Below are 57,671 nucleotides of genomic sequence, written 5' to 3'. Positions count from 1 at the left end.
CAATTCAAAACAGTTGTGCGGCTTGGGTGCGGCGGCCGACGATTTCTGGTACCCCAGCATGAGGAGGCCGCCGCACCCAAGCTGCGCAACCCCCTCCGGAGCGAAACTCTACGAAACAGGTTTAGCTCAACAAATCCAACAAAGTGCGCGCCACCACCTTGGTCGCCCGACGCACATCTTCCAACATCACACGTTCATCGTTGCGCTTGGCGTGGCTCTCCAGCACCGTACGTGGCCCCGCGCCGTAGATGACGCCGGGAATGCCCTGCGCCACATACAGGCGCACATCGGTGTAGAGCGGCGTGCCCACAGCGGGGATGGGTTCGCCAAATAGTTGTTCGCCGTGTTTTTGGATGGCGTCGACCAAAGGTTTGTTGCCTGCCAGCGGAATCATGGCTTTGGCGAGCAAGAGTCGTTTGATGTCGACCTTGAGTTGCTTGCCGCCACGGGGTGGGTTGAATGAAGCCGCTGCGTCTTCGATGGTTTTGCGAATGGACGCTTCCACTTCAACGGGGTTCTCTTCTGGAATCATGCGGCGGTCGAGTTTGAACACGACCTTGCCGGGCACGACGTTGGTGTTGGTGCCGCCGGTGATTTGGCCCACGTTGAGGTAAGGGTGGGTGATGCCTTCGATCTTTGAGGTGGTTTGTTTGTATCCCTCATTGAGCGCGTGCAGGGCGTTCAGGATGTGCACCGCGCCTTGCAAGGCATCTGTGCCGCTGTCGGGAATGGCGGCGTGGGCCATTTCGCCTTGCACGGTGACTTCCATTTGCAAGCAGCCGTTGTGGGCGGTGACCACTTGGTAGCTAAAGCCGGCGGCAATCATCAAGTCGGGTTTGGTCAGGTCGTGAGACAGCAACCAGCCTGGGCCTTTTTCGCCGCCAAATTCTTCGTCGTAGGTGAAGTGAAGTTCAACGCCGCCTTTCAACGGCAGGCCCAAAGATTCGAGTGCGCGTGTGGCAAAGGTGAAGGTAGAAAAGTCGCTCTTGCTCACCGCTGTGGCGCGGCCGTACATGGCGCCGTTTTCAATCTCAGCGCCGTAAGGCTTGTGTGTCCAGCCCTCGCCCGGAGGGACCACATCGCCGTGTGCATTGAGCGCAATGGTTTTGCCGCCATCGGCAAACTTGCGGCGCACGATGAGGTTGGTGATGCTTTCCAAACCGTAGGCTTTCACCTCGTCGCTGGGCACAGCGTGCTTCTCGGCTTCGTAGCCAAAGCTGTGCAACAACTCGGCGGTGCGCTCGGCATGCGGGGCGTTGTTGCCGGGTGGGGTGTCTGTGGGGACTTGCACCAAGGCTTGCAAGAACTTCACTTGCTCGTCAAAGTGCGCGTCGATCCATGCGTCGAGTTGGGCGTATTGGGTTTGGCTCATGGTGTGTCTCTGGTTGTTATTGCTTATGCGCAGGCTTTAAGCGTGCGTGTTGTGCAGCAAGTGCATGAAGGCGTCGACGGCTAATTGGATGTCGTCACTTGTTGTCGACTCAAGCGGGTTGTGGCTGATGCCTGCGTTTTGGCCGCGCACAAACAACATGGCTTGCGGCATGACTTCGTGCAGCTTCATCGCGTCGTGGCCCGCGCCGCTGGGCAGGTGGAACACGGGCACACCCAAGCTTTGCACAGCCTGCTCCCAAGCGGCTTGCAGCTTGGCGTCGCTCGGTGCGGCGCTGGCGCGCATGGTTTCTTCGAGGGTGTAGTGCAAGCCACGGCGCTCACAAATGGCTTTGAGTTCGGCCAGCACGTCGTGCATGAGGCTGTCGCGCAGTTCATTGGTGGTGGCACGCAGATCGAGGCTGAATTGGCAGCGTCCGGGCACCACGTTGATGGAGCCATTGGGCACAGTCAGCATGCCGATCGTGCCAACGCATGCTGAAGTTGGGCTCTTCGCCGTGTCGGCAGAGACGGCGTTCAATGCCGCCGCGCGTTTTTCAACGAACAACGCAAGTTCGGATACCGCAGTAGCCGCGTCGCGGCGGCGGTCCATCGGTGTCGTGCCTGCGTGGCTGGCCATGCCCACCACTTCGCCCACAAAGCGCACGCTGCCGTTGATAGAAGTGACCACGCCCAGTGGAATGTCCAGCTCGTTCAGCACAGGGCCTTGCTCGATGTGAACTTCCACAAAGCCCAAATACTCAGCTGCGTTGCGTGTGAGTTTGGGGATGTCTTCAATCTTCAAGCCCGCTTGCTTCATGGCTTGACGCATCGTGATGCCGTCCGCATCTTTCTGGTCCAGCCACTCGTTTTTAAAGTCGCCCACCAAAGCACCAGAGCCAAGGAAGGTGGCTTTGTAGCGTTGGCCTTCTTCTTCGGCAAAGGCCACCACTTCGAGGTTGAAGGGCAAACGCTTGCCCGCACGGGCCAGCTCGCGCACACAGGCCATGGGCACGAAGATGCCTAGGCGGCCGTCGTACTTGCCGCCGTTGCGCACGGTGTCGTAGTGCGAACCGGTCATCAAAGTTTTAGCGTGCTGAGATGAGGCTTTGTAAACACCCACCACGTTGCCCACCGCGTCGATGTGCACCTCGTCAAAGCCGCAGGCCTTCATGCCCAGCTCAATCGTGCGGGCGCATTTCAGGTGTGCGTCGGTCAGGTAAGTGACGGTGAGTTCTTCGCGTGCGGCGTGCGGTGCGTGTTTGTTGACCACGCCTGCATCGCTGAACTGGGCCAGCCATTCGTGCCAGTCCCACACTTCGTGGCCTAGCGCGGGTTCGTAGCCCAGCTTGTCGTTGAGGCGAATCTCCACGATGCGGTGGATGTTGCGCAAGCACTCGGCCAGTTCGTAGTCGGGGTGGTTGTGCAGGCGGCGCTCAAAGGTGCTGATGATTTGCTGCTTGTTCAGGCCAGAGCCACGCGGGCCGCGCACGGCCAAGATGAACGGAAAACCAAACTTGGCGTTGTAGCTGGCGTTGAGTTGCTGGATGTGCGCAAATTCTTCAGGCGTGCAGTTGGTCAGGCCCGCTTTGGTTTGCTCGTTGGTCGATTCAGCGGTGAGGCTTTTGCTCACCATCGCTTTGCCTGCCAACTCGGGGTGGGCACGCACCAAGGCGAGTTGCGGTGCACGGCCCGCTTTGTTTAGCACTTGCACCATCGCGTGTTTGAGCGCGGCGGCGGACGTAAAAGGGCGGGCGTCGAGCGCTTGCTCGGCAATCCAATCGGAGTGTTCGTATAAGCCATTCAACAAGGCGGCCGCCTCGGCGCGGGGCAGTGTGTTGATTTGGTTCAGCGTGATGTGCGTGTGGCTCATGTCGTTGTCCTGCTTAGGTGTGAAACGATGCGAAGGTGGCGTGGCGTTGAAGGCGCGTGCTGTATCAATCAGCTGCCGCTGTAGGGATGTACTTGTTTCCAATGGCGCGCAATGTCAATGCGGCGCGCCACCCACACACGGTCGTGCTTGGCGATGTGGTCTAAGAACTTTTGCAATGCCACGATGCGCCCGGGCTTGCCCAGCAAGCGGCAGTGCATGCCAATGCTCATCATCTTGGGTGCTTCGTCGCCCTCGGCATACAGCGCATCAAAGCTGTCGCGCAAATAGACAAAGAAGTCTTCTGCTTGGCTAAAGCCTTGGGGCAGGGCAAAGCGCATGTCGTTGCAGTCGAGCGTGTAGGGCACCACGAGTTGGGGCGCCACCTCGCCATTGGTTTTTTGGACCTTCATCCAAAAGGGCAGGTCTTCGCCGTAGTAGTCGCTGTCGTATTCAAAGCCACCGTGGTCGGCCACGAGGCGGCGGGTGTTGGGGCTGTCGCGGCCGGTGTACCAGCCTGCGCCATGAATGCTGTTGCCGTGCGTAGTGTGTGTCAGGCGCTCGATGATTTCGATGCCCTTGTGCATGTGCGCACGCTCAGTGGCTTCGTCGGTGGTTTGGTAGTTGATCCAGCGGTAGCCATGGCAGGCAATTTCGTGGCCGAGTTCTACAAACGCAGCGGTGAGTTCGGGGTGGCGCTCCAGCGCCATGCCCACGCCAAACACGGTGAGGGGCAGCCCGCGTTTTTCAAACTCGCGCAAGATGCGCCACACGCCTACGCGTGAGCCGTATTCGTAAATGCCTTCCATGCTCAGGTGGCGGTCGGGGAAGCTAGGCGGGTTGAACATCTCGCTCAAAAACATCTCGCTGCCGGCATCGCCGTGCACGGTGGCGTTCTCGCCGCCTTCTTCGTAGTTCAGCACAAACTGCACCGCAATGCGGGCTTGGTTGGGCCATTGCGCGTGCGGCACTTGGCGACCGTAACCTACGAGGTCACGAGGGTAGGCAGCGGTGCTGTCGTAGGTGGCGTTGGGGTTTGACATACGTTTTCTCCTTAGGCCAACGCCATCGCGATGTCGTTGCTGGGCACTTTGCGGTCAAGCGCCAAACCTTCTTCCACGTTGCGCAGGTGTTCGTCCATCAGCTTGACGGCCAAGTCTTCGTTTTTGTCAGCGATGGCTTTCAAAATTTCGGCGTGTTCTTCGGCCGAGTGTTCGGCAGCATTGGCGCTTTGGTACATGAGGGTGATGAGGGCGCAGCGTGAAATGAGTTCGCCCAAAATTTGCGCGAGTACATCGTTGCCCATCAGCTCGGCCATGCGCACATGGAAGTCGCCCAGCAAGTCGGTTCGGCCAGCTACATCGCCACGGCTGACGGCTGCTTTCTCTTCGGTCACGTGGTCTTTGAGGGCTTTGATTTGTGCGGAGGTGACGTTGCGCACAAAGCTGCGTGTCATCTCAGCTTCCAACATGCGGCGCACGGCAAACACTTGGCGGGCTTCGTCGGAAGAGGGCGTGGCCACAAACGCACCGCGCGCGGGCTCCATGCGGATGAGGCGCTTTTGCACCAGTTGAAACAGCGCTTGGCGAATGAGGGTGCGTGACACTCCGAAGTGGTCGGCGAGTTTTTGCTCGGCCAGTTTGGTGCCGGGGTGCAGACGGTGCTCCACAATGGCTTTGGTGAGGGCGTCCACAATGCTGCGAGTGGCGGTTGAGCTGTCCATTTGAGGTCTCCGGCAAATTCACGTGAGCCCATGATAGACCCAAATGCAAAAATTGTATACACTTTCAGTCGACCGAGTCGGTCGCTAACCATTTTCGGAGCATTTCATGGGATTGAGCACACACGTTTTAGACACCATGCACGGTGGCCCTGCGGCTGGCATGAAAGTGTCGTTGTTCACCACCACCGAGGATGGTCACGCCACCTTGGTCAAGTCGTTCACGCTGAACCACGATGGCCGCAACCCCGACGGCCCGCTGTATGACAACGACAGCTTGAAAAAAGGCACTTACCGCTTGGTGTTTGACGTGAAGGGCTACTTTGCTTCCAAGAACGTTGAATTGCCTGAGCCCAATTTCTTGAACAATGTCAGCCTTGACTTTGGCGTGGCCCACACCGACCAGCACTACCACGTGCCTTTGTTGGTGAGCCCTTGGAGCTACTCGACTTACCGCGGCTCGTAAACTTTTCAGAATTAGAAAGCATCAGGTGTTCTGAATACATAATCATGACTTCTAAAGAGGCAAGCAAGCCGATAACAAGAAGTCCACCTGATGAGCAACCTGTTTTTTGAAAAGCCAATTCTCAATTCACCTTATGACTATCCAAGTCAGCATTGGGAGTTGGACGATACAGGGCAACCTACACAAAAAGTTATCAACACTAGGCGTACGGCTGAGTTCGTCACGCCGATTCCAAAGCCTAAAAAGCGCAAAACTAAAGACAAAGATGCGCAGGTTGACTTAGATCTTGCCAACGAAGTCTCTGATGAGCTGCAGCAATACCACTCAGCCATCATCAACGGCGTTCGCGCAGAGGTAGACAAATGGCGCAGTCTTCCTAACCCTAGTGATTGGGGTGTTACGCCTGAAACTGCTCGCTTGTTGCAACATTGGCGTCACCACAATTTCAGCGGTGTTCGCCCTTTTTTCTGTCAAGTCGAAGCTGTTGAAACAGCAATCTGGTTAACTGAAGTCGCACCTAAACGCGGCAAGATGGCTCAAACCTTTTTAGATCATTTGCAAAGTGCAAATGAAGATGCCAATCCGGGTTTGATGCGCTTGGCACTCAAGCTAGCCACTGGCGCTGGCAAGACCACAGTGATGGCCATGATCATTGCATGGCAAACCATCAATGCGGCTCGTCGTCCTACAAGCACTAAATACACACGTGGCTTTTTGCTTGTTGCGCCTGGCTTGACGATCAAAGATCGCTTGCGTGTCCTGCTACCTAATGACCCAGAGAGCTATTACAAAACACGCGAGCTTGTGCCAAGTGACATGATGGCTGACCTTGAGCGTTGCAAGATTGTTATCACCAACTATCACTCATTCAAGCTGCGCGAAAGACTGGAGCTAGCCAAAGGCACGCGTCTATTGCTGCAAGGGCGTGAAGGTAGTTCGCTCGATACCCTTGAGTCAGAAGGTCAAATGATTCAGCGCGTCATGCCTGAACTGATGGGCATGAAAAACATCATGGTCATTAACGATGAGGCGCATCATTGCTATCAAGAAAAGCCAGTCAAGCAAGACGATTCGGAAGACCTCAAAGGCGATGACAAAAAAGAGGCAGAAGAAAACAACGAAGCCGCGCGTCTTTGGATCAACGGCATCAAATCGGTGCAGCGTCAGCTGGGTTTGAACCGCGTGATTGACTTATCCGCTACGCCATTTTTCTTGCGTGGTTCGGGTTATGTGGAAGGTACGTTGTTCCCTTGGACCATGAGCGACTTTTCGCTAATGGACGCCATTGAATGCGGCATTGTTAAGTTGCCACGCGTACCTGTTTCCGACAACATCGTTGGCGCAGAGGTTCCTGTATTTAGGAACTTGTGGGAGAACATTAGCAAGGACATGCCCAAGAAGGGGCGCGGTAAGGGCGAAGTGCTTGACCCGCTGAAGTTGCCGACAAAACTCCAAACAGCACTTCAAGCCTTGTATGGTCATTATGAAAAGACCTTCGAGTTTTGGAAGTCGGAAGGCATCCGTGTTCCGCCTTGCTTTATCGTGGTTTGTAACAACACATCAACATCCAAGCTGGTGTATGACTACATCTCAGGTTTTCAACCAGCATCAAGCCCTGATGAGACAACGCCTCCGCCAAACTTGGGGGCGCTCAAGCTCTTCTCGAATTACGATGAATATGGCAACCCACTGGCTAGACCACGCACGCTATTGATTGACAGTGAACAGCTCGAATCAGGCGAAGCCCTTGATGACAACTTCCGCAAAATGGCCGATGCTGAGATTCAGCAATTTCGCCGTGAAATCATTGAGCGCACTGGCGACTTGCAAGCGGGTAACAACATCACAGAATCAGACTTGTTGCGCGAAGCGATGAACACCGTTGGCAAAGTGGGTCGACTCGGAGAGACTATTCGCTGCGTGGTGTCTGTTTCAATGCTCACAGAAGGCTGGGACACCAATACTGTCACGCATGTGTTGGGTGTACGTGCATTTGGTACGCAATTGTTGTGTGAACAAGTTATTGGTCGCGCATTGCGTCGCCAGTCTTATGAATTGAATGCTGAAGGCAAGTTTGATGTCGAATATGCCGATGTGTTGGGCATCCCGTTTGACTTCAACGCTGAACCCACTATTGCAAAGCCGGTAAAGCCCCGCGAAACGGTACACGTCAAAGCTATCAAGCCCGAGCGTGATGTACACGAAATCCGCTTTCCTCGTGTGCAGGGGTATCGCGTTGTGCTGCCGGAAGAAACGGTGGATGCCGTTTTTAACGAAGACTCTACCTTGGTGCTTACGCCTGCTTTGGTTGGCCCATCCATTACCAAGCAAGAGGGCATTATTGGTGAAGGGGTTGAGCTGACGCTTGCGCATACTAAAGATATGCGCAAATCAACATTGCTGTATCACTTGACTCAGCGATTGCTCTACACCAAGTTCCGTGATCCCGGTGAAGAACCAAAGCTGCACTTATTTGGCCAACTTAAGCGAGTCGTGAAGCAGTGGCTTGATCAGCACCTGAAGTGCATGGGCGACACATATCCCGCGCAGTTGCTTTATCTAGAGCTGGCAGACCGTGCTTGTGAACGCATCAAGCAAGCGATAGATCGAGCTAATTTAGAAAAAGGTGACAGTCAGATTCAGGCGGTGCTTGACCCATACAACCCAGTGGGCAGCACGGCACACGTTAACTTCACCACAACCAAAACAGACCGCTGGGAAGCAAGCGCAAAGCATTGCCACCTGAACTGGCTCATCATGGACAGCGACTGGGAAGCCGAATTTTGTCGAGCTGCAGAAGCGCATCCCAAAGTGGTCAGTTATGTGAAAAACCATAACCTTGGCTTCGAGGTGCCTTATCTAATAGGAGCTGAAACACACCGCTACTTGCCCGACTTCATCTTGCGCGTTGATGACGGGCATGGTCCTGACGACCTGCTTTATCTCGTTGTAGAAATTAAAGGCTACCGTGGGGAAAACGCCAAAGATAAAAAAGCAGCGATGGAAACCCGATGGCTACCAGGTGTAAACAATACCAAGCACCATGGGCGCTGGGCGTTTGCTGAATTCACGGATGTGTATGCCATGCAAAAAGACCTCGCAGACAAAGTGCAGTCGCAATTTAATGCCATGCTCAATAAAGTCACACCAGGAGTTCCATTATGAAAAAAGAACTGGTTCAAACACTGACAGACACTTTTGAAGGGCATGCGCAACAAACCGAAACTGGCGTGGAGTACTGGCTGGCAAGGGATATTCAGCACTTATTGGGATATGCGGAATGGCGTAATTTTGGGCTTGTGATCATCAAGGCGAAAACAGCCTGCGAGGTCAGCAAGCAGCGCGTGACTGACCATTTTGTTGACGTCAACAAAATGGTCGAACTAGGTTCAGGAGGCCAGCGCGAAATCGACGACATCATGCTTACCCGTTATGCGTGTTACCTGATTGCACAAAACGGTGACCCGCGAAAACCCGAAATTGCTTTTGCCCAAACCTACTTTGCGGTGCAAACCCGCAAGGCAGAGTTGATCGAACAACGCATGCTGGATGCTGAGCGCATCCACGCACGTAAAAAACTGACCGAAACAGAAAAAGAACTTTCGCAAGTCATCTACGAGCAAACTGGCGGCAACCAAGACTTTGGAGTCATTCGTAGCAAAGGCGACCACGCCCTGTTTGGCAAAAGCACCCAAGCCATGAAAGCTCAATGGAAAGTGCCTGATAGCCGCCCATTGGCCGACTTTGCGCCCACGATTTTGCTCAAGGCCAAAGACTTTGCTGCTGAAATCACCATCTTCAATGCACGTCAGCACCAAATGGGTAATGAGGGGCAAATCTCTAAAGAGCACATCACCAACAACCAAGCAGTGCGCAATACGTTGTTAGAACGCGGTATTCGCCCCGAAAGCCTGCCACCGGAAGAAGACGTGAAAAAGGTCGAGCGACGCTTGCAGTCAGACGACAAAAAGGCACTCAAAAAGCCCGACACCTTGGATAACTGATAAAAAGAAGAATCATGGCTACCCGCAAACCCAAAACCCCTAAAGCCGATCTGCAAGTCGAAACCATCAAGCACGATGGCGATACGCGCAAGAACATTCCCACTGCCGAATTCCAGTCTGTGGTGCAGCGTGAGCACCAGCAGCAAGTGCAAGTGAGCTACGAGCGTGGCGCACCCGCTGGCCCGCTACAGGCAGAGCGAAACGCCCGCAACCGTGACCTAGACCCACAGCTGGTCTGGCGCGGCAAAGACCAACAAGACTGGTCTGACCTGGTGGTCAATGCGCCGCCGCTCTACATCCAAGAAAAAGTGCACCCTAAGGTGCTGATCGACGACCTCAAGCGTCAAACCGACAAAGCCAAAGCAGCGACCGAGCCTGAGCAACAAGGCTTTACAGCCGACTTGTTTGCCGACATGGCCAAAGACTTCAACGGCCTGCCCGACGACGATGCCAAAACTGAGTTTTATGCGCACGACCAGCATTGGTCTAACCGCATGATTTTGGGCGACAGCCTGCAAGTGATGGCAAGCTTGGCCGAGCGCGAAGGCTTGCGCGGCAAAGTGCAATGCATTTACTTTGATCCGCCCTACGGCATCAAGTTCAACAGCAACTTTCAGTGGAGCACCACCAGCCGCGACGTGAAAGACGGCAACGCCGACCACATCACCCGCGAGCCCGAAATGGTGAAAGCCTTTCGTGATACCTGGAAGGACGGTATCCATTCTTATCTGGCCTACATCCGCGACCGCCTGACCGTGGCGCGTGATTTGCTGACTGACTCAGGTTCTGTTTTTGTGCAGATCGGTGAAGAAAACGTGCATCGTGTGCGAATGTTGCTTGAAGAAGTATTCGGCGATGAAAACTATGTCAGTGAAATTGCATATCACGCAACATCTGGGTCTACTGCTGAATACCTTTCAAACCCAAAGCACTATGTTCTTTGGTTCGCCCGTAATAGTGCCTCTTTGAAATTTCGTAGGCTTTTCGTACCGCGACCATTTAGCTCGGAAGATCCAGGGCCATGGCAGATCATCGAAAAAAATTGCTATCGCAGTCGACTCAGTGAATTCTTGGCCAGTGGTGAAAGCCTTAATTCACCCAATATTCGTATTGCTCGACTAGGGGATGCAACTTCTCAACGACAAGGTAGAGATGCCGGTGACGCATCGGCAATGGGATTTCCATTTGAATATCAAGGTGGAATTTATAGGCCATCAGGAACAAGGGGGTGGAGCACAACTTTGCCAGGCTTTATACGAGCAGCAAAAGCAAGTCGCCTTCATGGTGGAGGTAAATCACTCAGCCTTGTCAGATATTTTGATGAGTCTCCCTATTCGCCGCTGACAAGTTCATGGGATGACACTGGCGGCACTGTTGGAGCGGAAAAAGTTTATGTCGTACAAACAAACGTCAAAGTCATACAACGATGCTTTTTGATGGCATCTGACCCGGGTGACCTTGTGCTCGACCCAACATGCGGTTCAGGAACTAGCGCCTTCGTCGCCGAACAATGGGGTCGCCGCTGGATCACCATCGACACCTCCCGTGTCGCACTGGCCTTGGCCCGTGCCCGCATCATGGGTGCACGCTACCCCTTCTACCTGCTGGCCGACAGTAAAGAAGGGCAAGCCAAAGAAGGCGAGGTCACGCGCACCGCACCCAAGAGCCACGCTACCCACAGCAACATTCGCCAGGGCTTTGTGCACGAACGCGTGCCGCACATTACGCTCAAGAGTATTGCCAACAACGCCGAGATCGATGTGATTTATGACAAGCATCAAGCCCAGCTGGAGCCACTGCGTGAGAAACTGAACACAGCCCTCAAAATGCAATGGCAAGAGTGGGAAATCCCCCGCGAAGTAGACGCTAAGTGGAGCGATGCGGCCAAAAAACTGCACGCCGATTGGTGGAAGCAGCGCGTTGCCCGCCAGCAAGAGATTGACGCGTCGATTGCCGCCAAGGCCGACTTTGAATACCTGTACGACCGTCCATACGAAGACAAAAAGAAGGTGCGTGTGGCAGGCCCCTTCACGGTGGAGAGCCTGCTGCCCCACCGCGTACTGGGCGTGGACGAAGACGACAAGCTGATCGACCCTGTCGCTCAAGAGCAAGGCGGCTCGTACGAACGCAATTTTGCGCAAATCATCTTGGACAACCTGCGCACCGCAGGCGTGCAGCAAGCGCACAAGACGGACAAGATCAACTTCACATCACTCACGCCCTGGCCTGGCGAATACGTGTGCGCCGAAGGCCGATACATGGAAGGCGCTGATGCCGAAGGCAACGGAGGCAATGAAAAACGCGCAGGCATTTTTATCGGCCCCGAGTTCGGCACCGTGAGCCGTCCCGACCTGGTGACCGCCGCACGCGAAGCGGGTGATGCAGGCTTTGATGTGTTGATCGCTTGCGCCTTCAACTACGACGCGCACAGTAGCGAGTTCTCCAAGCTCGGTCGCATCCCAGTGCTCAAGGCCCGCATGAACGCCGATCTGCATATGGCCGAAGACCTGAAGAACACCGGCAAAGGCAACCTGTTCGTCATCTTTGGCGAACCCGACATCGACATCATCCCGGTGGGCGATCAAGTGCAAGTCAAGGTCAACGGCGTGGACGTGTTCCACCCCAACACAGGTGAAGTGCGCAGCGACGGAGCCGACGGCATCGCCTGCTGGTTCATCGACACCGACTACAACGAAGAAAGCTTCTTCGTCCGTCATGCCTATTTCTTGGGTGCAAACGATCCGTACAAGTCGCTTAAGACCACGCTCAAGGCTGAAATCAATCAAGAGGCTTGGGAGTCACTTAACAGCGATACGTCACGGGCGTTTGATAAACCTAAGTCAGGACGCATTGCGGTCAAGGTGATCAATCACCTGGGGGATGAGGTAATGAAGGTTTTTAAGATTTAAAAATGGCTACAGATAAATTGAAACCAAATCATTGGTACAAGGTTGGGCAGCAAAGCATGGCTGTCTATGCGCGTAATGCTGGTTTCGATCTAGCTATTTACGACGAATACTCGGTGAGCATTCAAAGAGAAATTCGTAAAAAAACCGTGCAAGAAGCAATGCGATCTATTGAACAGGCGTGTCGTCAAAAGGGCTTTGAGTTGTCTGAAATTGATAAAGGCGTGTATGTGATTTCGTTGGCAAACCCTCTGTCTATTCAATACCCGGGAGGACGTTCACAAGTCATATATGTGGGGCGTGGAAATATTCATCACCGAGTTAAGGCACATTTCGAGCATAAGCTTTTCGATTTCATGCTCAGTGTTGCCGGCGCTGATTTTGACTTTTACTTTGCCAAACCCACGCGTGCAGGTACAGCTGATTATTTCCATCATGTTGAACACACAATGTTGAATTGGTTTAGTTCTCAGTATCGAGATGAGAACGAAAAAGTTCGTTGGCCGCTGATGAACAAGATATCTGGTGCAAAAAAGAACTATGCCCCTGATGTAAAGGAATGGTGGAAAAAACCGTTAAAAGCCAGCGGAAGAACGCCGCTTTGGGAAATGAAACCCACAAACTTTAATGCGTTCAAGCTGGACTGATCTTGTATGCAATTCCGCATCTCTGACACTTTTACCGATAGTTTGAGCCGTCTAACTGCTGAAGAGCAGAAATTCGTCAAGATCACAGCTTTCGACCTGCAACAAAACCCGGCCAACCCGGGGTTACAGATGCACCGCATCGAAAAGTCCAAAGACAAGCATTTCTGGTCCATGCGTGTAGGGCGAGACATACGCCTGATCGTTCATAAGACCGAGGGTAGCTTTTTACTTTGTTATGCCGATCATCACGATAAGGCCTATCAGTGGGCCGAGCGGCGCAGGCTAGAAACACACCCCACCACTGGCGCTGCGCAGTGGGTAGAAATACGTGAGCGTGTGGTTGAGCAAGCCACTGGCGTGGTGGCCAAACCATCAGAGGCTGCTAAACCGCAGCTGTTTACAAAGCTGTCAGATGCCGACCTGTTGTCTTACGGCGTACCTGCTGAATGGTTGGCTGATGTCAAACAGGCAACCGAAGATAGTTTGCTGACGTTGGCCGAACATTTGCCTGCCGAAGCTGCAGAGGCTTTGCTAGAGCTGGCCACTGGCGGCAAACCTCAACCTGTCAACCTTGGCAAGGTTACCGACCCGTTCAGCCACCCCGACGCGCAGCGTCGCTTCCGCGTCATGCACGGGGTAGACGAGCTGGAGCAAGCACTGAACTACCCATGGGAAAAGTGGACGATCTTTTTGCATCCTTCACAGCAGCAGTGGGTGATACGCGATTACGCAGGTCCTGCTCGTGTTTCTGGCTCGGCCGGCACGGGCAAAACTATCGTGGCCTTGCACCGTGCGGTCACGCTAGCGCGTGAGCACCCAGATGCGCGTGTGTGGCTCACCACGTTCTCTGACACTTTGGCAAATGCGCTGCAAACCAAGCTGAACCGTTTGATCAGCCATCAACCGCGCTTGGCTGAACGCCTAGAGGTGATGTCGATGAATGGCATGGGCAAGCGTTTGCTAGATCGCCATGCTGATAAAGCCAAATCTCGTCCACGTTTGGCCAGCGCAGATGACGTTCGCCTAGCGGTGGCTGAGTCATTGGCGCAGATGAAGCTCGATAACCCTGGTGCTGTGCTGGCTCGGTTTAACTTGAATTTCGTGCTGGGCGAGTGGTTAGATGTGGTGGATGCTTGGCAATTGCAAGCGTGGGAGGACTACCGTGATGTCAAACGCTTAGGTAGGAAAACGCGATTGAATGAAGCTCAGCGCCAAACACTTTGGCAAATTTTTGAAGGTGTTAAAACTAGGCTTGATATGGCAGGTGTGATGACGCATGCATGCATGTTTACTTTATTAGCCAGCAAACTTGCAGCACTCAAACACCCACCTTTTGAGTTTGTAGTGGTGGACGAGGCACAAGACGTGAGTGTTAGCCAACTTCGTATGTTGGCAGCGATGGCAGGCGTTGCGCCTGATGGGGCAGGTCAAATTCGACCAAACAGTTTGTTTTTTGCGGGCGATTTGGGACAGCGAATTTTCCAGCAGCCATTTTCTTGGAAGTCGCTTGGGGTTGACGTGAGAGGGCGTTCACGCACGTTGCATATCAATTACCGCACATCGCACCAAATACGTCAGCAAGCTGATCGTCTGCTTGGCCCTGAGGTGTCTGACCTTGATGGAATTACCGAAAGCCGCAAGGGGACCGTGTCTGTTTTTAATGGGCCAGCACCCTTGATTGAAGGTTATCCCAATGAGAAAGCTGAGATTTCCGGTGTGGCAAAACATCTCGTCCGATGGACCAAAGAAGGCATAGCGCCGCATGAGATAGGTGTTTTTGTCCGTTCAGATGAGCAGGTCCAAAGAGCAGCTGATGCGCTCAAAGATGCGGGACTTCGATTCCGTGTGCTTGATGAGTATGTTGAAACCGCCGAAGGGGAGGCATCTGTTTGCACAATGCACCTAGCAAAAGGTTTGGAGTTCAAGGCTGTAGTCGTGATGGCTTGCGACGATGAGGTCTTGCCATTGCAGTCACGTATAGAAAGTGTGATGGACGAAGCAGACTTAGAAGAGGTCTACAACACAGAGCGACACTTACTTTATGTTGCGTGTACCCGTGCACGTGATCATTTATTAGTAACTGGCGTAAAGCCGATGTCTGAATTTCTAGATGATTTGAAGGGTTGAAGTAATTTTTTGTATACGCAGCGGCATACCTGCTGCCGAAATGGGGTGCTTGTCACTAAAATCTGGGCTCTTTCCCCAGATTTCCACACCTCACACCATGACCCAAGTCACCAACACCGTGCGCTTTGTGCTCGACGGCCAGATCGTTGAAGCCCAAGGTGCCCGTCGCACCACCACCGTTCTCGATTACCTGCGTGAGCAGCTCCACCGCACCGGCACCAAAGAAGGTTGCGCCGAGGGCGACTGTGGTGCTTGCGTGGTGATGGTGGGTGAACTCAATGCCGCTGGTACGGGCGTGGACTATGTGGCCACCAACGCGTGTATCCAATTGCTGCCTTCGCTCGATGGCAAATCTATCAAGACGGTGGAAAGCTTGAAAAAGGCCGACGGTACTTTGCACCCCGTGCAAGACGAGATGGTCAAGTGCCACGGCTCGCAGTGCGGCTTTTGCACACCTGGCATCGTGATGAGTTTGGTGAACTTGGTGCAAACCAACACCTCGCCCGTGCGTCAAGAAATCACCGACGCGCTGAGCGGCAACTTGTGCCGTTGCACAGGCTACGCGCCCATCATCGACGCTACAGCCAAGGCGTGCGAGAAGAAATCTGCTCTCAAAGTAGACGACAGCGCCGACTTGCCCCTGCTCAAAGAAATCAAGCGTGCCAGCACACCGACCATGAGTTTGGACGGCGAAATCATCGTGCAGCCCGTGGTGCGCACCCGCAAGGGCAACGAGTTTGTGTCACCCGCCACCTTGGCTGAAGTGGCTGACTATTTGGTCAAGCACCCCACCACCACCTTGCTGGCAGGCAGCACCGAAATCGGTTTGCAAGTGAACAAGCAGTTCGCGCGCCCTGACCACATCATGTACTTGGGCAACGTCAAAGAACTGCGCCAAGTGGCTGAGACCGACAAGGTTTGGCGCATTGGTGCAGCGGTGTCGCTGACCAAAGTGGAAGTGCTAGTCGCCAAGGCTTACCCCGACTTTGCCGAAGTGCTGCGCCGCTTTGGTTCGCCCCCCATCCGTTCTACCGCTACGTTGGCAGGCAACATCGCCAACGGCTCGCCCATTGGCGACTCCATGCCTTGCTTGCTGGCGCTGGGTGCAAACCTCGTGTTGCGCCGTGGCGAGAAGACCCGCAACGTGCTGCTGGAAAACTTCTACACGGGCATGAAGAAAAGCGTGCTCGAAGCCGGTGAGTTCATCGAAGCTGTCGAGTTGCCCAAGCCTGTGGCGGGCCAAGTGTTCCGCGCCCACAAGGTGAGCAAGCGTTTTGAGCAAGACATTTCGGCCACTTGCGCGGCCATCAGCTACACGCTCAAAGGCGGCAAGCTGTCTGGCGTGAAGCTGGCCTACAACGGCCTCAGCCCATTCCCAGCGCGTGCGCCCAAACTCGAAGCTGTGCTTGAAGGCAAATCGCCAGCAGACGTGAAAGCCGCTGATTTGGATGCCGTGATTGCCTCTAGCTTCACCGCTCGCGACGGCTTGCGTGCCACATGGGCTTACCGCGCATTGGTGGCTCGCAACTTGGCCTTGGAATTCATCGAAGAACAGAAAGAGGTGGCTTGAATGAACGCTCCTACCGCACTCAAAAACTTGCTGCCTGTGTCAGGCGTTCAGCAAGGCACCGACATCGTTCACGAGTCTGCCCACTTGCACGTGACCGGCTCTGCCACCTACATCGACGACATCCCCGAGCACGCAGGCACTTTGTATGCCGCGCTCATCTTGTCGCCTGTGGCGCATGGTGAGTTGATCGGTGACGGCATTGACCGCGAAGCCATCCTCAAAGAGCACGGCGTCGTAGCCGTCTACACCGCCAAAGACATTCCGGGCGAAAACAACTGCGGCCCCATCGTGCACGATGATCCGTTCCTCGCTGCAGGCAAGGTCGAGTTCATCGGTCAAGCCGTGGCCGTTGTCGTGGCGCGCGACATGCTCTATGCACGCGAAGCTGCGCACAAAGCCAAGGTGTTGGTGAAAGAACTCAAGCCCATCTTGACGGTGGAAGAGGCGATGGCAGCCAACAGCTTCATCATGCCGCCCAAAGGCATCACACGCGGCGACGCTGCTGCTGCCATTGCCAGCGCGCCTCACAAAATCAAAGGCACGACTCGCACGGGTCAGCAAGAACAGTTTTATCTGGAATGCCAAATCACTTACGCGGTGCCTAAGGAAGACGGCCAGCTCACGCTGTACGTGTCGACCCAGCACCCTGACGGCAACCAGCGCGAAGCCGCACACGCCTTGAACCTGCACACCAACGACGTGGAGGTGATTTGCCGCCGCATGGGTGGCGGCTTTGGTGGCAAAGAAGGCAACGCCAGCATCTTCAGCCAAAGCGCTGCCTTGGCCGCGTTCAAACTGAACAAACCCGTCAAGCTGCGCATCAACCGCGACGACGACATGACCATCACCGGCAAGCGTCACGATTTCCGCATCGACTACGAAGTGGGCTTTGACGACAGCGGCCGCGTCTTGGGCGCGGACATCACGCTGATGTCACGCTGCGGTTACAGCACCGACTACTCCGGCCCTGTGAACGACCGCGCTTGCTTGCACATCGACAACAGCTATCACATCCCAGCTTTGAAGTTGGTGAGCCACCGCTGCAAAACCAACACACAAAGCGCCACCGCTTTCCGTGGTTTTGGCGGCCCACAAGGCATGTTCGGCATCGAAACGGTGATGGACGAGATCGCGATGACTTTGGGCAAAGACCCCTTGGAAGTGCGCAAGCTCAACCTGTACAAAGACCCCGCCATCAGCGGCACGCCCGACACCATGACCACCCAATACAACCAGCTCATTGAAGACTGGGTGGGCGACAAGGTGATCGCGCAAGTCGAACACGAATCCAAATACGCCGAGCGTCGCGCAGCGGTGCATGCGTTCAACGCCAAGAGCAAAACCCGCAAGCGCGGTTTGTCGCTTGTGCCGTTGAAGTTCGGCATCAGCTTTACCGCCACACACTTGAACCAAGGTGGTGCTTTGTTGGTGGTCTACATGGACGGCTCTGTGAGCTGCAACCACGGCGGTACCGAAATGGGCCAGGGCCTGAACACCAAGATGGCGCAGGTGTGTGCCGATGGTTTGGGTATCAGCGTGGACCATGTGCGCATCACCGCCACTGACTCACAAAAAGTGCCTAACGCTTCAGCCACCTCGGCTTCGAGCGGTGCTGACATCAACGGCGCAGCCATCATGAACGCGACCATGCAAATGCGTGAACGCTTGAAGCCTGTGGCGGCCCGCATGTTGGGCTGTGCTGAAGGCGATGTGACCTTCGCCAACAACGAAGTCCACGGCGGCGGCAAAGCCGTCAAGTGGGCTGATGTGACCAAGCAAGCGTGGCTTGACCGCGTGGGCTTGAGCGTCACTGGCTTCTACATGACGCCCGAAATCAAATACGACTTCACCACCCTGAACGGCCGTGCTTTCTATTACTACTGTTACGGCGCTGCCGTGAGCGAAGTAGAGATCGACACCCGCACCGGCGAGTGGAGGCTCCTAGCCGTGGACATCGTGCATGACGTGGGCCGCAGCATCAACCCCGCATTGGACAAAGGCCAGATCGAAGGCGCTTATGTGCAAGGCATGGGCTGGCTCACCATGGAAGAGTGCATTTGGGACAAAAAGGGCAAGCTGCTCACGCACGGCCCAAGCACCTACAAAATTCCAGTAGCGGGCGACATCCCAGAACACTTCAATGTGTCTTTGTTCGACAACGCCAACTTGAAGCCCACGCCTTTCAACAGCAAGGCCACGGGCGAGCCACCTTTGATGTTGGGCCTGTCTGCCTTCTTCGCCTTGCGCGATGCGGTGGCCGCCAGCGCCGACCACAAAGCCGTGGTGTACATGGACGCACCCGCCACGCCTGAGCGCATCTTGATGGCGTGCGAAGCCGTCAAGGCCAAGGTCGCGGCTTAAACCCTTCGTGCCACGCCACACCGCTGAGCTATTGAACCAACTCCAACATGCCGACGGCGTGTTGGTGTCGGTCGACAGCGTGCAGGGCTCGGGCCCACGCGAAGTGGGCGCTTGGATGGCGGTGTTCCCGCAGACTTTGGTCAACACCATTGGTGGCGGGCACTTGGAGTTTCAGGCCATCAACGAGGCCCGTGCTTTGTTGACACGCCCCGCGCATATCAACCTTTCTGACAACGCAGCGCCGTCTGATAACGGTCACGCCTCATCGCCGCTCACGCATGAAGACAACGCGTTGACCACCCGCTATGCCCTAGGCCCCGCCTTGGGTCAATGCTGCGGCGGCGTGGTGCACTTGAAGTTCGAGCGCATCAGTGCCGCTGATGCCCCCGCACTCAAACAACGACTTTTGGCCAACGGCCAGCCCCTCGCACTCTTTGGCGGTGGCCATGTGGGCCGCGCCTTGGTCAACGTGCTCAGCACCTTGCCCTACAACGTGCAGTGGATCGACAGTCGAGACGAAATTTTCCCCGCACACCTACCGCCCAATGTGGTGTGTGAACATTCCGACCCCGTGCATGCGGCCGTGGCTGATTTGCCCAGCGATGCAAGCGTGCTCATCATGAGCTTTAGCCATGCGGAAGATTTAGATGTGGTGGCCGCCTGCCTCAAGCGCCAACGCCTGCACGGCGATTTGAAATTTGTTGGCCTGATTGGTAGCAAAACCAAGTGGGCCACGTTTCAACACCGACTCGAAGCCAAAGGCTTTACCGTCGAAGAATTGGCCTTCATCACTTGCCCTATCGGGGTGAGTGGCATTACGGGTAAAGAGCCTGAAGTGATTGCGGTGTCGGTGGCGGCACAGTTGTTGCGAGTTCGATAGCGTTTGACGCTAGGGTTTGCACCGAAGCATTCAGCTTTGTTTGGCGACAGATTTTGTATACACTTTGCATCACCTGTCGCAGCGGAGCAGGGCAGCTATCAGCCCTTGTTCGCGACCCTCGTGTCATTCACAGCGCCCGCAGTGGTGAATGGCAACTTTGACTGAAAAGACTGAGGTCTCGACATGGACGCATATTTCTTAGACTGGGCCAATCTGCTGCTGCGTTGGGTGCACGTCATCACCGCCATCGCTTGGATTGGCTCCTCGTTTTACTTTGTCTTCTTAGACAACAACCTCATCAAACCCAACTCACCCGACCTGTTAGAAAAAGGCGTGGATGGCGCGATGTGGGCGGTGCACGGTGGCGGTTTTTATAACCCGCAAAAGTACATGGTGGCTCCGAAGAAGATCCACACCAAGCTGCATTGGTTCTATTGGGAAAGCTACTCCACTTGGCTGACGGGCTTTGGCTTGTTCACCGTGCTGTACCTGTGGAACGCGGGCACCTTCTTGATTGACAAGTCGCTCATGGACTGGTCGCCTGCAGCGGCCATCACGGCTGCGCTGAGCTTCTTGGTTGCGTTTTGGTTCATCTACGACGCGGTGTGCCGCGTATTTGGCTTCCGCGAAAACGGCGAGCGCATTGTGGCCCTCACCATGATCGTGGTGGTGGCGTTTGCATCGTGGTTGTCTTGCCAGTTGTTTGCAGGCCGCGCCGCCTTCTTGTTGGTGGGCGCGATGATCGCTACCTCCATGAGCGCCAACGTGTTTTTCTGGATCATCCCAGGCCAACGCAAAGTGGTGGCCGCCATGACATCGGGCGTGGCGATGGACCCCAAAGAGTTGGCCACGCACGGTAAGCGCGGTAAGCAGCGCAGCGTGCACAACACTTACTTTACGCTGCCCGTCATCTTTGCGATGCTGAGCAACCACTACAGCTTCTTGTACACCTACGAAAACAACTGGGTCATCTTGGTGATGATGATGTTGGCTGGTGCTTTGATTCGCCAGTTCTTCGTGCAACGCCACGGCTACCACTTGGGCCGTGCCAAGAACCCACTGCCGTTTGCCATTGCAGGCGTGGTGCTGTTGCTGAGTGTCATTGTGTGGATGCGCCCAGCGCCATCAGCAACCGTGGCTGTGAGTGATGCGCCTGTGACGTTTGCAGAAGTCAATGCCATCTTCGTGCAACGCTGCCAAAGCTGCCACGGCGAACAAGTGCAAATGAAGAACGTGCGCTTCGATACAGCCGAGGGCGTCAAGCAACACGCATTGGGCATCTACCAACAAGCGGTAGTCACACGCCAAATGCCAATGAACAATGCCACGGGCATCACCGAGGCAGAGCGTGCGACCATCAAGCGTTGGTACGAAGCAGGAGCCGCGCTGAGATAATCAGCGCCTATGAAATTACGCCTGATGCTGGCAGCTGCCAGCACTCTTTTTTTTGTTGCTGCTCAAGCGCGTGAAGTGACGGTAGCCGTCGCCGCCAACTTCACCGCCCCCATGCAAAAAATTGCCAAAGCGTTTGAGCAAGACACGGGGCACAAAGCTCAGTTGGCCTTTGGCGCAACGGGCAAGTTCTACGCGCAAATCAAAAACGGTGCGCCGTTTGCCGTGCTGCTGGCCGCCGATGATGAAACCCCCGCACGCTTAGAAAAAGAAGGCCTCGCCATTGCAGGCACGCGCTTCACCTATGCCACGGGTCGCTTGGCGCTTTGGAGTAAACGCCCCAACTTGGTGGATGACAAAGGCGAGGTGCTGCGCAGCAACAGCTTTCACAAGTTAGCCATTGCCGATCCCAAGCTCGCCCCCTATGGCATGGCAGCGATGGAAGTCATCCACAAGCTGGGCGTGCAAGCCAACGTTGTTCCTAAGCTCGTGCAAGGCGAGAGCATTGGCCAGACCTACCAATTCATCCGCACAGAAAACGCACAGCTGGGTTTTGTGGCCTTGTCGCAAATTTCAGTTGACGGTCGCATCACCCAAGGCTCGGCATGGGTCGTGCCGCAAAGCATGCACACACCGCTCAAGCAAGACGCCGTGTTGCTCAATGCGGGCAAAGACAACGCAGCCGCACATGCGCTGCTGAAATACCTGCAAGGCGACACCGCCAAAGCCATCATCACCAGCTACGGCTACGCCCTGTAAAGTGTGGGCATGAATTTAAGCGCCGAAGATTTCCAAGCCATTGCGTTGACGCTGCAGCTTGCCAGCGTCACCACGGTGTTGCTGCTGTTGCTGGCCACGCCAGTGGCGTGGTGGCTAGCGCACACGCGGTCGGCTTGGCGTGCGCCTGTTGCCTCGCTCGTCGCTCTGCCTTTGGTGTTGCCGCCCACGGTATTGGGTTTTTATTTGTTGGTGGCGCTTGGCCCCAATGGCCCGATCGGCCAGTTCACGCAATGGGCAGGCTGGGGCACGTTGGCCTTTAGCTTTTGGGGTTTGGTGTTGGGCTCGATCGTGTACTCATTGCCGTTCGCCGTGCAGCCGCTGGTCAACGCGTTTGAAGCGATGGGCCCGCGCCCCATGGAAGTGGCTGCCACTTTGCGAGCCAGCAAGTGGGATGCCTTCTTCACTGTGGCTGTGCCTTTGGCCAAGCCCGGTTTTGTGATGGCCGCCATGTTGAGCTTTGCGCACACCGTGGGCGAGTTTGGTGTGGTGCTGATGATTGGCGGCAACATCCCCGACAAAACCCGCGTGGTGTCCACCCAAATTTACGGCCATGTGGAAGCGATGGAATATTCACAAGCACACGGGCTTGCTGGCGTGATGTTGGTGTTCTCGTTTGTTGTGTTGTTGGGTTTGTCGTGGTTTAACCGTCACTCCAACCGTGGCCAAAAGGTGGGCGCATGAACATCCACTTGCAACTCGATATTGCGCGTGCTGACTTTGATGTGTCGGTCGATGTGCAGTTGCCCGCGCACGGCATCACCGTCATCTTTGGCCCATCGGGCTGTGGCAAAACGACTTTGCTGCGTTGCGTCGCTGGGCTAGAACCCTCCGCGCGTGGCGTGGTGCAACTAGGCCACGAGGTGTGGCAAGACGATACACACCATGTGCGCCTGCCCACGCACCAACGCGCCTTGGGCTATGTGTTTCAAGAGGCGTCGTTGTTTGACCATTTGGATGTGGAAGGCAACTTGGCCTACGGCCACCAACGTGCTGAAAAACAGAGCCGCAACGCGATGAGCCAAGCCGTGGTGCAACAAACCATTGAGCTGCTGGGCATTGGCCATTTGCTCAAACGCCGCAGCCACGAGCTGTCGGGGGGCGAGCGTCAACGCGTGGCCATTGCTCGGGCTTTGGTCACGCAGCCACGTTTGCTGTTGCTAGACGAACCGTTGGCTGCGCTCGACCACGCACGCCGACAAGAAGTGCTGCCCTGGCTAGAAAAGCTGCGCGATGACTTGAACATCCCCATGCTTTACGTCACCCACGCGGTGGACGAAGTGGCCCGCTTGGCCGACACGCTGGTGGTAATGAACGAAGGCCGCGTGCAAGCCAACGGCCCTGTGGCCGAAGTGCTGACCCAAGCCAAGCTACCCGTGGTGGTTGGCGAGGATGCAGGTGCTTTGCTCACAGGCATCGTGCTGGCCATCGACACCCAGTGGCATTTGGCTCAAGTGGGCTTTGCAGGTGGTGCGCTGTGGGTGCGCGACAGCGGCTTGGTTGTGGGGCAAACCGTGCGCCTGCGCGTGCTGGCGCGTGACGTGAGCGTGACCTTGCACGAAGCCACACACACCAGCATTCAAAACCACGTGCCCTGCGTGGTGGACGCCATCACGCCAGACGCACATCCGTCACAAGTGCTGCTGCGTTTGCGTTGTGGCGACACCGTGTTGCTGGCGCGCGTCACTGCGCGTGGCGTGCATGAGTTGGGGCTGCAGGTGGGCATGCCTGCGTGGGCCCAGGTGAAGTCGGTGGCGCTGGTTAAGTAAGCCTTAAAACCACCAAGCCACCGCATACGGAATCACCACCGCACCCACAATGCCGTGCAAGCCCATACCCAGGCTGGCGTAGGCGCCTGCTTCGGGGTGTACGCTGAAAGCGCGTGAGGTGCCTATGCCGTGTGCCGCTACGCCTAAGGCAAAACCGCGTTGCCACCATGCGGTCACGCGCAAGGCATCCAACACGTAGCGGCCCAGCACGGCGCCCAAGATACCGGTGCTCACCGCAAAGATGGCGGTCAAGGTAGGCGAGGCTTGCACGCGTTCGGCAATGCCCATCGCAATTGGCGCGGTGACCGACTTGGCCACCAAGCCGCGCACCAACGACTCGTCCACGCCTAACCAACGCGCCATACCCACGGCGGTGAACACTGACGTGATGCCACCCGCCACCAGTGACAGCAGCAACACGCTCATGCGGCCCTTGAGTGACGCAAAACCTTTGTAGATCGGAATGGCCAGCGATACCGTGGCTGTGCCCAGCAAGAAGTGCACAAACTGCGCGCCTTCGAAATACTTGGCATACGGCATGTCGAGCACGCTGATGCTGAAGCAAACCACCACCACCGCAATCAACACAGGGTTGGCCAGCGGGTTGCGCTGGCTGCGTTCGTACAGCGTGAGCCCCAACAAATACGCGCTCAGCGTCAGCACCAAGGCCAGCAGGGGGCTGCCCGAGAGGTACACCCAAATGTCAGAGATGGGTGGCAACTGCGTTTGAAATTCCTTATTCATACGTTATGCATCGGTAGGATTCTTCTTAGCCAACACTTTCAGCAAGCCCGCCGTCACCGCCACCGTGGCCACCACGCTCACCACCAGCGCCGCGCTGATGGCCCACGCGTTGGCCTGCAACACGGGCAAGTAAAGCACCACGCCCACCGATGCGGGGATGAACAGCAACCCCAAGTGCTGCAAGATGCTGCCACCAACAAGGTCTATTGACGTAGGCACGTGGCCGCGAACGCTGAGATACACCAGCAACAACACCAAGCCCAACACAGGGCCAGGGATGAAGGGCAGGGCGAACTTAGAGACGAGTTCGCCGAGGGCTTGGAAGATGAAGAGTTGGACGAGGCCTTGGATCATGGCTGGAGTTTAGACAACAGTGACGGTGTGGGTGCCCGATGAGCTTGGCGTTTGAACGCATTTCAGGGATACAAACCGCGGAGTTCGCGAGCTTGCAACATGCGTGTGCATGCGATGATGAATGTGGCCGTGCGCAGGCTGACTTTGTGTGTGTCCGCCGTTTGCCAGATCGCTGCAAAAGCTTCACGCATGATGCGCACGAGCCTTGCATTGATTTCGTTTTCGTCCCAGAAGAAGCTGGAAAAATCCTGCACCCATTCGAAGTAGCTGACGGTCACACCGCCAGCATTGGCAATCACGTCTGGCACGACCAATACGCCACGTTCTGCGAGGATGTCGTCGGCTTCGGGTGTGGTTGGACCGTTGGCCCCTTCAATGACAAGTTTTGCTTGGACATGGTGAGCATTGGCGGCGGTGATTTGTTGCTCTAACGCCGCTGGCACGAGGATGTCACATGGCACTTGCCAGAATTGATCAGTCTCTAAAGACGCGGCGGGTGCAAAGCCTTTCACGGACCCATGTTGTGCCACATGGGCCAACAGCTGCGTGACATTGAAACCTGCTTCGCAATAGAGGGTGCTGACATGGTCTTGCACCGCAACTATGCGGCAACCAGCTTCTGCAAACAGCTGAGCGGCGACACCGCCCACATTACCCAAGCCCTGCACGGCCACGCGGGCCCCTTGCAAGTTCAACCCAATCCGGCGCGCGGCTTCTTCGCCAACGGTAAAGACACCTCGACCAGTGGCTTCTTTGCGCCCAAGCGATCCACCGAGGGCGATGGGTTTGCCCGTGACCACGCCCGTGGCGGTGGCGCCTTCGTTCATGGAGTAGGTATCCATCATCCAGGCCATGATCTGTTCGTTCGTGTTCACGTCAGGGGCGGGGATATCGCGTGTAGGACCAATGATGATGCCGATCTCACTGGTGTAGCGACGTGTGACGCGTTCGAGTTCACCGCGAGATAGCGTTTGAGGGTTGACCCGCACCCCCCCCTTGGCACCGCCAAAAGGTAGGTTGACGGCAGCGTTTTTGACAGACATCCACGCCGAAAGCGCCATGACTTCGGACAGGGTCACGTCTTGGTGAAAGCGAACCCCGCCTTTGCCAGGGCCACGACTTGTGTTGTGTTGTACGCGGTAGCCCTCGAAGTGCGCCACTGTCCCGTTGTCCAGTTCGATGGGGACATCGACGATCAGCATGCGCTTGGGTCGTTTGAGCGTTTCCACCCAGCGCGATAGCGAACCTAGATATGGGGTGACCCGATCGATTTGCTCCAAATAAATGCCCCAAGGTCCTAAGTGCTGGGGATCAAGGTAAGACGGTAAGGTGTGAATTTGCGTGGTCATTGATCGTCTCCTAACTGGGTAAGTGCCGTCAATGTGTAGCCTGCCGCTTCAAGCGCGAGTCGTATCGCTTGCGCGGTTGCCACCGCCTCAGGTCCGTCGCCGTGGACACAGATGCTATCGATTCGACAGGGCAGATGAAGGCCATTGGCTGTCACGATGGCTTTGGCGCTGAGCATTCGCAGCACATGCGAGACGCACGCTTGGCTGTCGTGAATCACCGCGCCTTCGCGCGAGCGTGGTGTGAGTTGTCCATCATCTAAGTAGGTGCGATCAGCGAATACCTCGTACCGAACGGGTTGTCCTGCATCTTCCGCTGCTTTCGCGAGCGTTGAGTAGGGGGGCGCAAGAAGAATCAGAGAGGAGTCTAGCTTGCGCAAACCTTTGACCACGGTGGTGGCTACCTCAGCGTCCGCGCACGCGACATTGTGCAAAGCCCCATGTGGTTTTACATGAGTGACGCGTCCGCCTTCTGCGGCCGCGATAGCTTGCAATGCCCCGATTTGATAAATCAGGTTGGCCTCTAAATCTTTGGCCGACATCTGCATCACGCGCCGTCCAAAACCTTGAAGGTCTGGGTAAGAGGGGTGTGCGCCAATGCTCACGCCCTGGGCAATCGCCTGGCGGACGGTGGTTTGCATCACGGTGGGATCGCCTGCGTGAAAGCCACAAGCGACGTTGGCGCTTTTGACGATTTGTAGCAAGGCTGAATCGTCACCCATGGTCCAGGCGCCGAAGCTTTCACCTAAGTCAGCATTGAGGTTGATTTGATGGGGTGTCATCGTCATGGTTCCAATCACAGTTCTGCGCGCAACATGCCGCTCACAAGGTTGCAGTTGTAGAGGGCTTGTTCATCAATAAATCCAGGAGGTAAAAACGATTCACGCGCGGTCATCCATTGCATCCATGCAGCGCGCTGTGCTTGTAGGGCTTGCCTCGCTTGAGCGTTGGTCACACTTTGAAACCGTATCCGAGATCCCGGTTTCAAATGCGCAAGCTTTGGTAAATCCGCTTGAATCACGGTGGCAATTTTGGGATACCCCCCCACGGTTTGGCTGTCTGCCAGCAGCACAATCGGTTGCCCATTGGCGGGCACTTGGATGGCTCCCGGTGTCACAGCATCCGAGACGATATCGGCCGCAGTTGCGTGGGTGTGCATCAAGGCCTTACCGCGCAGCCTCAGGCCCATGCGATCTTGTTCAACGGTCGCTTCCCATTCCTCATGTTGAAACGAGGCGATTGACTCTGGCAAGAAGTGATGGTGTTGAGGCCCCAAAATGACACGCACAGGTCCTGCTTCGTGCGTCCATGGTTCACGGCTTCGCCATTCGCGAAAGTCAGAGGTGGTCCAGGTGCTACAGGGCAGCACATCACCTGGACGGAATGCGCGACCCATCAGCCCTTCCAGTCCAGCGCGCCAATAGCTAGATCGGCTACCAAGTTGTGCAGGCAGTTGTAGGCCACTGGTGACGGCCAGATAAGCGCAACCTGTTTCGGCAATGCCCAATGTCAATCGATCACCTGTTTGTAGCGTAGCGCTTTGCCAAGCAGGCAAGGCCGTGATGGTGCCCTCTTGGGTTAACCACTTCGCGCCAATGATCCCCGTTAATGCGATGCGTACAGGCCCCGACTTGATGCGCAGTTCGGTGCCCATGCCGCGCAACTCCAAGACGGCTTCTCCACCCGCATTTCCTACCAAAGCATTGGCGGCCTCTGCCAACGGTGCGTCCAGCCAACCAGACAAAGGAATGCCTTCATGGCGGTGTCCTGCGCGTCCTCGATCCTGGACGGTGGTGCCAATACCCGGCTGCAGAATTTCGATCAGGCCGTGAGACGTCCGACTCATGACACATCTCCCGAAGAAAGAAATGCGTCGCGCGTTAATTTCCCGTTGCTGCATTGGGAGAGCAGGTGTTCGTATTCACTTTTGTCAATGGCATACCACCTGACGATGTCGCCCGCTGCCAGCATGGCAGGTTGTTCGATGTGGTGCGGATCGAACAACTGAACGGGGGTTTTCCCAATTAAGTTCCATCCCCCGGGGCTTTCCCAAGGATAGACCGCGCACATTTCTCCTGCGATGGCGATCGAGTTGGCTGGCACGCGCTGGCGCGGGCTGGTCAATCGAGGCATGGCCAATTCTGGCGGTAAGCCGCCCATATAAGGAAAGCCAGGCAAAAAACCAATCATGTAAACGCGAAATGAAGTGGCCAACATACGTTCAATGAGGGCGTCTTCACCGATCTGTTTCGCCTCTGCCCAAGCCGACAAATCAGGTGCAAAACTTGGGTCGAAGCACGCGGGTAAGCGCCATTGTTTACCCTGGATCGTTTGCTGTTCGCTGTCTTGTGCCAACGCCAACAACTGCGTGGCCAGTGCATCCGCATCGGTGTTTTGTACAGAAAAATGCACGGTGAGCGAGCGAAATGTGGGGACGACGTCAGTGATGGTTGCAAACCGGGGGTCATCTAGGCGTGCTTGCGCGATGCGATTTGCGAAGGCCATGACTTGTGCATTCAGTTCGGGGCTAATGTCCGTGCCAAACTCCACCGTCCATGCGCTGTCGCCAAGGGCCAAGAGTCGTGTTGTCATATGCGGGATTCGTCGCGCTCACAGCGATGCGGCTGACCGAGCGGCTTGGTCGTAGACGCCTGACAAGACGCGCAGCAGTCTGGCCAGTTCGCCAATGTCACGGTTGAGGGCCTCATCAGCTTTCAAGGCATTGATGAGACAGCTCTCGCGAATCTCGCGGTAGCGTTGCACATATTCGTTACCTGTCGCCGTCGAAGAGTAGGTCACTTCTTTACCGCTCTTGCGCGACGCCACCACACCCAGCCCTTGCAGCTTTTTGAGGGAGTAGTTGATAAGGTGCGTGTCCTCCACGTTCATGATGAAGCAGATGTCGGACAGACGTTTGTCTCGTGCTCGGTGAGACACATGGTGGAGCACCAGTACATCGAGCGGGGTGAGGTCTTTCAGTCCTGCTGCAGACATGCAATGGATGATCCACCGATGAAATGCATTTCCTGCCACGATCAGACCAAATTCGAATTCACTCATTTCGGCGCTTCGAGGTGAGACCAGGTGTGACGATGAGACGATCGGCACACTGGTATGTTGTTCGGTGTTGGGTTTCTTTGCCATACGTGTTCTCTCAAAGGTGGCTTGGCGGGTGGTGCTTATGTCGCCATCATAAAATCAAATCGTCAACAAAATGTCAACGATTAGGGAATATACCTATGATGAATCGTTGATAAAAAGGTAAATTCATTCTGTCGTAACTTAACTACTGATTGGAGATGTTTCATGAAACGCAAGTATCTTTCTCTCGCCGCTTTGGGTCTAGCAAGCTGTCTGACTGCTGGCCTTGTTCAGGCCCAGACCAAATGGGATTTGGCTTCAGCCTATCCAGCTAGTAACTTTCATTCTGAGAACTTGATGCAGTTCGCCAGCGATGTGGAAAAAGCAACAGCAGGCAAGCTCAAGATCACCGTCCATTCGAACGCTTCGCTGTTCAAGGCAACAGAAATCAAGCGTGCAGTCCAAGGTGGACAGGCGCAAGCCGGTGAGGTGATTCAAGCCAGTTTGCAAAACGAATGGCAAATCTACGGTGCAGATGGTTTACCGTTCTTGGCAGACAGCTATGACGAATCGGTCAAGTTGCAAGCTGCACAGCGTCCTATGGTTGAGAAAAAGTTGGCTGATCAGGGTTTGGTTTATCTCTATGCCGTGGCTTGGCCCCCACAAGGAATCTTCACCAAAAAGCCGATTGCCTCAGCCGCTGATCTCAAGAGCGTCAAATGGCGTGCGTACAGCCCAGCCACGGCTCGTATCGCTGATTTAGTGAAGGCGCAACCTGTGACCGTGCAAGCTGCAGAACTCTCTCAAGCGTTAGCAACTGGCGTGGTCGAGGCGACCATGACCTCAGGCGCCACAGGTGTTGACAGCAAGTTGTACGAGCACCTCAAGTATTACTACGACGTTCAAGCTTGGTTGCCTAAGAACATGGTGATTGTCAATCGCAAAGCATTTGACGCTTTGGACAAAGCAACGCAAACGGCGGTCATGAACGCAGCTGCCGCTGCGGAAACGCGTGGACTGGCGGCCAGCAAGCGTGTGGATGCCGAATCTAAGCTCAAACTCAAAGCCAACGGCATGCAAGTGCTGGAGCCATCTGCTCAGCTCAAAGCCGACATGAAGAAAGTCGGTGACACGATGCTTACCGAGTGGCTGGAGAAGTCTGGCGCTGACGGCCAAGCCTTGCTGGCTGACTACAAACGTTGATCATGAACACTGCAAACGTTACGCAACCATCGAGGCTGCGACGCAGCCTCGATGGACTATATGCACTGGGAGGAGTGATCTCCTCTTTGTGTGTTCTGATCATTTTGTTGCTTATGGTCGGTGCGTCCTTGGGGCGTAGCCTGGACTGGCGAGTCTCTTGGATCAACGACGTGGTGTCATGGTTGTGTGCGGCCGCCGCCTTTTTTGGCATGGCCTATAGCTTTAGAAATGGTGACTTTGTACGGGTGACTTTGTTGCTTGAAAAAGTGTCCCCACGCACGCGACATTGGCTTGAAGTTATTTCTTTGGCAACCGCGAGCGTTGCCATTTGCTACCTGAGTTTTTGGGCCGCACGTTTCACCTATCAAAGCTGGGAGTTCAACGACATTGCAGGCAATATGGTGGCGATTCCACTGTGGATTCCACAACTGAGTTTTGTGATTGGCGCTGCCATTTTGTTTGTGGCGGTTGTGGACGAGTGTGTCTGCGTTTTGCGTGGCGGCAAGCCTAGCTACGTGGTCCGTGTGGAAGAACGCCACGCACGTGGCGATTTTTCCGAGGAGTTGTGATGAGCTTGCTTGAAATTGGCGGATTTTTGCTGCTGTTGATGCTGTTGATGTTGAGCGGTGGTGTTTGGATCGCGATGACGCTGGCCATAGTGGGCTGGGTCGGTCAGGCTTTCTTTACCAGCACCGAGCCGGGCATGAACCTGTTCACTGCTTTTTGGGAAACCACGGCGAGTTGGGAACTTGCAGCTTTGCCGCTGTTCATCTGGATGGGTGAAATTTTGTATCGCACCCGTTTGTCTGAGCAAATGTTTGATGGCTTGGCACCTTGGTTGAATCGCGTACCGGGTCGCCTGATGCACACCACCATTTTGGGGTGCGGCATTTTCGGTTCGGTCTCGGGTTCCTCTGCCGCAACCTGCGCCACGATTGCCAAAGTCGCATTGCCCGAATTGGAGCGACGCGGCTATGACAAAGGACTGGCACTGGGGTCACTCTCAGCCGCAGGCGGTCTTGGCATTTTGATTCCGCCATCGATCACGATGGTTGTTTATGCGGTGGCTGCGGATGCCAGCGTGATCAGACTGTTCTTGGCAGGTTTTTTACCTGGTTTTTTGTTGATGGGCTTGTTCTCTGGCTACATCGCTTGGTGGAGCATTCGACACCCCGACCGTGTTCCTCCGCCTGAAGCTCCGACCACATTGACCGAAAAACTTCGCCGATCTGGCAGTCTCATTCCCTGTGGCTTGCTGATTGTGTTCATCGTTTGGGTGCTGGTCAGCGGCTTAGCAACGGCCACCGAATGTGCCGCTTGGGGAGTCGTTGGATCACTGGCCATTGCCGCTGCTGGACGCAGTTTGACTTGGGAAAATTTTTGGGCAGGCCTTGCAGGTGCCACACGCATCAGCTGCATGATCATGTTCATCTTGGCAGGCGCGGCGTTTCTCACAAAGACCATGGCCTTCACAGGCATTCCGCGTGAATTGGCAGAGTTTGTGCAGAGCCTGAATCTTTCCCCCTTCGGTTTAATTGCCGTGTTGGTGGTGATTTATCTCGTGCTCGGCACAGCGTTGGATGGCATCTCCATGATTGTGCTGACCAGCGCAGTGGTGTTGCCCATGATTCAAAAAGCGGGCTTCGATTTGGTGTGGTTTGGCATCTTCATCATCATGCTGATTGAAATTGCAGAGATCACGCCACCGGTGGGTTTTAACCTGTTCGTGTTGCAAAACATGACAGGGATCGACAGCAATCGAATCGCGCGTATGACGCTGCCATTTTTTGCTTGCATGATCTTGGCCATTGTGCTCATCACGATTTTTCCGGAGATCGTCACCAGTGTGCCTAACTGGGTCATGGGCCAAGAGGTCTAAGTGAGCCCGATGCGCGCCAAGATTTAACTTGAAATCTTGGCGTGTTTCTCATCTTCCTGCCAACTGCATCGCCAGCTGGTTATGCCGCTCAATCAACGGCCCCATGTCCACCGTTGCAATCTCACCTTTACGCACGACTACGCGTCCATTCACGATGGTGTAGTCGGCGTTGTCGCTGGCGCATAGGAGCAGCGCACCCACGGGGTCGTGCACCGCGCCGCCGGCCATGCTGAGTGTGTCGGTGCGGAACATGGCGATGTCGGCGCAATAGCCCTCTTTGATTTGCCCCAGCTCGTGGGCGCGGCCCAGCACTTCTGCGCCACCGCGTGTGGCTAGGCGCAGGGCGTCGCGCGGTGTCATCTCGGATGGGCCGCGGTCACAGCCGAATACGGTATGCCCGTCTTCGACGCGCGGGTCGTCCAGCGCTCGTCCCACGCGTGCCAGCAGCATGGCTTGGCGTGCTTCGTTCAGCAGGTGGGCGGCGTCGTTGCTGGCGCTGCCGTCTACGCCCAAACCAATAGGCACACCGGCGTCTAGCATTTTGCGCAGGGGCAAGATGCCGCTGGCCAATCGCATATTGCTGCACGGGCAGTGGGCAATGCCGGTGCGCGTGCGTGCAAACAAATACGTGCCTTCGTCGTCCAGTTTCACGCAGTGAGCGTGCCACACGTCGTGGCCCACCCAGCCTAAGTCTTCGGCGTATTGCGCGGGCGTGCAGTTGAATTTCTCTTTTGTGTATGCAATGTCGTGGTCGTTCTCGGCCAAGTGCGTGTGCAGGCGCACCTTGTGTGCGCGGGCCAGTTTGGCTGCTTCGCGCATGAGGTCTTGGCTCACGCTGAAGGGCGAGCAGGGGGCCACGGCCACGTGCGTCATCGCGCCATAGCTGGCGTCGTGGTAGGTCTCAATCAGGCGTTGGGTTTCTTTCAGTATGAAGGCTTCTTTTTCCACCACGCGGTCGGGCGGCAGGCCGCCTTGGCTTTCGCCCACGCTCATGCTGCCGCGTGTGGCCGTAAAGCGCATGCCAATGGTGTGCGCGGCTTCAATGCTGTCGTCCAGTCGCACGCCGTTGGGGTAGATGTACAGGTGGTCGCTGCTGGTGGTGCAGCCACTCAGCAGCAGCTCGGCCATCGCCACTTGGTTAGACACCAACACCATCTCGGGCGTGAGGCCTGCCCAAATGGGGTACAGCCCTTTGAGCCAACTGAACAGCTCGGCGTTTTGCACCTGCGGTACGGCACGCGTGAGGCTTTGCACCATGTGGTGGTGCGTGTTGATCAGGCCAGGCACCACCACATGGCGTCGGGCGTCAATCACCTCGTCGACTTGCTTCAGCAGCTCGCTAATTTCGGCGTCTGTGTTGTCGCCAGCCGGAATGATGCGTTCAATGCGGCCGTCCTTCAGCAGCAGCGAGGCGTCATTCAGTTCTGTATTCGCATCGTCCATCAAAGCGATGCAGCGGGCGCGGTGGATGAGCAGTGTGGTCATGGACTTGTCCTTCAAAAACAATCAAACAAGTCGTGGCCGAGTCCCCAGTTTGGGCGAGCACCACGTTGCCGCGCATCCCGGGCTTTTGCAGTGGTTTAGATTTTAAGCAGGCGCTTGGCCTCGGCCACCATCGCTTCGGTCGTGATGTTGAACAGTTTGTACAACTCATCTGCTGGGCCGCTGGCGCCAAAACCTGTCATGCCTACAAAGCCTCCGTCGATGCCAAGGTAAGCATCCCAACCTTGACGCACCGCAGCCTCGATGCCCACGCGAACGCCGGTGCCTAATACGCTTTGGCGGTACGCCGCGTCTTGCACGTTGAACAATTCCCAGCAAGGCATCGATACCACCGCCGTGCCCACGCCTGCGGCTTCGAGCTGTTCGCGTGCTTGCACGGCCAGCAACACTTCAGAGCCGGTGGCCAGCAAGGTCACTTGCCGCGGACCGCAGGTCGCTTCGTGCAACACATACGCACCACGGCGTGTGAGGTTGTCGGTGGTATGCGTGTGACGCACCAAAGGCAATGACTGACGTGCGAACACCATGCTCACGGGGCCATCTTGATTTTGCAAAGCCAGCTCCCAACACTCAGCAGCTTCCACCGCATCGGCCGGGCGCATGACCCACATATTGGGCATGGCCCGCAGCGAGGCGAGGATTTCCACCGGTTGGTGCGTGGGGCCGTTGCGGCCAATCCCAATCGAATCGTGGCTGAACACAAACTTCACGGGCAAGCCCATGAGCGCGGCCATGCGCATGGCCGGGCGTTCATAGTCAGCAAACGCGAGGTAGGTGACCGACAGCGGAATCACGCCGCCGTGAGCCGCCATACCGTTGGCCATCGAGGCCATCACATGCTCGCGCACGCCGCAGTGCACATACGAGCCTGCACGGTCTTGCGCGTTGAACGCGGTCAGGCCACGCTTGTGGCTGGTGGGCGCTTCGAGGTCGGCGCAGCCCACCATGCGCTCGGGCAACACGGGGGTGAGCAGGTCGTTGATTTCTGCCGAGATGAAGATGCCGCTGGGCGCGGGTGGTGCTTGCAAGGCTTGTTGTTTGTAGTCCAGCAGCACTTGTTGCCAGTGCGCGGGCAACTCGCCGCGCATGACACGTTCAAACTCTGCGCGCTCGGAAGCGGGCAATGCAGCCACGCGGGCGTGCCAAGCTTGGTGTTCGGCAGCGCTGCGCTGACCGGCGGTGCGCCAAGCCTGTTGCACGTCCGCAGGGATTTCAAACGGGCCATGCGTCCAGCCCAGCATGTCGCGTGCGGCTTGGGCATCTTCTTCAAACAAGCGACCGCTGTGACCGCCGCGCTGGCCTTGCAAGCGTGCAATGCCTTTGGCAATCACGGTGCGACAGGCCAGCATGGAGGGGCGTGGGTCAAGCCGTGCAGCATCGAGGGCGGCAGATACGGCGTCGATGTCGTGGCCGTCCAGCTCCACCACATGCCAGCCCGCCACACGGAAGCGCTCGGCCACGTTCTCGCTGATGGACAAATCAGTGCTGCCGTCGTCGGTGATTTGGTTGTCGTCCCACAGCAGCACCAGCTTGCCCAATTGCAAATGGCCGGCCAATGAAATCATCTCCTGGCCCACGCCTTCTTGCAGGCAACCGTCGCCCACAAACGCGTAGGTGAAGTGGTTGACCAAGTCCTTGCCAAAGCGGGCATTCAGATACGCCTCGGCCACTGCCATGCCAAAGGCGTTGGCAATGCCTTGGCCCAGCGGGCCGGTGGTCACTTCAATGCCGTTGGGCTCGTCGTGCGGACGCTCGGGGTGGCCTTCGCACACCGAGCCCAGCACGCGAAAGCGCTGCACTTCTTCAATCGGAAACGCCGGATAGCCCGTCAGGTGCAGCAGCGAATACAAGAGCATCGAGCCATGCCCGTTGGACAGCACCACGCGGTCGCGGTCAAACCAGCCCGCGTCTTGTGGGTTGAACTTGAGATGGCGCGTGTAGAGCGCGGTGGCAATCTCGGCCATGCCCAGCGGTACACCTTGGTGGCCTTCTTGGGCTTTGACGATGGCGTCAATCGAGAGAAAACGGATGGCGTGCGCCAGATTTTGTTGAGGGTGTGCGTTCATGAGGCGGATTTTTGCCAACCCCATACATGAGCGCAAGCGATGAATATTCAGGCTCAGATGAACCTAATTCAACCTTTTGGGTGGCTTAAGGTGCCGCCTCTTCCCGCAACCACTCCACAAAGCTTTTCACTTCAGGCCGTGACGCATGTCGAGCTGGGTACACCATGAAGTGTGCTTGCACTTCGATGCTCATGTGCTCAGCAAACACGGGTTGCAACTTGCCGCTGTCAATGAGGGACTGACCCACGCTTGAGCTCTCCAGTGCCACGCCGAGTTTTTGCACGGCTGCGTCCAAGCTCATCATGGCGCGGTCAAAGCGCAGGCCCATGCGCTCAGGGCGCAACTCGCCCCCAAAGCGGGTGAACCAATCGGGCCATTGCACCACGCTCACACTGGACTGAATCAGTGGCACGCGCATCAAGTCAGCGGGTTCGTGCAGGGCATGGGTGCGGATGAACTCTGGGCTGGCCAGCGGCATGATGCGCTCGGTGAAGATGGCCTCGACTTCGAGGTTGGGCCAGTTGGGCATGCCATAGCGAATGTCGATGTCCATTTGCCCGAGCTGAAAGTCTGAATGCACATGCGAGGCCGACAACATGAGCGAAATGTTGGGATGTCGCTCGGCAAAACGGGCAATGCGCGGCATCAGCCACAGGCTGGCAAAGCTGGGGCTGCTGTGGACATACAGCGTGTCTTGCACGCCGTGGCGTAAGTCTTCGGTGGCGGCGTTGATGGCGCCCAAGGCGCTGGCCACGCGCTGCAAATATTGCTGGCCTGCGGGCGTCATTTCCACCCCACGGGCCGAACGCTCAAACAGGCGCACATGCAGCAGGCCTTCTAGCTTGGCGACTTGGTGGCTGACGGCTGAAGGCGTCAGGTGTAGCTCTTCGGCAGCCAGCGCAAAGCTCTTGCGGCGGGCGATGGTTTCAAAGGCTTGCAGGGCGGCGAGTGGGGGGATCATGGTTGAATGAAATTAAATCATGAGTGAGTTTATATCGTTTGCGCTCAAGTGCTTGCCTGTCAAACAATCGCGCCACTCGATCAACGCAATGCAATCAAACAAGGAGACAAGCATGCTACTCAAGGACAAAGTTGCCGTCGTCACAGGCGGCGCAGGTTTAAACGGTTTGGGCTTTGCCACCGCACGCATGATGGCGGAGCAGGGCGCCAAAGTGGTCATCCTCGATTTGGAAGTGGCCAACCCACAAGCCGCAGCTGCCCAACTGGGTGCCGAGCATTTGGGTTTGGTGGGCAACGTGACCGACAAAGCGTCATGTGAAGCGGCTGTGGCGCAAATCAAAGCCAAGTACGGTCGCATCGACATTTTGGTGAACAACGCTGGCATCACACAACCTGTGAAGTTCTTGGACATCACTGGCGCTGACTACGACCGCATCTTGGATGTGAGCCTGCGCGGCACGCTCTACGCTTCGCAAGCGGTGTTGCCATTGATGATTGCGCAAAACAGCGGTTCTATCGTGTGTATTTCTTCCGTGTCTGCCCAACGTGGCGGAGGCATTTTGGGTGGCCCTCATTACTCAGCAGCCAAGGCAGGTGTGTTGGGCTTGGCCCGTGCCATGGCTCGCGAATACGGCGGCAACAACATCCGCGTCAACTGCGTGACACCTGGCCTCATCGCCACCGACATCAACAAAGGCAAGATCCCTGAAGACAAACGCCAAGCCATTTTGGATGGCATTCCACTCGGCCACATTGGCGAGCCAAACGATGTCGCAGGTTGCGTGGTGTTCCTTGCCAGCAGCTTGTCGAAGTACTGCACCGGTGTCACGTTAGACGTGAACGGTGGCATGTTGATTCACTAAATCCCCCCTCGTTAGTCGTTCACTTAAACAATATCAGGAGACAAAACCATGAAACACATTTCTTTCATTCGCCGCACTTTGCTGGCCACTGCAGTTTTGGCTGCGACAACCTTGTCACATGCCCAAGCCGTCAAGTTGACCTTGGGTCACGGCGCTGCCCCCGGCAATCCGCGCCATGAGGCCGCAGTGAAGATGGCCGAGGTTGCGAAGGCCAAATCAGGTGGCCGTATCGAAATCCAAGTGGCCCCATCAGCCCAATTGGGTGACGACGCAGCCATGGTTACGGCGCTGCGCACAGGTGCTTTGGATATCAGTGCCAACTCGCAAGGCGCTGTGGCCACCACCGTGCCGGAGTACGCTGCTTTTGGCATGCCTTTCTTGTTCAGCGATTTGCCACAAGTTTGGAAAATGCTGGATGGTCCCCTGGGCAAAGAACTGGCCGACAAGTCTGCAGAAAAAGGCTTGGTGGTTTTGGGTTACTGGGACAACGGCATTCGTCACATGAGCAACAGCAAGCGTGCGTTGGCCAAGCCTGAAGACCTCAAAGGTCTCAAGATGCGTACGCCCCCTGATGCCGTGACGGTCGACATCATGCAAGCGTTGGGTGCTGAGGCTCAACAGATCAAGTTTGCTGAGTTGTATGTGGCTTTGCAGCAGGGTGTGGTGGATGGTCAGGAAAACCCGCTCATGAACATCCACGCTAGCAAACTCTATGAAGTGAACAAGTTCATTTCGATGACAGGCCACAAATACGAAATGACACCCTTGCTGATGAGCAAGCGCAGCTGGGACCGTTTGAACGATGCAGACAAGAAAGTGTTGCAAGAAGCTGCCGCTGAGGCCACAGAGTTGCAGCGCAAGTTGTCTAAGGAGAGCGACGAAAAGTTGATCAGCGAACTCAAAGCCAAGGGCGCTCAGATCAACACCGTAGACAAAGCAGCTTTTGCCAAGGCGACTGGCAACGTGGATGACAAATGGTTGGCTTCTCCCATCGGTCCTTTCCTGAAAAAAGTGATCGCAGCTGCGCGCTGATCTTCAAGGGCTTGCAAGCCTCTTTGTCCTACCCCCGCACGCTAGCGCGTGCGGGTTGGAGAACCTCATGAATTTGATTGAACGGACCATCTCGGTCTTGTGTCAGGTGTTGCTGTGGATAAGCACCGTGGTGATTTTTGCCATCTTGGTTGGCAACACCATCTTGCGTTACGCCACGGGTGCCAGTTTGCAATGGGCCAACGAAGTGCCTGAATTGCTGTTCCCTTGGCTCGTCATGTCCGGTGTGGTGTTGGCTGCACAGCATGGCGCGCACATCACCACGAGCTTTTTGATGGACAAGATGTCGGGCGCTGCACGTCGGCTCTGGGGCGTCTTGGGCTGGGCTGTGGTTTGCGTGCTTTACGGCACTTTGACACTGGCGACTTGGCGCATGCTGGATATCGTGCACGACGAGAAGTCCCCTATTTTGCAAATACCAGGTTCGATCACCTACGCCTGCGTGATGGTGGGGATGGCGCTGCTCGCTGTGTTGGCTGTGATGTCGGCTTGGCGCGCTTGGATCGCCGATCCGAATGCCCCTGTGTCTACTGAACCTGCACCGGTTCATTGGTGAGAAAGATAGAACCATGACCGCATTGATCTTGCTTGTTTTTTTGGGCGCTGCCGTGATCGCTATTCCGATCGCTCATGCCTTGTTGGTGGCCGCTATGGCTGCCGCCGCAACCTCAGACCGCGTGCCATTGGATTTGCTGGTGCAGCAAATGGTGGCGCAGGTGCAAAGTTTTCCTTTGATCGCCATTCCGTTTTTCATGCTCACTGGATCGCTCATGATGGGCGGCAAACTGGGTGAAGCGCTGATTGGCGTGTTGTCCACCTTGATCGGCCGCTTTCATGGTGGCCCGGGTCAGGTGGGGGTGTTGTCGTCCACCATTTTTGGGGGTGTCTCGGGCTCGGCTGTGGCTGATGCTTCGGCCATCGGGTCGTTGTTGATCCCGTGGCAAAAGCGTTTGGGTTACCCGCCCGCTTTTTCTGCTGCCACCTTGGCCGCAGCCGCCACGATCGACATCTTGATTCCACCTTCGATCCCGATGATTTTGTTTGCCCTGTCGAGCAACACGTCGGTTGCCGCGCTGTTTGTGGCAGGCATCATGCCGGGCTTACTGATGTGCGGTGGCTTCATGGCTGTGTGCTGGTGGGTGGGGCGTCGACGCAACTTCCCACGGGAGACACGCAAGCTCAATTGGGGCATCTTCGGGCAGCAGCTGTTGTATGCAGCGCCTGCTTTGGTCTTGCCGGTTTTGATTGTGATCTTCTTGCGCTTTGGCATTGCCACGCCCACCGAGGTGAGCGTGTTGTCTACGCTGTATGCGGGTGTGGTTTCTGTCGTGGTTTACCGTGATTTGGGTTGGAAGCGCTTGCACAAAGCTGTGATGGAAGCAGGTTTGTCAACAGGTGTGGTCTTGCTCGTCATCATGGCCTCGGCAGCCATTGGTTGGTTGCTCACGTTTGACCGTATGCCCGATGGCGTGGTGGGTTGGGCGCAGGCCAATTTGTCTAGTGCTTGGACTGTGATCTTGCTCATGAACGTCCTGATGTTGGTCTGCGGCATGTTCATCGACTTACCCGCTGCCGTGTTGTTGTTGACCCCTGTGTTTGTGCCGCTTGCTAACTCGATTGGCATGGATCTCACACAGCTGGGCATCATGATGACCGTGAACTTGGCCATTGGTCTTTACACCCCGCCCGTGGGGACTACGTTGTTTATCACCAGCTCCTTGGCCAAGGTCAAAGTGGGTGAAACCGTGCGCGAACTCGGACCGTTTTACTTGGTTGCCTTTGGCGTGTTGTTGTTGGTGTCTTATGTGCCTGAGGCCATTTTCAAGTGACCGAATATTGATTGCAAATAGTTGATTGGAGAAATGAATGAATTCAACTCAGGACAACTTGTCCTCCATTGCTCAGTGCGCTTATCGCATTCGTCGTTATGCCTTGCGCATGGGCGAAGTGCAAGGCCAAGGCTATGTGGGCCAAGCTTTGGGCTATGCCGACGTGCTGGCGGTCGCCTATGGCCACGCGATGAACTTCCGTCCCAACGAACCCGAGTGGGAAGGGCGTGACCGCTTTTTGCTCTCGCACGGTCACTACGCCATTGCGGCGTATGCCGCCATGATTGAGGCGGGCATCATCCCCGAGTCCGAACTCGAAACCTACGGCAGCGACGACAGCCGCTTGCCTATGTCGGGCATGGCCACGTACACACCCGGCATGGAAATGTCGGGCGGTTCGCTCGGTCAAGGTTTGCCCATTGCGGTGGGCATGGCTTTGGGATTACGCCACCAAGGCAGCTCAGCGTTTGTTTACAACTCCATGTCCGACGGTGAGCTTGACGAAGGCTCCACCTGGGAAGCCGCCATGTCTGCCGCGCACCATGGTTTGGGCAACTTGATTTGCATGGTCGACATCAACAACCAACAAGCCGATGGTCCCTCCACCAAGGTGATGGGTTTCGAACCCTTGGCCGACAAATGGGCGTCGTTTGGTTGGCATGTGCAACGCGTGGATGGCAATCACTTGCCTGCCGTGCTGCGTGCCTTTGACACCGCACGTGCCTTGCCCGATGCCAAACCCCGCGTGATTTTGTGCGACACCTTGATGGGCAAAGGCGTGCCTTTCTTAGAGACACGTGAGAAAAATCACTTCATCCGCGTGGACCCACCTGAGTGGCAACAAGCTTTGGAAGTGTTGGACGCCAACCGTCCGTAACAAATTCGGAACAAAACATGAATGCTGTAACTGAAAAAAAACCTCGGCTGACCACCTCAGCCATGATCGCCTCCATCGCCAGCGAAGGCCAGCGCGTGCAAGCCGCGCCTTTTGGCAAAGCCTTGGTGGAATACGCCGCCAGCCACCCCGAAGTGGTGGGCATGACCGCCGACCTTGCCAAGTACACCGACTTGCACCTGTTTGCACAGGCGCACCCCGAGCGCTTTTTCCAAATGGGCATGGCCGAGCAGTTGCTCATGGGCGCAGCGGGCGGCATGGCCAAAACAGGCTTGGTGCCATTCGCCACGACCTACGCCGTGTTTGGCACACGCCGTGCGTATGACTTCATCCATCAAGTGATTGCCGAAGAAAACTTGAACGTGAAGATTTGCTGTGCCTTGCCCGGTCTCACCACCGGCTACGGCCCTAGCCATCAGGCCACCGAAGATTTGGCCATGATGCGCGCCATTCCGGGCCTGACCGTGGTGGACCCTTGCGACGCGCTCGACATCGAGCAAGCCGTGCCACAAATCGCGGCCCACCAAGGCCCTGTGTACATGCGCTTGTTGCGCGGCAATGTGCCGCTGGTGCTGGACGAATACAACTACAAGTTCGAGTTGGGCAAAGCCAAGATGCTGCGCGAAGGCAATGATGTGTTGGTGATTTCCAGCGGCTTCATGACCATGCGCACACTCGAAGTGGCCAAGCAACTCGAAGCCGACAAGATCAACGTGGCGGTGTTGCATTGCCCCACCATCAAGCCGCTCGACGAAGCCACCATCTTGGCCGAAGTGCGCAAGCCTGGTCGTTTGGTTGTGGTGGCTGAGAACCACTCAGTGATTGGCGGCTTGGGCGAAGCAGTGGCTGGCTTGTTGTTGCGCGAAGGTGCAGCACCTGCCAAGTTCCGTATGCTGGGTCTGCCTGATGCATTCCTCGACGCGGGTGCATTGCCCACGCTGCACGACCGCTATGGCATTTCTGCTGAAAAAGTAGCGGCTTCGCTCAAGGCTTGGTTGGCCTAAAGCTGTTTGAGCAGCGCTAGGATAGAAGGATGATTGATCCACACACCGATCCCCAATCCTTCCTGCGCCAGCTCTACGACGCAGCCGTGCTGCGTGCTTTACCGCTGCACAACACCGCCGCCTATCTGCCGCAGCCACCCAAAGGTCGCACCATCGTTTTGGGCGCAGGCAAGGCCGGTGGCGCAATGGCCCAAGCGGTCGAGGCGCTGTGGCCTGCCGACAAACCAATGTCCGGCTTGGTCGTCACACGCTACGGCCACACGCCACCGCGCCCTGCGGGTGTGCCCGAGCGTATTGAGGTGGTTGAGGCGTCGCACCCTGTGCCCGATGCAGCTGGCCTTGCTGCTGCCGAGCGCATCTTGGCGTTGACGCAAGGGCTTACCGCTGACGACTTGGTGCTGTGCCTAATTTCTGGCGGCGGCTCTGCCTTGCTCACGCTGCCAGCTGACGGCTTGACGTTGGAAGACAAACAGCGCATCAACCGGGATTTGCTCAACAGTGGCGCAGGCATTGGCGAAATGAACTGCGTGCGCAAGCACCTCTCGCGCATCAAAGGTGGCCGCTTGGCCGCCGCGTGTGCGCCCGCGCAAGTGGTGACGCTCACCATCAGCGATGTGCCGGGCGACGACCCTTCGGTCATCGCCAGCGGCCCCACCGTGCCCGACGTGACGACCTGTGCCGACGCATGGGCCATCCTGCAACGCTACAACATCGAAGTGCCCGCCGCCATCGAAGCCGCGCTGAAAGCAGGCGCACTAGAAACACCCAAGCCCAGCCCCGCGTGGGACAAGCAGCCCGTGCGTCTGATTGCTACGCCTCAACAGTCGTTGGAAGCCGCAGCCGAAGTGGCGCGTGCCGCAGGCCTGAACGCCTATGTGTTGAGCGATGAACTGGAAGGCGAATCTCGCGAAGTGGGCAAAGTCCACGCCGCGTTAGCGCGTGCAGCGGCCAAAGGCCAAGGTCCTTTCAAAAAGCCCTGTGTGATTTTGAGTGGCGGCGAAACTACTGTGACCATCCGAAAGGCCGAGCGTGTGGCAGGGCGCTCTGCGCAGGTCAAGGAGGAGACCGCGCAGCGGGCGGGGGACACGGAGCAGAGCGCTCTGCCGCACGCTCGGCCTGGCCGTGGCGGTAGAGCAGGGGAGTTCTGCCTAGGCCTAGCCGTGGCCTTGCAAGCGCAACCCAACGTCTGGGCCATTGCGGCTGACACCGATGGCATTGACGGCATTGAAGACAACGCAGGTGCCTTGGTCGCGCCCGACACCTTGGCCCGCGCTGAGGCCGCAGGCGTCAAAGCCACCGACTGCCTGGACCGAAACGATGCCTACGGTTTCTTTGAAGCAGTGGGCGACTTGGTGGTGACCGGCCCCACGCACACCAATGTGAACGACTTCCGCGCCATCTTGGTGTTGTAACCTACGGGGATGAGCCAGCCCCGCCTATTACTCTCCCACATCACCAAGCGTTACCCCGCTGTGGTGGCCAACGATGGCGTGAGCCTGACGGTGCAGCCCGGCGAAATTCACGCCGTGTTGGGCGAGAACGGCGCTGGCAAATCCACGCTGATGAAGATCATCTACGGCGCGGTCAAGCCCGATGCGGGCGAGATTCGCTTCAACGGTGAGGTGGTGAACATTCGCAACCCGCAAGAGGCGCGTCGTTTGGGCATCAGCATGGTGTTTCAGCACTTCAGCTTGTTTGACACCCTTAGCGTGGCTGAGAACGTGTGGCTTGGCCTTGACAAGTCGCTCACCCTCGCCGAAGTGACGCAACGCATCACCGACACCGCCGTGCAATACGGCCTCGACATTGACCCCGCCCGCCCCGTGCACACGCTGGGCGTGGGCGAGATGCAGCGCGTGGAAATCATCCGTGCTTTGTTGACCAACCCGCAGCTGCTCATCTTGGACGAGCCCACCTCGGTGCTCACACCGCAAGCGGTGGAGAAGCTCTTTGTGGTGTTGCGTCAACTGGCGTCTGAGGGCCGAAGCATTTTGTACATCAGCCACAAGCTGCACGAAATTCGCGCCTTGTGCACCGCTTGCACCGTCATGCGTGCCGGCCGTGTGACCGGCGTTTGCGACCCGCGCCAAGAAACCAATGCCTCGCTGAGCCAACTCATGATTGGTAGCTTGCCGCCCGAGCTGCATGTGCGCGAGCACAAGCCAGGCGCTGCCGTGCTCAGTGTGAACGACTTGACGCTAAAAGCCGATGACCCGTTTGGCGTAGACCTGAATGGTGTCAATCTGCAAGTGCGCGCAGGCGAGGTGGTGGGCATTGCTGGTGTGTCGGGTAACGGTCAGCGCGAGCTGCTGTTTGCTTTGTCGGGTGAAGACAGGCGTGCGGCGGCCGAGAGTATTCAGCTGAGCGGCCAAGCGATGGGCCAACTCAACCCAGACCAACGCCGTGACCTCGGGCTTCACTTTGTGCCAGAAGAGCGCCTAGGCCGTGGCGCAGTGCCTAGCCTGAGCCTCGCGCAAAACCTGTTGCTCACACGTCATGACGCGGTGGCGTCTAGCGGTGCAGCCGGTGCTTTGGGTTGGCTCAACCTGAACACCCTGCACACCCAAGCTGCCAACATCATTGCCAAATACCAAGTGAAAGCGGGAGGCCCCGATGCGGCGGCGCGTTCACTGTCGGGTGGCAATTTGCAAAAGTTTTTGGTGGGCCGCGAGATTGAAGCAGCGCCTAAGTTGCTCATCGTGTCGCAGCCCACATGGGGTGTGGACGTGGGCGCTGCCGCGCAAATACGCGCCGCACTGCTGGCTTTGCGCGATGCAGGCTGCGCGGTGTTAGTGGTGAGTGAGGAGTTGGATGAGTTGTTAGAGCTGTCAGACCGTTTGCATGTGATGGCCGAGGGCCGCTTGTCGCCCGCGCTCACACGCGAAGATGCCAATGTGTCGCGCATCGGCGCGTGGATGAGTGGCTTGTGGGATGCGCCCGCTGCAACAGGGGAGGTGAACCATGCTGCGTCTTGAGCCGCGTGCCCAGCCCTCTAAGCTGTGGCGCTATGCCTCGCCCTTGCTGGCGCTGGCCATCACGGTGGTGTTGGGTGTGATTCTGTTTGTCGCGCTGGGCAAAGATCCGGTGCGTGGTTTGCAGGTGTTCTTTTGGGAACCCATCAAGAGCGTGTATGCCTTGTCCGAGTTGATGGTCAAGGCCACGCCGTTGTTGCTGATTGCGCTGGGGCTGGCGGTGTGCTTTCGCTCCAACGTGTGGAACATTGGTGCAGAAGGCCAGTTCGTCATGGGGGCAGTGTTTGCCTCGGGCGTGGCACTGATGGCAGATGTCAACACAGGCGCAGGCTTTTGGGTGCTCATCTTGCTGGCGGGCATTGCGGGCGGCATGGTGTGGGCGGGCATCACCGCATTCTTGCGGGACCGTTTTCATGCGAGCGAAATTTTGGTCAGCCTCATGCTGGTGTACGTGGCCATCATGGCGCTCAACTTCTTGGTCTACGGCCCTTGGAAAGACCCACTGGGCTACAACTTTCCGCAAACCAAAACCTTTGATGCCATCACGCAAATTCCCAAGCTCATCACTGGCACACGCGTGAACATTGGCGTGCTGCTGGCGCTGGCGGGTGTGGGTGCACTGTGGGTGTTTTTGTTTCGCACGCACGCAGGCTTTGCGCAGCAAGTGGGCGGCTTGGCCCCCGATGCAGCGCGTTATGCGGGCTTCTCGTCACGCAAGGCGTTGTGGCTGGCGCTTCTCACCTCGGGTGCAGCCGCTGGTTTGGCGGGCGCTTTAGAAGTGGCAGGGCCGCTGCGTCAGCTCACGCCGTTTGTGCCGGTGGGCTATGGTTTCGCGGCCATCATCGTGGCCTTTGTGGGGCGCTTGCACCCCGTGGGCATGGTGCTGTCGGCCATATTGATGAGCATGTTTTACATCGGCGGTGAGCTGGCGCAATCGCGCCTTGGCTTGCCCCGTTCACTGACGGGCGTGTTCCAAGGTTTGTTGTTGTTCACGCTGTTGGCGTGTGACACCTTGATGCAATACCGCGTGCGTTGGGTATCCCGCGCAGCACATCCAAATTCTGCGGAGGCACTGTGATGGAAACCTACGCACTCTTGTGGGCCTCCACCATGAACGCAGGCACTGTTTTGGCGCTGGCGTCGCTGGGCCTGTTGATCAACGAAAAAGCGGGCATCGTCAACTTAGGCGCAGAAGGCATGATGCTGTGCGCTGCCATTGCAGGCTTTGCCACTGTGGCCACTACAGGCAGCGACACGCTGGGCTTTTTGGCGGGCATGGGCGCAGGTGCTTTGATGGCTGCGCTGTTCGGCGTGTTGGTGATTTGGATGAACACCAACCAATACGCCACGGGCTTGGCGCTCAGCCTTTTTGGCGGCGGCTTCTCGGCCTTTGTGGGTACGAGTTATGTGCAGGCCAAGCTGCCTGAGCGCATTCAGTATGACGTGCCATTTTTGGCGGACATTCCTTGGTTTGGGTCTGCTTTGTTCAAGCACCATCCACTCGTCTACGGGGCCATTGCGCTCACTTTAGGTTTGATTTATTTCCTCTACCGAACACGTTCGGGTTTGGTTTTGCGTGCCGTGGGTGAGTCGCCCGAATCCGCCCATGCTTTGGGCTATCCCGTGCGTCGTATCCGCTTGTTGGCGGTGGTGGTCGGCGGTGCGCTGTGTGGTCTGGCGGGTGCCTACATCTCCATCATCTATACGCCGCTGTGGGTGGAGGGCATGATTGCAGGCAAAGGCTGGATCGCCTTGGCGCTCACCACCTTCGCCACATGGCGTCCGGCACGCGTGTTGCTTGGTGCTTATCTGTTTGGTGGTGTGACCATGCTTCAGTTTCATTTGCAGGCCTCGGGTGTGGACGTGCCCAGTCAGTTCTTGAGCATGCTGCCTTACTTGGCCACCATCGTGGTGCTGGCGCTGATCTCTAAAAATCCGCGTTGGCTCAGGGTAAATATGCCCGCTTCGATTGGCAAACCGTTTTTCCCTGGTTGATAATTTCTCCACTTTTTCTAGTTCTCTTGTAAAGGGTTTTTCATGACTAATTTGTTCAAACGTCGCTGGTTGCAAGCCGCAGCCTTGACCGCAGTCTCTGCCGCAGTGTTGGTGGGCTGTGGCAAAAAAGAAGAAGCCAAGCCCGCTGAAGCGCCTGCCGCTGCAGCCAAGGCTGAGCCCTTGAAAATTGCATTTGCCTACGTCGGCCCTGTGGGCGACGGCGGCTGGACCTTTGCGCACGACAACGCACGTAAAGCCCTCGAAAAAGAATTCGGTGACAAGATTTCTACATCGTTCGTTGAAAACGTGCCCGAGTCTGCTGATGCAGAGCGCGTGATCCGCGACATGGTCGGTCAAGGCAACAAGCTGGTGTTTGGCACCACCTTCGGCTACATGGAGCCCATGCTCAAAGTGGCCGCTGACACACCTGATGTGAAGTTCGAGCACGCCACTGGCTACAAACAAGCCGCCAACATGCGTACCTACGACAGCCGCACCTACGAAGGCGCGTACATGGCTGGCGTGATCGCGGGCAAGATGACCAAGAGCAACACCTTGGGCGTTGTGGCGTCTATCCCAATTCCTGAAGTCATTCGCAACATCAACAGTTTCACTTTGGGCGCGCAATCGAGCAACCCCAAAGTCAAGACCAAAGTGGTGTGGGTCAATGAGTGGTTCAACCCACCGAAAGAAACTGAAGCTGCCACATCGCTCATCAACGGCGGTGCTGACGTGTTGTTCCAAAACACCGACTCTCCTGCTGTGCTGAAAACAGCCCAAGACAAAGGCAAGCGCGCCTTCGGTTGGGACTCTGACATGACAGCCTACGGCCCCAAAGCGCACTTGGCTTCTGCCGTGATCAACTGGACGCCTTACTACATCAACGCCACCCGCCAAGCCTTGGAAGGCAAGTGGACAGGCGGCGGCCACACATGGTCTGGCGTGAAAGACGGCGCGATTGACATCGTGTCCATCGCCGAAGACGTGCCAGCTGACACCAAAGCCAAAGTGGCTGATGTGAAAAAAGGTTTGACCGATGGCAGCTTCGCCATTTGGAAAGGCCCACTCGTCGACAACGCTGGCAAAGAAGTGTTGAAGGCTGGTGAAGTCGCCGACGACAAGTTCTTGAGCGGCGTTAACTTCTACGTCAAAGGCGTGGAAGGCAAAGTGCCAGGCGCGAAGTAATTAACGCTTGTGATCCACAAAAAAGACCACCCTCGGGTGGTCTTTTTTATGTCTGAACGATGGTTGAAAAATTACTTCACCCAAGGCGTGATGTGCGGCACCGCACAGGGGCCATCCACAGGGATGGATTCAAAGTCAGCAGGTCCCACAATTTCTAAGTACTCCATGTCAGGCGAGTAGTCGAAGAGGTAGTGAATGATGCCGGGCTTTTGATGCACGCAGTCGCCCGCTGACACCAGCGTGGGTGTTTCGCCGTACATGAAGCGCGCCCAACCTTTGAGCATGATGACGATTTGAAATTCGGCCACGTGGTAGTGCCAGCCTGTGCCGTTGTCGGGTGGCATGTTGGCTTTGGCGATGTGGGCAATCACCTTGCCGCGGGTGGCAGCAGCCACGCCGAGATCGCGGTACACAAAGAAGTCGCGCAAGCCACCGGGTAAGAACTGGGTGTCTTCGGGTTTGACGTGAGAGAAGTCGGTGTGGCTCTCGTAGGCAATGGTTTTAGAAACAGCGGTACTCATGGTTAAAACTCCACTTCAAGTTCTTCAATGTCATCAGGCTCTGCAGTTGCGGCTGCCATCCACTCCTTCATCTCGGGCATCGTCAAAATAGTTTGGCAATACGCTTCGCACACGGGGTCCAGTGCAATGCCATAGGTGACAAAACGTGTGACCACGGGCGCAAACATGCAGTCGGCCAACGTGGGCTTCTTGCCAAATAAATACGGGCCTTTGTAAGTGCTGAGGCAGTCGCGCCAGATGAAGAGCACGCGGTCAATGTCGAGCTGTGCTTTGGACCACACTTTGAATTTGCTGAACTTGGCTTTGATGTTCATGGGCAGCGAGGCACGCAACGCTGAAAAGCCCGAATGCATCTCGCCGCAAATGGACCGGCAATGTGCACGGTGCACCGCGTTGGTGGGCAGCAGGTGTACTTTTGGTGCGATTTCATTCAGGTACTCGCCAATGGCCAGCGTGTCCCACACGCGTGCGTTGCCGTGGTTGAGGCAGGGCACAAGGATGGACGGCGAGAGCAAAAGCAATTCGGCGCGTGCGTCTACGTTGTCCGTGGCCACAGGTGTTTCCTCAAAGGGAAGGCCTGAGAGCTTGACCATCAGCCAGCCTCGCAGAGACCAAGATGAGTAGTTCTTGCTGCTGAGTGTGAGCGTGGTTTTGGCCATGGTTGCTTTCCGGTGCATGAGGGGGTCACGTGTGTGCTGTTCACACATTGCAAGAGGTATGCCATGCCAGTGGCACGCGTCTTGCACCTGTCAACGCATGAAGACAACGTTCAACGGCGTGGAGACAACCCCATGATTTATCACAACTACCAATTGGTGGCCGATGTTTCAGTCCCCATTCGAAAATTTGCAGACCATGCGCGAGACATCAGCCTGAACTGGTTTGATGACAAACGCATCACGCCTTTGCAGCGTATGGCTGCTTACTACGAGCAAGTCGCGTTGTTGGGTTTCACGCACACACGCCCCTCGTTCAACATTGCGAGCGTGACAAGCGCTGAGGGCAAACGTGTACCCGTGCACGAGACCACGTCTTACCGCACCCCCTTTTGCGACCTCATGCGTTTTTGCCGAGAAGATTCAAAAGACTTGCCCAAGCTCTTGCTCGTGGCCCCCATGTCGGGTCACTTCGCCACTTTGCTTCGCGGTACTGTGCAAACGCTGGTGCAAGACCACGAGGTGTATGTGACCGATTGGCGAAACATCCGCGACATTCCTATGAGCGAGGGTGAGTTTGGTTTGGATGAATACATCGAACACATCATCTGGTTCATGCAGCACTTGGGGCCTAACGCGCATTTGATGGGCGTGTGCCAACCCACGGTGGCGTGCTTAGCCGCCACAGCCGTATTGGCTGAAGACCGCAGCGACTGCCAGCCTGCTTCTCTGACCTTGATGGCGGGCCCCATCGACACACGTGTCAACCCCACGGGTGTGAACGAGTTGGCCATGAGCAAACCGATTGAGTGGTTTGAAGCCAACTTGATTGGCATGGTGCCCTTGCAGTTCAAAGGTGTGGGCCGCCGCGTGTATCCGGGCTTCATGCAGTTGATGGCGTTCTTGAACATGAACATTGAACGTCACCAACAGTCGTTCAAGAATCTCTACGAACACCGCGTGAATGGCGAAGATGAAAAGGCCGATGTGATTCGTGACTTCTACCAAGAGTATTTCGCCATCATGGATTTGTCGGGACCGTTCTATTTAGAAACGGTCAAAAAGGTATTCCAAGACCACGCCTTGCCCACGGGCCAGATGACTTACCGTGGCCGCCCCTTGAACCTGCAAGCCATTCGCAAAACCTTTGTGCTGACGGTGGAGGGCGAACGCGACGACATTTGCGGCATGGGCCAAACTCTGGCTGCGCAAGACTTGTGCAGCATGTTGCCCGCGTATAGAAAAACGCACCATTTGCAATCAGGCGTGGGCCACTATGGTGTGTTCAATGGCAGGCGTTGGGAGTCGCAAATTTATCCGGTGGTGCGCAACTTGATTCGATCTGCACACTGAAAACTTGGGTAGCATGAAGTCTTGTTAGGAGACTGCCATGTTCAAAGTTCACGCCGTTGCCACTGTCAATTTGCCCAAGCTCTTGCGCGAGATGCCCAAGGCCGAGCTGCACATTCACATCGAGGGCTCGCTAGAGCCTGAACTCATCTTTGCGCTGGCCGAGCGCAATGGCGTGAAGCTGCCGTATGCGAACGTTGAAGCCCTGCGTGCGGCCTATGCCTTCACCAACCTGCAAAGCTTCCTCGACATTTACTACGCAGGCGCGAGCGTGCTGCTGCACGAGCAAGATTTTTACGACATGGCTTGGGCTTATCTGCAACGCGCCAAAGCCGACAAAGTGGTGCATGCAGAAATCTTCTTTGACCCCCAAACGCATACCGAGCGCGGCGTGCCCATGGCCACGGTCATCAATGGCTTGCACCGTGCGTGCGTGGATGCACAAGCGCAGCTGGGCGTGAGCGCGCAGCTCATCTTGTGCTTCTTGCGCCACCTCAGCGAAGAAGCTGCGTTGCAAACCTTCAACGACGCCTTGCCCTTCAAAGACAAATTCATTGGCGTGGGTTTGGACTCCAGCGAAGTGGGCCACCCGCCTGAAAAGTTTAAAAACGTGTTCGCCTTGGCGCACGCGCATGGCCTGCACCTCGTGGCCCATGCGGGCGAGGAGGGGCCACCTGCCTATATGTGGAGCGCCTTGGATGTGTTGCACGTTGAGCGCATCGACCACGGCGTGCAAGCTGTGCACGACGCCGCGCTCATGGCCCGTTTGGCCAAAGACCGCACGCCACTCACCGTGTGCCCACTGTCCAATCAAAAGCTGTGCGTGTTCCCCGATTTGAAAAACCACAACATTGGCCAGTTGTTAGACGCTGGCCTGTGCGTCACCATCAACTCAGACGACCCCGCCTACTTTGGTGGCTACATGAACGACAACTTTGTGCAAACCTTCGAGGCCACGGGGCTGACCGCGCAGCAGGCCTATGTGCTGGCCAGCAACAGTTTTGAAGCCAGCTTTGTGCCCGAGGCCCAGCGCCAGAAATGGATGCATGAGCTCAAGGTTTGTTTTGAGCGTTTCACAGAGAACGATTGAGGCAAAATAACGCCATGAGTATCAAATCAGACAAATGGATCCGCCGCATGGCCCAAGAGCACGGCATGATCGAGCCCTTCGAGCCAGGCCAAATCCGCCAAAACGCAGCAGGCGAAAAAATCGTCAGCTACGGCACCAGCAGCTACGGCTATGACATCCGTTGCGCACCCGAGTTCAAGGTGTTCACCAACATCTACAGCACCGTGGTGGACCCCAAGAACTTTGATCCCAAAAGCTTTGTGGACATCGAGTCTGACGTCTGCATCATCCCGCCCAACAGCTTCGCGCTGGCCCGCACCATGGAGTACTTCCGCATTCCGCGCAATGTGCTGACCGTGTGTTTGGGCAAGAGCACCTATGCGCGCTGCGGCATCATCGTCAACGTCACCCCGTTTGAGCCCGAGTGGGAAGGCTATGTGACCTTGGAGTTCTCCAACACCACACCGCTGCCCGCCAAGATTTACGCAGGCGAGGGCTGTGCCCAAGTGTTGTTCTTCGAGAGCGACAAAGACGATGTGTGCGAAACCAGCTACAAAGACCGTGGCGGCAAGTACCAAGGCCAAGTGGGCGTCACACTGCCCAAGACTTAATTGACCTCTTTCAACGTCATCGGTTGCGGCCGCGTGGGTCAAACCCTCGCGGCCTTGTTACATCAGCAGCCCCGAGTGCTGGTGCAAGACCTGTGTTCGCGCAGCTTCAGCAGTGCTGAGCAAGCCGCTCAGTTTGTGGGCGCTGGCCAGCCCGTGGCCGACTTGGCGGATATGCGTGCCGCCGACGTGTGGCTGCTCAGCGTGCCCGATGCCCAAGTGGCTGCGGCTGCGCAGGCCTTGGCCGAGGCGCAGGGCGCCAAGCTGGCTGGCGCTGTCGTGTTTCACAACAGCGGATTTTTAAGTGCTGCCGAACTGCAGCCCTTGCAAGCCTTGGGCTGCCATGTGGCCAGCGCACACCCGGTGCTGAACTTTGCGTCTCCTGATACCGGTGTGCGCCAGTTTGCAGGCACACCTTGTGGCCTTGAGGGCGATGCGCCCGCGCTGGCTTGGCTGCACACCGCGCTCACCGCCATTGGCGGGCGCTGCTTTGAAATAGCCAGTGCCGACAAACCGCTGTATCACGCAGCCGCTGTGTTCAGCAGCAACTTCACCGTGGTGTTGCAAGGCATTGCCCAAGACGCTTGGCAAAGTGCAGGCGTGCCGCCCGAGCTGATGCGACCACTAACCGAGGCCTTGCTCAAAAGCACGGTGGACAACGTGCTGGCCATGGGCCCTGCAAAGGCTTTGACTGGCCCAGCCGCCCGTGGCGACACGGCTGTGGTGCAGGCGCAGGGCAAGGTGGTGAAGCAGTGGAACGCCCCAGCAGGCGACCTGTACGCCTTGCTTAGCCAACTGGCCGCTGAGCTGAAGCGGAAGGCCTAAGACCTCCGCTCAAGCGGCATTACAAACTGCCGCGACCTTCTTTGGCGTGGAAGGTTTGCGATGTTTCCCAAGCCACTTTTTGCAAATGTGCCGCCACATCTTTGGGCAAGCCCGCTGTGTAGGTGTTGCCCATGGGGTTTTGTTTGTAGACCGATGCCATCACCGTGCTGGCAGCCAAGTAGGTGCCCATCAGGCTGGGGTGGCGTTTGTCGGCCACGTACAAATTCAAGTCAGGGCGTTGCGCCAAAGAGTTGGCAAATGCCAAACCTGCGGGCACGACCAGTGCATTGTTTAACTTGCCTGCCTTGATGTATTCGTTAGCCAAGGGCATCGTCATATCTGGCTTGTCTGCATAAGCCCATGACATGAACAGAATGGGTTCTGCACCGTATTTGCGCACCGTGTCGCTGTGCTTTTTGGAGAACTCATAAAAAATGGGTTGCAGCTTCGGGTGGATGGGGCACTGGCTGCAGTCCATCATCATCACTCCGTCAAACGGTTTGTCGAAGGTGTTGAACACCACTTCGTTGTCACCCACAAATGAGTAGCTGGCCACACCACCTGGTTTGAAGTGGGCCTCTACATCGTGCCAGTTGATGCCTGAGCCACTGATGGTGGCGGATGTCGATCGATAGCCTTTGCCACCCGCTGCGCTCAAGAGCTGACCCACATGCCCATGCATGGAGTTGTTGTAATAAAAGAAGCTGTTGCCCACCCACATCAGTGTTTTCACATCGGTCGTTTTGGCTTGCTTCGCGGGGGTGGATGTCAGGGTTCCACAAGCCGTTAAACCTAAGGCAAGCGAGAGCGTCAAGATCAAGCGGGTCAGCAGCATAGAAGTTTCTTTCAAATCAAAAAATTCTCAGCGCATGCAGCCAGCCCTGCAATCGGGCAAGCCCCTAGTTGAGGTAGGCAGCTTGCCTTTTTCAATGAGGCTTAAGTGATTAATTCTGCTCAATTGACGGCTTTTTTTCCGAGCCGTCCACAATGCGACAATATGCCCCAGACATGACGACCTCTTTTTCTAATTTGCAGCTGGCCCCCGCGCTGGCACGTGCCGTAGCCGAAATGGGCTACGAATCCATGACCCCCATCCAAGCCCAGGCCATTCCCGTGGTTCTGACCGGCCAAGACGTGATGGGCGCCGCGCAAACCGGCACCGGCAAAACCGCAGCGTTCTCGCTGCCACTGCTGCAACGTTTGCTCAAACACGAAAACAGCTCCACCTCGCCCGCACGTCACCCCGTGCGCGCTTTGGTGCTGTTGCCCACCCGCGAGCTGGCCGACCAAGTGGCCCAGCAAATCAAACAATACGCCGTGCACACCAACCTGCGCAGCATGGTGGTGTTTGGCGGCATGGACATGAAGCCCCAAACCATCGAACTGAAAAAAGGCGTCGAAGTTTTGGTGGCCACGCCCGGCCGTTTGCTCGACCACATCGAAGCCAAGAACGTGGTGCTCAACCAAGTTGAATACGTGGTGCTCGACGAAGCCGACCGCATGTTGGACATTGGCTTCTTGCCAGATTTGCAACGCATCTTGAGCCACTTGCCTAAGACGCGCACCACGCTGTTGTTCTCGGCCACGTTCTCGACTGAGATCAAGCGCTTGGCTGGCAGCTATTTGCAAAACCCCGTCACCATTGAAGTGGCGCGTCCAAATGAGACCGCCGCCACCATCACGCAGCAGTTCTACAGCGTGAGCGTGGACGACAAGTACAACGCCTTGCGCCACCTCATCAAAGCCAACGACATGAAGCAAGCCTTTGTGTTTTGCAACAGCAAACTTGGCTGCGCCCGTTTGGCCCGCTCGCTAGAGCGTGACGGTTTTCGCACCAGCGCCTTGCACGGTGACAAGAGCCAAGACGAACGCCTGAAAGCCCTCGAAGGCTTCAAAAAAGGCGAAGTCGATTTGCTCGTCTGTACCGATGTGGCCGCACGTGGCTTGGACATCAAAGACGTGCCAGCGGTGTTCAACTTTGACATCCCCTTCAACGCCGAAGACTATGTGCACCGCATTGGCCGCACAGGCCGCGCCGGTGCTTTGGGCAAAGCCATCAGCTTTGTGTCGGGCAGCGACCAGCGCTTGGTGGGTGACATTGAGAAATTGCTCAAGACCAAAATCACTTTAGAAAACGTAACCGTTGAGCAAGACCGCTCGCGTGAGCGTCGTGAGCCTCGCAATGATTCACGCGAATCTCGCGGTGGAGATCGTGGCGAGCGTTCAGAGTCTTCCAGCCGTCCACGCGAAGGCTACGCCTCACGCGATGCACGCCCCCGCGAGCAAGACAGCCGCCGCAGCCGCGAAGTGGGCTACGTGCCCGCACCGCGCATCAAGAACGACCCGTTCTTTGACAAACCCTACGAAGCGCCTGTGCGCAGCGCAGAGGCCGCAGCACCTGCTGCACCCGACCCACTGCGCAAGTCGGCCAACATCAAGCCCAAGCGGGTGATGGCGGCTTTGTTCAAGTCGACCACTTAAAAGAAAACGCGCAGTCTGCGCGTTTTTTTTGGTGCGAAGGGGCTACAGCAAAGCGCATGAGATAGGCAAACAGATTTGAATTGGTGATAGCCCTCGCTGAAAAGTGAGCGCCTTAAGCTGCCAGAGGGACTAAACGGGACCTAGGGGAGCTGCATGAAAAACCCAAAAGATAGCAAAAAGGCTATAATTGAAACTCAGTGGACTGTGACCCTGCATCCACTGGCGGCGCATGAATTACAGACCATTCCGGCCGATATGCAAGCTCGGTTTCTGCACATCGGTCAAATGCTGGTGGACTTGGGGCCGCATCGTGTGGGCTTGCCGCACATTCGCCCACTAGAAAGCAAGCTGTGGGAAATGCGCATGACGGGACGCGATGGTATTGCCCGTGCCGTTTACGCCGCCGTGCAGGGGCGCACTTTGCTGGTGCTGCATTTGTTTATAAAAAAGACGCAGACCACACCGCGAAGGGCCATTGAAACCGCATTGAAACGCTTGGAGGAATCGACATGAAAAGCCTGAAAGACGTGAAAGCTGAACTGCTGACCAACCCTGCCGTTCGCCAAGCCTATGACGCACAAACGCCCGAGTTTGAGCTGGCCCGTGAATTGATTGCAGCACGCACGCAAGCGGGCCTGACGCAAGGCGATGTGGCCGCACTCATGGGTACAACCCAAAGCGTGGTGGCGCGCATCGAAAGTGGCAGGGGCACGCCATCCATGCGAACAGTCCAACGTTTTGCCAGTGCCGTGGGAGCGCGTGCGGTGGTGCGTATGGAGCCTTTGACGGCTGCATAAAGTCTTCGCGTCAGTGAGCTACAGTGACAGCCATTTCTGAGTCACGACGGCGCAGGTCTTTCACTGGTTGTTTGAGTTAGAGTCCCGTGCACCCTCTCGCTCCCTTTCCCATTCCCTTTGGCTGACCAAGACCCGATCCTCACCGCACCTTGCGCTGTTCAACGTGATGTCCAACATGAGTTACGCCATGTGCGTGCACTCATGCAACTGGAGCAAAAGGAAGATCAAGCGCAATTCAAACTCAAAAACGCCAGTGCCAGCATCAAAGAGCGCCGTCGGCGCGGCTTGACTTGGTACCCCGTCACCATCACCCAAGAAGACATTGGCTTTGGTGGCAAAGTGGTGTTGGAGCTTGAACGTCCTGCGCATCGGCAAGACCTGCACTTGTTTCAGGTGGGCAAGAACGCTTCGCTGTTCAGCAATGCAGCAGGCCAATCGTCAGGCCATAAGGAATCTGACAGGCTCACACTGAGCGGCGTTGTCACCAGCGTGCGGCGCAACAAGCTGGTGCTGACCACCACCAAAGAAGAGCTGCCCGACTGGGTGATGAACGGCAGCACCCTAAACGGAAGCACCCT

Annotated in this window: 52 protein-coding genes (1 of these 52 only partly in view); 35 read left to right on the top strand and 17 right to left on the bottom strand. The window is 56.6% G+C overall.

Features of this window, described 5'->3' with window-relative positions:
- Positions 1-121 precede the first annotated feature (121 nt).
- The 4 genes from C5F52_RS00500 to C5F52_RS00485 all read right to left on the bottom strand — a co-directional run bounded on the left by C5F52_RS00500 (position 122) and on the right by C5F52_RS00485 (position 4,961).
- Positions 122-1,372, bottom strand: a complete 1,251-nt coding sequence (locus C5F52_RS00500; protein WP_104796383.1) for a M20/M25/M40 family metallo-hydrolase — start codon at positions 1,370-1,372, stop codon at positions 122-124.
- A 36-nt stretch (positions 1,373-1,408) separates the two neighbouring features.
- Positions 1,409-3,241: a 2-oxo-4-hydroxy-4-carboxy-5-ureidoimidazoline decarboxylase gene (gene uraD / locus C5F52_RS00495; RefSeq protein ID WP_104796382.1), complete on the bottom strand. Its 1,833-nt coding sequence runs from the start codon at positions 3,239-3,241 to the stop codon at positions 1,409-1,411.
- 68 nt (positions 3,242-3,309) lie between these two features.
- Positions 3,310-4,281, bottom strand: coding sequence for an allantoinase PuuE (puuE, locus tag C5F52_RS00490; RefSeq protein WP_104796381.1), 972 nt, complete (start codon positions 4,279-4,281; stop codon positions 3,310-3,312).
- Between the two features lie 11 nt (positions 4,282-4,292).
- The gene (locus C5F52_RS00485) at positions 4,293-4,961 is read right to left on the bottom strand and encodes a GntR family transcriptional regulator (protein WP_104796380.1); all 669 of its coding nucleotides are present in this window, start codon (positions 4,959-4,961) and stop codon (positions 4,293-4,295) included.
- 106 nt (positions 4,962-5,067) lie between these two features.
- On the opposite strand from C5F52_RS00485, the gene uraH reads away from it, so the two are divergent.
- The 13 genes from uraH (at position 5,068) to modC (ending at position 23,857) form a co-directional block, all read left to right on the top strand.
- The gene (gene uraH, locus C5F52_RS00480) at positions 5,068-5,424 is read left to right on the top strand and encodes a hydroxyisourate hydrolase (protein ID WP_104796379.1); all 357 of its coding nucleotides are present in this window, start codon (positions 5,068-5,070) and stop codon (positions 5,422-5,424) included.
- A gap of 90 nt (positions 5,425-5,514) precedes the next feature.
- On the top strand, positions 5,515-8,589 hold the full coding sequence (locus C5F52_RS00475; RefSeq protein WP_104796378.1) for a BPTD_3080 family restriction endonuclease: 3,075 nt from the start codon (positions 5,515-5,517) through the stop codon (positions 8,587-8,589).
- Complete coding sequence (dinD, locus tag C5F52_RS00470) at positions 8,586-9,428, top strand: DNA damage-inducible protein D (RefSeq protein ID WP_104796377.1); 843 nt, start codon at positions 8,586-8,588, stop codon at positions 9,426-9,428. Before C5F52_RS00475 ends, dinD begins: the two co-directional genes overlap by 4 nt.
- 14 nt (positions 9,429-9,442) lie before the next feature.
- Positions 9,443-12,337: a site-specific DNA-methyltransferase gene (locus tag C5F52_RS00465; protein WP_104796376.1), complete on the top strand. Its 2,895-nt coding sequence runs from the start codon at positions 9,443-9,445 to the stop codon at positions 12,335-12,337.
- A 2-nt stretch (positions 12,338-12,339) separates the two neighbouring features.
- A complete protein-coding gene (locus tag C5F52_RS00460; protein WP_104796375.1) occupies positions 12,340-12,981 on the top strand; it encodes a hypothetical protein in 642 nt (213 codons plus the stop codon).
- A gap of 6 nt (positions 12,982-12,987) precedes the next feature.
- Entirely contained in the window at positions 12,988-15,108 is a 2,121-nt protein-coding gene (locus C5F52_RS00455) for a 3'-5' exonuclease (protein WP_104796374.1), read from the top strand.
- A gap of 97 nt (positions 15,109-15,205) precedes the next feature.
- Positions 15,206-16,678, top strand: a complete 1,473-nt coding sequence (xdhA, locus tag C5F52_RS00450; RefSeq protein WP_104796373.1) for a xanthine dehydrogenase small subunit — start codon at positions 15,206-15,208, stop codon at positions 16,676-16,678.
- A complete protein-coding gene (xdhB, locus tag C5F52_RS00445) occupies positions 16,679-19,039 on the top strand; it encodes a xanthine dehydrogenase molybdopterin binding subunit (protein ID WP_104796372.1) in 2,361 nt (786 codons plus the stop codon).
- Between the two features lie 7 nt (positions 19,040-19,046).
- Complete coding sequence (gene xdhC, locus C5F52_RS00440) at positions 19,047-19,919, top strand: xanthine dehydrogenase accessory protein XdhC (RefSeq protein ID WP_104796371.1); 873 nt, start codon at positions 19,047-19,049, stop codon at positions 19,917-19,919.
- A gap of 183 nt (positions 19,920-20,102) precedes the next feature.
- On the top strand, positions 20,103-21,314 hold the full coding sequence (locus tag C5F52_RS00435; protein WP_104796370.1) for a urate hydroxylase PuuD: 1,212 nt from the start codon (positions 20,103-20,105) through the stop codon (positions 21,312-21,314).
- A 9-nt stretch (positions 21,315-21,323) separates the two neighbouring features.
- Positions 21,324-22,070 carry a molybdate ABC transporter substrate-binding protein gene (modA, locus tag C5F52_RS00430; RefSeq protein WP_104796369.1) on the top strand — a complete coding sequence of 249 codons (747 nt, stop codon included), beginning with the start codon at positions 21,324-21,326 and terminating at the stop codon, positions 22,068-22,070.
- A 9-nt stretch (positions 22,071-22,079) separates the two neighbouring features.
- Positions 22,080-22,772 (top strand): molybdate ABC transporter permease subunit, encoded by a 693-nt coding sequence (gene modB / locus C5F52_RS00425; protein ID WP_104796368.1) that lies wholly within the window; start codon positions 22,080-22,082, stop codon positions 22,770-22,772.
- A complete protein-coding gene (gene modC, locus C5F52_RS00420) occupies positions 22,769-23,857 on the top strand; it encodes a molybdenum ABC transporter ATP-binding protein (protein ID WP_104796367.1) in 1,089 nt (362 codons plus the stop codon). Before modB ends, modC begins: the two co-directional genes overlap by 4 nt.
- A 3-nt stretch (positions 23,858-23,860) precedes the next feature.
- On the opposite strand, the gene C5F52_RS00415 is transcribed toward modC, so the two are convergent.
- From C5F52_RS00415 to C5F52_RS00385, 7 genes are all read right to left on the bottom strand, one after another.
- Positions 23,861-24,601, bottom strand: coding sequence for an LrgB family protein (locus C5F52_RS00415; protein WP_104796366.1), 741 nt, complete (start codon positions 24,599-24,601; stop codon positions 23,861-23,863).
- Positions 24,602-24,604: 3 nt separating this feature from the next.
- Positions 24,605-24,955: a CidA/LrgA family protein gene (locus C5F52_RS00410; RefSeq protein WP_104796365.1), complete on the bottom strand. Its 351-nt coding sequence runs from the start codon at positions 24,953-24,955 to the stop codon at positions 24,605-24,607.
- Positions 24,956-25,017: 62 nt separating this feature from the next.
- Positions 25,018-26,304 (bottom strand): Glu/Leu/Phe/Val dehydrogenase, encoded by a 1,287-nt coding sequence (locus C5F52_RS00405; RefSeq protein WP_104796364.1) that lies wholly within the window; start codon positions 26,302-26,304, stop codon positions 25,018-25,020.
- A complete protein-coding gene (locus C5F52_RS00400) occupies positions 26,301-27,083 on the bottom strand; it encodes a LamB/YcsF family protein (RefSeq protein WP_104796363.1) in 783 nt (260 codons plus the stop codon). The genes C5F52_RS00405 and C5F52_RS00400 overlap by 4 nt, the downstream gene beginning before the upstream one ends.
- 14 nt (positions 27,084-27,097) lie before the next feature.
- On the bottom strand, positions 27,098-28,147 hold the full coding sequence (locus C5F52_RS00395) for a biotin-dependent carboxyltransferase family protein (protein WP_104796362.1): 1,050 nt from the start codon (positions 28,145-28,147) through the stop codon (positions 27,098-27,100).
- A complete protein-coding gene (pxpB, locus tag C5F52_RS00390; RefSeq protein WP_201746931.1) occupies positions 28,144-28,878 on the bottom strand; it encodes a 5-oxoprolinase subunit PxpB in 735 nt (244 codons plus the stop codon). The genes C5F52_RS00395 and pxpB overlap by 4 nt, the downstream gene beginning before the upstream one ends.
- Positions 28,879-28,911: 33 nt before the next feature.
- Positions 28,912-29,445 (bottom strand): winged helix DNA-binding protein, encoded by a 534-nt coding sequence (locus C5F52_RS00385; RefSeq protein ID WP_104796360.1) that lies wholly within the window; start codon positions 29,443-29,445, stop codon positions 28,912-28,914.
- A gap of 162 nt (positions 29,446-29,607) precedes the next feature.
- Here C5F52_RS00385 and C5F52_RS00380 point away from each other — a divergent pair, with 162 nt between their 5' ends.
- From C5F52_RS00380 to C5F52_RS00370, 3 genes are read left to right on the top strand one after another with little or no spacing between them, the layout of a single operon-like run.
- Entirely contained in the window at positions 29,608-30,585 is a 978-nt protein-coding gene (locus tag C5F52_RS00380) for a TRAP transporter substrate-binding protein (RefSeq protein ID WP_104796359.1), read from the top strand.
- A gap of 2 nt (positions 30,586-30,587) precedes the next feature.
- A complete protein-coding gene (locus C5F52_RS00375; protein ID WP_104796358.1) occupies positions 30,588-31,154 on the top strand; it encodes a TRAP transporter small permease subunit in 567 nt (188 codons plus the stop codon).
- On the top strand, positions 31,154-32,464 hold the full coding sequence (locus C5F52_RS00370) for a TRAP transporter large permease (RefSeq protein WP_104796357.1): 1,311 nt from the start codon (positions 31,154-31,156) through the stop codon (positions 32,462-32,464). Before C5F52_RS00375 ends, C5F52_RS00370 begins: the two co-directional genes overlap by 1 nt.
- 48 nt (positions 32,465-32,512) lie before the next feature.
- On the opposite strand, the gene C5F52_RS00365 is transcribed toward C5F52_RS00370, so the two are convergent.
- The 3 genes from C5F52_RS00365 to C5F52_RS00355 all read right to left on the bottom strand — a co-directional run bounded on the left by C5F52_RS00365 (position 32,513) and on the right by C5F52_RS00355 (position 36,994).
- Positions 32,513-33,949 carry an 8-oxoguanine deaminase gene (locus C5F52_RS00365; protein WP_104796356.1) on the bottom strand — a complete coding sequence of 479 codons (1,437 nt, stop codon included), beginning with the start codon at positions 33,947-33,949 and terminating at the stop codon, positions 32,513-32,515.
- A 95-nt stretch (positions 33,950-34,044) separates the two neighbouring features.
- The gene (tkt, locus tag C5F52_RS00360) at positions 34,045-36,057 is read right to left on the bottom strand and encodes a transketolase (RefSeq protein WP_146100009.1); all 2,013 of its coding nucleotides are present in this window, start codon (positions 36,055-36,057) and stop codon (positions 34,045-34,047) included.
- A gap of 61 nt (positions 36,058-36,118) precedes the next feature.
- Positions 36,119-36,994, bottom strand: a complete 876-nt coding sequence (locus tag C5F52_RS00355) for a LysR substrate-binding domain-containing protein (RefSeq protein WP_104796355.1) — start codon at positions 36,992-36,994, stop codon at positions 36,119-36,121.
- Between the two features lie 112 nt (positions 36,995-37,106).
- Here C5F52_RS00355 and C5F52_RS00350 point away from each other — a divergent pair, with 112 nt between their 5' ends.
- The 11 genes from C5F52_RS00350 (at position 37,107) to C5F52_RS00300 (ending at position 48,786) form a co-directional block, all read left to right on the top strand.
- Positions 37,107-37,856: an SDR family NAD(P)-dependent oxidoreductase gene (locus C5F52_RS00350; RefSeq protein ID WP_104797097.1), complete on the top strand. Its 750-nt coding sequence runs from the start codon at positions 37,107-37,109 to the stop codon at positions 37,854-37,856.
- Positions 37,857-37,904: 48 nt separating this feature from the next.
- Positions 37,905-38,888 carry a TRAP transporter substrate-binding protein gene (locus C5F52_RS00345; protein WP_104796354.1) on the top strand — a complete coding sequence of 328 codons (984 nt, stop codon included), beginning with the start codon at positions 37,905-37,907 and terminating at the stop codon, positions 38,886-38,888.
- A gap of 67 nt (positions 38,889-38,955) precedes the next feature.
- Positions 38,956-39,462, top strand: a complete 507-nt coding sequence (locus C5F52_RS00340; RefSeq protein ID WP_104797096.1) for a TRAP transporter small permease — start codon at positions 38,956-38,958, stop codon at positions 39,460-39,462.
- A gap of 13 nt (positions 39,463-39,475) precedes the next feature.
- Positions 39,476-40,735 carry a TRAP transporter large permease gene (locus C5F52_RS00335; RefSeq protein WP_104796353.1) on the top strand — a complete coding sequence of 420 codons (1,260 nt, stop codon included), beginning with the start codon at positions 39,476-39,478 and terminating at the stop codon, positions 40,733-40,735.
- A gap of 37 nt (positions 40,736-40,772) precedes the next feature.
- Positions 40,773-41,612 (top strand): transketolase, encoded by an 840-nt coding sequence (locus C5F52_RS00330; protein ID WP_104796352.1) that lies wholly within the window; start codon positions 40,773-40,775, stop codon positions 41,610-41,612.
- A gap of 17 nt (positions 41,613-41,629) precedes the next feature.
- On the top strand, positions 41,630-42,634 hold the full coding sequence (locus C5F52_RS00325; protein WP_104796351.1) for a transketolase family protein: 1,005 nt from the start codon (positions 41,630-41,632) through the stop codon (positions 42,632-42,634).
- Between the two features lie 29 nt (positions 42,635-42,663).
- Entirely contained in the window at positions 42,664-44,046 is a 1,383-nt protein-coding gene (locus C5F52_RS00320) for a glycerate kinase (protein WP_104796350.1), read from the top strand.
- A 9-nt stretch (positions 44,047-44,055) separates the two neighbouring features.
- Positions 44,056-45,609, top strand: a complete 1,554-nt coding sequence (locus C5F52_RS00315) for an ABC transporter ATP-binding protein (RefSeq protein WP_104796349.1) — start codon at positions 44,056-44,058, stop codon at positions 45,607-45,609.
- Complete coding sequence (locus tag C5F52_RS00310; RefSeq protein WP_104796348.1) at positions 45,596-46,684, top strand: ABC transporter permease; 1,089 nt, start codon at positions 45,596-45,598, stop codon at positions 46,682-46,684. The genes C5F52_RS00315 and C5F52_RS00310 overlap by 14 nt, the downstream gene beginning before the upstream one ends.
- Positions 46,684-47,601 carry an ABC transporter permease gene (locus C5F52_RS00305; protein WP_104796347.1) on the top strand — a complete coding sequence of 306 codons (918 nt, stop codon included), beginning with the start codon at positions 46,684-46,686 and terminating at the stop codon, positions 47,599-47,601. Before C5F52_RS00310 ends, C5F52_RS00305 begins: the two co-directional genes overlap by 1 nt.
- Positions 47,602-47,643: 42 nt before the next feature.
- Positions 47,644-48,786, top strand: coding sequence for a BMP family ABC transporter substrate-binding protein (locus C5F52_RS00300; RefSeq protein WP_104796346.1), 1,143 nt, complete (start codon positions 47,644-47,646; stop codon positions 48,784-48,786).
- Between the two features lie 71 nt (positions 48,787-48,857).
- Here C5F52_RS00300 and C5F52_RS00295 read toward each other — a convergent pair whose 3' ends face one another.
- Together C5F52_RS00295 and C5F52_RS00290 are read right to left on the bottom strand one after the other, a co-directional pair.
- Positions 48,858-49,307 (bottom strand): cupin domain-containing protein, encoded by a 450-nt coding sequence (locus C5F52_RS00295; RefSeq protein ID WP_369951831.1) that lies wholly within the window; start codon positions 49,305-49,307, stop codon positions 48,858-48,860.
- A 2-nt stretch (positions 49,308-49,309) separates the two neighbouring features.
- Entirely contained in the window at positions 49,310-49,966 is a 657-nt protein-coding gene (locus C5F52_RS00290; RefSeq protein WP_104797094.1) for a glutathione S-transferase family protein, read from the bottom strand.
- Positions 49,967-50,029: 63 nt separating this feature from the next.
- Here C5F52_RS00290 and C5F52_RS00285 point away from each other — a divergent pair, with 63 nt between their 5' ends.
- Genes C5F52_RS00285 through C5F52_RS00270 form a run of 4 tightly spaced genes read left to right on the top strand, consistent with a single transcriptional unit; the run spans position 50,030 to position 53,815 of the window.
- A complete protein-coding gene (locus C5F52_RS00285; protein WP_369951830.1) occupies positions 50,030-51,316 on the top strand; it encodes a polyhydroxyalkanoate depolymerase in 1,287 nt (428 codons plus the stop codon).
- 37 nt (positions 51,317-51,353) lie between these two features.
- A complete protein-coding gene (locus C5F52_RS00280; RefSeq protein ID WP_104796345.1) occupies positions 51,354-52,403 on the top strand; it encodes an adenosine deaminase in 1,050 nt (349 codons plus the stop codon).
- A gap of 14 nt (positions 52,404-52,417) precedes the next feature.
- Positions 52,418-52,993 carry a dCTP deaminase gene (gene dcd, locus C5F52_RS00275; RefSeq protein WP_100132599.1) on the top strand — a complete coding sequence of 192 codons (576 nt, stop codon included), beginning with the start codon at positions 52,418-52,420 and terminating at the stop codon, positions 52,991-52,993.
- A complete protein-coding gene (locus C5F52_RS00270; RefSeq protein ID WP_104796344.1) occupies positions 52,994-53,815 on the top strand; it encodes a Rossmann-like and DUF2520 domain-containing protein in 822 nt (273 codons plus the stop codon).
- Between the two features lie 19 nt (positions 53,816-53,834).
- On the opposite strand, the gene C5F52_RS00265 is transcribed toward C5F52_RS00270, so the two are convergent.
- The gene (locus C5F52_RS00265) at positions 53,835-54,650 is read right to left on the bottom strand and encodes a hypothetical protein (protein WP_104796343.1); all 816 of its coding nucleotides are present in this window, start codon (positions 54,648-54,650) and stop codon (positions 53,835-53,837) included.
- A gap of 173 nt (positions 54,651-54,823) precedes the next feature.
- Here C5F52_RS00265 and C5F52_RS00260 point away from each other — a divergent pair, with 173 nt between their 5' ends.
- The 4 genes from C5F52_RS00260 to C5F52_RS00245 all read left to right on the top strand — a co-directional run.
- Complete coding sequence (locus C5F52_RS00260; RefSeq protein ID WP_104797092.1) at positions 54,824-56,296, top strand: DEAD/DEAH box helicase; 1,473 nt, start codon at positions 54,824-54,826, stop codon at positions 56,294-56,296.
- Between the two features lie 153 nt (positions 56,297-56,449).
- Positions 56,450-56,809 (top strand): type II toxin-antitoxin system RelE/ParE family toxin, encoded by a 360-nt coding sequence (locus C5F52_RS00255; protein WP_104796342.1) that lies wholly within the window; start codon positions 56,450-56,452, stop codon positions 56,807-56,809.
- The gene (locus tag C5F52_RS00250) at positions 56,806-57,093 is read left to right on the top strand and encodes a helix-turn-helix transcriptional regulator (RefSeq protein ID WP_104796341.1); all 288 of its coding nucleotides are present in this window, start codon (positions 56,806-56,808) and stop codon (positions 57,091-57,093) included. The genes C5F52_RS00255 and C5F52_RS00250 overlap by 4 nt, the downstream gene beginning before the upstream one ends.
- Before the next feature lie 117 nt (positions 57,094-57,210).
- Positions 57,211-57,671: the 5' portion of an AAA domain-containing protein gene (locus C5F52_RS00245; RefSeq protein ID WP_104796340.1), read on the top strand. The gene runs 1,600 nt beyond the window's last position; 461 of the gene's 2,061 nt are visible here — the first part of the coding sequence; the start codon lies at positions 57,211-57,213; the stop codon falls past the right edge of the window.

This window comes from Limnohabitans sp. TS-CS-82, assembly GCF_002943475.1.
Note: the sequence above shows the minus strand (reverse complement) of the source record. Positions and strands in the feature narration are given on the sequence as shown.

Excerpts from the sequence above, each read along its gene's own strand:
- C5F52_RS00475 (WP_104796378.1), top strand. The coding sequence starts at position 5,515 with ATGAGCAACCTGTTTTTTGAAAAGCCAATTCTCAATTCACCTTATGAC.
- C5F52_RS00365 (WP_104796356.1), bottom strand. The coding sequence starts at position 33,949 with ATGACCACACTGCTCATCCACCGCGCCCGCTGCATCGCTTTGATGGAC.
- C5F52_RS00290 (WP_104797094.1), bottom strand. The coding sequence starts at position 49,966 with ATGGCCAAAACCACGCTCACACTCAGCAGCAAGAACTACTCATCTTGG.
- C5F52_RS00335 (WP_104796353.1), top strand. The coding sequence starts at position 39,476 with ATGACCGCATTGATCTTGCTTGTTTTTTTGGGCGCTGCCGTGATCGCT.
- C5F52_RS00400 (WP_104796363.1), bottom strand. The coding sequence starts at position 27,083 with ATGACACCCCATCAAATCAACCTCAATGCTGACTTAGGTGAAAGCTTC.
- C5F52_RS00285 (WP_369951830.1), top strand. The coding sequence starts at position 50,030 with ATGCCAGTGGCACGCGTCTTGCACCTGTCAACGCATGAAGACAACGTT.
- C5F52_RS00320 (WP_104796350.1), top strand. The coding sequence starts at position 42,664 with ATGATTGATCCACACACCGATCCCCAATCCTTCCTGCGCCAGCTCTAC.
- uraD (WP_104796382.1), bottom strand. The coding sequence starts at position 3,241 with ATGAGCCACACGCACATCACGCTGAACCAAATCAACACACTGCCCCGC.
- C5F52_RS00310 (WP_104796348.1), top strand. The coding sequence starts at position 45,596 with ATGCTGCGTCTTGAGCCGCGTGCCCAGCCCTCTAAGCTGTGGCGCTAT.
- C5F52_RS00250 (WP_104796341.1), top strand. The coding sequence starts at position 56,806 with ATGAAAAGCCTGAAAGACGTGAAAGCTGAACTGCTGACCAACCCTGCC.
- dcd (WP_100132599.1), top strand. The coding sequence starts at position 52,418 with ATGAGTATCAAATCAGACAAATGGATCCGCCGCATGGCCCAAGAGCAC.
- C5F52_RS00485 (WP_104796380.1), bottom strand. The coding sequence starts at position 4,961 with ATGGACAGCTCAACCGCCACTCGCAGCATTGTGGACGCCCTCACCAAA.
- dinD (WP_104796377.1), top strand. The coding sequence starts at position 8,586 with ATGAAAAAAGAACTGGTTCAAACACTGACAGACACTTTTGAAGGGCAT.
- C5F52_RS00355 (WP_104796355.1), bottom strand. The coding sequence starts at position 36,994 with ATGATCCCCCCACTCGCCGCCCTGCAAGCCTTTGAAACCATCGCCCGC.
- C5F52_RS00405 (WP_104796364.1), bottom strand. The coding sequence starts at position 26,304 with ATGACCACGCAAATTCACACCTTACCGTCTTACCTTGATCCCCAGCAC.
- tkt (WP_146100009.1), bottom strand. The coding sequence starts at position 36,057 with ATGGGGTTGGCAAAAATCCGCCTCATGAACGCACACCCTCAACAAAAT.
- C5F52_RS00280 (WP_104796345.1), top strand. The coding sequence starts at position 51,354 with ATGTTCAAAGTTCACGCCGTTGCCACTGTCAATTTGCCCAAGCTCTTG.
- C5F52_RS00370 (WP_104796357.1), top strand. The coding sequence starts at position 31,154 with ATGAGCTTGCTTGAAATTGGCGGATTTTTGCTGCTGTTGATGCTGTTG.
- C5F52_RS00325 (WP_104796351.1), top strand. The coding sequence starts at position 41,630 with ATGAATGCTGTAACTGAAAAAAAACCTCGGCTGACCACCTCAGCCATG.
- C5F52_RS00460 (WP_104796375.1), top strand. The coding sequence starts at position 12,340 with ATGGCTACAGATAAATTGAAACCAAATCATTGGTACAAGGTTGGGCAG.
- C5F52_RS00375 (WP_104796358.1), top strand. The coding sequence starts at position 30,588 with ATGAACACTGCAAACGTTACGCAACCATCGAGGCTGCGACGCAGCCTC.
- puuE (WP_104796381.1), bottom strand. The coding sequence starts at position 4,281 with ATGTCAAACCCCAACGCCACCTACGACAGCACCGCTGCCTACCCTCGT.
- C5F52_RS00415 (WP_104796366.1), bottom strand. The coding sequence starts at position 24,601 with ATGAATAAGGAATTTCAAACGCAGTTGCCACCCATCTCTGACATTTGG.
- modC (WP_104796367.1), top strand. The coding sequence starts at position 22,769 with ATGAACATCCACTTGCAACTCGATATTGCGCGTGCTGACTTTGATGTG.
- modB (WP_104796368.1), top strand. The coding sequence starts at position 22,080 with ATGAATTTAAGCGCCGAAGATTTCCAAGCCATTGCGTTGACGCTGCAG.
- C5F52_RS00455 (WP_104796374.1), top strand. The coding sequence starts at position 12,988 with ATGCAATTCCGCATCTCTGACACTTTTACCGATAGTTTGAGCCGTCTA.
- C5F52_RS00410 (WP_104796365.1), bottom strand. The coding sequence starts at position 24,955 with ATGATCCAAGGCCTCGTCCAACTCTTCATCTTCCAAGCCCTCGGCGAA.
- xdhA (WP_104796373.1), top strand. The coding sequence starts at position 15,206 with ATGACCCAAGTCACCAACACCGTGCGCTTTGTGCTCGACGGCCAGATC.
- C5F52_RS00305 (WP_104796347.1), top strand. The coding sequence starts at position 46,684 with ATGGAAACCTACGCACTCTTGTGGGCCTCCACCATGAACGCAGGCACT.
- C5F52_RS00385 (WP_104796360.1), bottom strand. The coding sequence starts at position 29,445 with ATGGCAAAGAAACCCAACACCGAACAACATACCAGTGTGCCGATCGTC.
- C5F52_RS00395 (WP_104796362.1), bottom strand. The coding sequence starts at position 28,147 with ATGAGTCGGACGTCTCACGGCCTGATCGAAATTCTGCAGCCGGGTATT.
- C5F52_RS00295 (WP_369951831.1), bottom strand. The coding sequence starts at position 49,307 with ATGAGTACCGCTGTTTCTAAAACCATTGCCTACGAGAGCCACACCGAC.
- uraH (WP_104796379.1), top strand. The coding sequence starts at position 5,068 with ATGGGATTGAGCACACACGTTTTAGACACCATGCACGGTGGCCCTGCG.
- C5F52_RS00255 (WP_104796342.1), top strand. The coding sequence starts at position 56,450 with ATGAAAAACCCAAAAGATAGCAAAAAGGCTATAATTGAAACTCAGTGG.
- C5F52_RS00435 (WP_104796370.1), top strand. The coding sequence starts at position 20,103 with ATGGACGCATATTTCTTAGACTGGGCCAATCTGCTGCTGCGTTGGGTG.
- C5F52_RS00315 (WP_104796349.1), top strand. The coding sequence starts at position 44,056 with ATGAGCCAGCCCCGCCTATTACTCTCCCACATCACCAAGCGTTACCCC.
- C5F52_RS00330 (WP_104796352.1), top strand. The coding sequence starts at position 40,773 with ATGAATTCAACTCAGGACAACTTGTCCTCCATTGCTCAGTGCGCTTAT.
- C5F52_RS00340 (WP_104797096.1), top strand. The coding sequence starts at position 38,956 with ATGAATTTGATTGAACGGACCATCTCGGTCTTGTGTCAGGTGTTGCTG.
- C5F52_RS00265 (WP_104796343.1), bottom strand. The coding sequence starts at position 54,650 with ATGCTGCTGACCCGCTTGATCTTGACGCTCTCGCTTGCCTTAGGTTTA.
- modA (WP_104796369.1), top strand. The coding sequence starts at position 21,324 with ATGAAATTACGCCTGATGCTGGCAGCTGCCAGCACTCTTTTTTTTGTT.
- C5F52_RS00260 (WP_104797092.1), top strand. The coding sequence starts at position 54,824 with ATGACGACCTCTTTTTCTAATTTGCAGCTGGCCCCCGCGCTGGCACGT.
- C5F52_RS00465 (WP_104796376.1), top strand. The coding sequence starts at position 9,443 with ATGGCTACCCGCAAACCCAAAACCCCTAAAGCCGATCTGCAAGTCGAA.
- C5F52_RS00345 (WP_104796354.1), top strand. The coding sequence starts at position 37,905 with ATGAAACACATTTCTTTCATTCGCCGCACTTTGCTGGCCACTGCAGTT.
- C5F52_RS00380 (WP_104796359.1), top strand. The coding sequence starts at position 29,608 with ATGAAACGCAAGTATCTTTCTCTCGCCGCTTTGGGTCTAGCAAGCTGT.
- C5F52_RS00300 (WP_104796346.1), top strand. The coding sequence starts at position 47,644 with ATGACTAATTTGTTCAAACGTCGCTGGTTGCAAGCCGCAGCCTTGACC.
- C5F52_RS00500 (WP_104796383.1), bottom strand. The coding sequence starts at position 1,372 with ATGAGCCAAACCCAATACGCCCAACTCGACGCATGGATCGACGCGCAC.
- C5F52_RS00350 (WP_104797097.1), top strand. The coding sequence starts at position 37,107 with ATGCTACTCAAGGACAAAGTTGCCGTCGTCACAGGCGGCGCAGGTTTA.
- xdhB (WP_104796372.1), top strand. The coding sequence starts at position 16,679 with ATGAACGCTCCTACCGCACTCAAAAACTTGCTGCCTGTGTCAGGCGTT.